The organism is Streptomyces sp. KL2, from assembly GCF_046529545.1.
Classification (GTDB): domain Bacteria; phylum Actinomycetota; class Actinomycetes; order Streptomycetales; family Streptomycetaceae; genus Streptomyces; species Streptomyces radiopugnans.
Genome location: NZ_CP127170.1, coordinates 5782972 through 5840642 on the forward strand (window position 1 = coordinate 5782972; position 57671 = coordinate 5840642).

The window sequence follows — 57671 nt, forward strand, 5'->3', positions numbered from 1 at the left end:
CCGCGTGCTGCTGGTCTCCACCGACCCCGCCCACAACCTCGGCCACCTCTGGGGCCGCCCCGTGGGCGACGAGCCCGTGCGTCTAGCCCGCCCCGGGGACCTCGTCCCCGGGGCGGGGGCGGCCGGTCACGTCGACGGGCTGGAGATCGACCCGGAGCGCACGGCCGAGCAGCACCTGTCCGCGGTCGCCGAGACGATGCGGCGGCTGCTCCCCGAGCGGATGCACGCACCGGCCGCCCGGCACCTCCAACTGGCCCGGCAGGCGCCCGGCACCCACGAGTCGGCGGTGCTGGAGCGGATCGCCGAGGCGGTGGAACTCGGGGAGGAGGCCTACGACCTGGTCGTCTTCGACACCGCGCCGTCCGGCCACACACTGCGGCTGCTCGCGCTGCCCGAGCAGCTCACCTCCTGGACCGAGACCCTGCTCGCCAACCGCGACCGGTCCGAGCGGTTCGGCGCCGCGGTGCGCGGTCTCGGGGGCGGCGGGGAGACCGATCGCGACGCCGAGCTGCGCCGCATCCTGCTGCGCCGACGCGACCGCTTCTCCCGGCTGCGCGATGTGGTGACGGACCCGGCGCGGACCGGATTCGTCCTCGTACTGACCGCCGAACTGCTCCCTATCGCCGAGACCATGGAGGTGTACGAGAAGCTCACCGGCCTCGGTGTCGACGTGGCCGCGCTCGTCGCCAACCGCCGTTCCCCGGCGGACGCCGGCGAGCTGCTCGACCGCCGCCGGAGGCAGGAGGACGAGCACCTCGCCCGGCTGCGGCGGCGGGTCCCGGAGGCCCCCCTGCTCGACGTGCCGCTGCTGCCGGGGGATCTGGTGGGCACGGAGGCCCTCGCTGCGCTGGCGGACCGGCTAGGGCCCTCCCCTTCTTGAGATTCCGTGCTCCCCGCCGATCCGCGGCGCGGGCGCCGAGTCGGCGCCCGCGCCGCCGGCCGTCCTCCTCCGGACGGCCGGATGTGTATCACAGCGAATCCTCCTCATTTTGAGCGCCGAGCGGTTCCGACGGCGTGAACGGCGGCGGCGGTTCGGCTGATCCTGTTGGCACTGCGGCGGACCTTGCGGAAGACCCTCCACTGCTTCAGACGGGCTGAGGCCCCCTCGCCGAGGGCCCGCAGCCGGGCGGGGCCGGTGCCGTCGCGGATGCCGGTCAGGTCGGTGATCACGGTGACGTACTTGCCGCCACGCCCGGTGTGGCGCCACACGTGCCCGCAGTCGGCGCAGCGGTACCGCCGGATCGTTACCTGAAGGACCGCGGGCCGCCGGCCGAGTGGCTCCTGCCGCCTCCCTGCATCGGTGTCGGAGAGGAACTTCCTGACGGAAAGCAGGCACTCGGGGGTGCGTAACCCACCCGTTGGTGCGAGGTGCGATCAGCGACGACGATGAAGGCGGCCCGGAAGAGGGCTCAGGCCGAGGTGGAGCAGGACGTGTTCCTGGCAGGGCGCCCCAGCCGGCAGCCGCTCGACCGCATCTCGGGCAAGTGGGTCGCCCCGATCCTGTGCGCGCCGGGCGGCGACGACAGCCCTGGCCGGCCCGGCGCAGCACACGCAGACGCTCCGAGGGCGATGCGTTGCTCCGAGATCTCCCGGCTTCTGGCCGGGGTCAGCCGGAAGATGCTGACCCGGACGCTACGCGCGCTGGAGCGCGATGACCCGTTCACCCGCACCGTGACGCCAGCCGCCCCCGTCACCGTCTCCCACGAGCCGACCGACCTCGGCCGCTCGCTCCACCACATGACGCGCGGGCTCGGAAGCTGGGCGCGAACACGCATGGCCGAGGTCCTCGCAAACCGCGAGAAGCACGACTCGCGCACCTCCTGACGACTCACATCCGACCGTCCAACGGCTGCACGTTCCCGGCGCCGCGCCCTCAACCGCGAAGAGCCGGGAAAGCCGGCGGTACCGGGTCGGGGCAGGCCGGGCTCGTTCCCAACGTGGTCCTGCGGTCGGCCGTGCCGCACCGCCGGGGTGAGGCCGTTGACTTCGACGCTCAATGGCGTTAGCTTCTAACAATTGTTAGTCAATAACGTTTGGAGTCCGGGATGAACACGTCGACCGTCCTGGTCGCCGGTGCAGGTCCCACCGGGCTTGCCCTGGCGTGCGGGTTGCGGGCCGCCGGGATCCGGGTCCGGGTGGTGGACAAGGCGCCGGGCCCCTCGACGACCTCGCGGGCGCTGGGGCTGCAGCCCCGGGGATCGGAGGTCCTGGACCGCCTCGGAGCCCTGGACGACCTGCCGCAGCGTTCGGTGCCGATCCGGCGGGTGGTCACCCATGTCGACGGGGAGCCCCTGGCCCGGCTGGAGGTCGGCCGGCGGACCAGACTGGTGACCAGGCCCGGCCTGCTGATCTCCCAGGCCGAGGTGGAAGCCCGGCTCCGGCGCCGGCTCGCCGCACTGGGGACTGAGGTGGAGTGGGGACGGGAACTGCTGACCGCTGACCAGGACGGCGAGGGGGTGGACGTTCGCCTCACCGACGGGCGGACGCGCGCCGGCTGGCTGGTGGGGTGCGACGGAGCACACAGCAGGGTGCGCAAGGCGGCGGGGATCGATTTCCCCGGCGTCACGCTCGTCGAGCGTTTTCTGCTCGCGGACGTGCGGGCCGGGCTGCCGTTGCCCCGGGACACGGTGTCGGTATGGCTGCGTGCCGATCAGATGATCGGTGCCTTTCCTCTGCCCGGCGCCGACGTGTGGCGCCTGATGGCCCCGGCACCCACCGGAGCCGGTGACGACATCGGCGCCAACGCCGTACTGGCCGCACTGACCGGGATGCTGAGGGAGGAGGCGGGCCTGGCCGGGGCAACGGTGCGGCAGGTGCTGTGGACCTCCACGTTCCGCATCCACCGCCGCCTGGCGTCCGCCTACCGGCACGGGCGGATCCTGCTCGGTGGGGACGCCGCCCACATCCACAGCCCGTTCGGGGGACAGGGCCTGAACACCGGCCTGGGCGACGCCGAGAACCTGGCTTGGAAACTCGCACTCGTCGCCACCGGCGGTGCCCACGAAGCGCTGCTGGACACCTACCAGGCCGAACGACGGCCCGTCGCACGGGAGGTCCTGGAATCCACCAGTGCCATGACCCGCCTGGTCGTCGGCCGGACCCCGCCGGCCCGGGCAGTACGCGACCACGTCTTCGTTCCGCTGATGAACCGGCCTCTCGTCCAGCGATTGATCTGGGAGAAGTCCTCCCAGCTGAAGGTCGGCTACCGTCGCGGCCCCCTGGCGCCCGGACTGCTCCCGAGCCCGGTGACTCCCGGGCCGCGCCCCGGCGACCGCGTCCCCGACCTGGAGTGCGACCGCGAAGACGGCAGCCGAACCCGCCTGCACGCCGAGCTCGGGTCCCGTTGGGCCCTCCTCGCGCCCGCCGCGAGGACGGACCTCACGGCTGTCGCACGGCACCGCCTGGGGGAGGAGAACACAGCCGCACTGACTCCCGCCGCCGGCGGGAAGCGCGCGCTACTGGTACGACCCGACGGGCATCTGGCATGGTCCGGCACCTCCCCGGCTACGCTGGACCGGTGGCTGACCCGCGTGCTCGGCAACGGCCGCGTTCGGTGAGCCCGTTCCCCAGCACCCGACCAGGCCCCGGGAGACACGAAGGCCGTGAAAGCGTCCCCCACCCCGCCGACGGGCCTGCGCGCCCGCAAAAAGGCCCAGGTCCGCCGCACCATTCAGGAACAGGCACTGAGGCTCTTCCTGAGCAAGGGGTACGAGAACACCACCGTCGAGGAGATCGCCGCCGCCGCCGGGGTCTCCCACATGACCTTCTTCCGGCACTTCCCCACCAAGGAAGCAGTCGTCGAGACCGACGACTACGATCCGATGATCATCCAGCTTATCGAGCGGCGCCCTCCGGACGAGGACGCGCTCACGGCCCTGCACCGGGCACTGATCCAGGGGCTGGAAGCCGTATACGCCGGTGACAAGGACGCCCTCCTGGTCCGCGCCCGGCTCATCCTGACCACACCGGCCCTCCGCGCCCGGGTCTGGGAGAACCAGTACGCCACCGAGCGACTGTTCGCAGAAGCCCTCGCCGCCCGTCAGCCGGAAGCCGACGCCCTGCGCATCCGCGTCCTGTCCGCAGCCGCACTGGCCGCACTGAACACCGCTCTCGCCCTGTGGGTGGACAGCGGGGGCGCCGAAGACCTGCCGTCCCTGGTGGACCGGGCGTTCCGGGTCCTGCGCGGCTGAACCGGCGGAAACGACACGGCGGAAGACCGGCCCTCCCCTTCCCGGCCGACGGCGGCCCTGTCCGCACGGCGTGCCGGCGGGACGGGAGGAGCGACAGACATCGCACGCCTGAGGCACCCGGTTCGGCCGCTCGGCGTCGAACCGCCGCTCCACCGGGTCGGCGGGGCGCGCGGTCCCGACCGCCGGCCGCGCCGCGCGCCCACGGAGTTCATCGGGGTGCCCACGGGGAGCAGGCAGGCCCGACGCCTCTCCGGGTTCGACGTCCCCGTCGAACCCGGAGGGGGCCGGTCCGGGGGCACCCCGGCCGCTCACGGCCCGAAGTATCCGTCGAAGGTCCGCGAGAACTCCCAACCGCCGTAGCGGTCCCAGTTGATCGACCACGTCATCAGGCCGCGCAGGTCGGGCCAGGTGCCGTGCGTCCGGTAGGTGCCGCAGGCCGTGCCCTTGGTGAGGCAGTCCAGCGCCTTGGTGACCTCGGCGGGGCTGGTGTGCCCGCCACCGGCCTGGCTGGTCGCGGGCAGGCCGATCGCCACCTGCGAGGGCTTCAACGGAGGGAAGACCTTGTCCGGGTCGCCCGCGACGGGAAAGCCCGTCAGCAGCATGTCGGTCATCGCGATATGGAAGTCGGCGTTGCCCATGGTGTGATACTGGCCGTCCAGTCCCATGATCGGGCCGGAGTTGTAGTTCTGGACATGCAGCAGCGTCAGGTCGTCGCGCAGTGCGTGGATGACCGGCAGGTACGCTCCGGCGCGCGGGTCCTGGCCGCCCCACCGCCCCGATCCGTAGTACTGATGGCCCAGTTGCACGAAGAAGGTCTCGGGGGCCATGGTGAGGGTGAAGTCCTCACCGTAGCGGGCCTTGAGGGTCCTCAGCGCCGAGATCAGGTTGACGATGACCGGGCTCCTGGGATTCTCGAAGTCGGTGTCGCCGTCGTCCAGGGACAGGGAATGGCCCTCGAAGTCGACGTCGAGGCCGTCGAGGCCGTACTCGTCGATGATCGCCGCGACCGAGCGGACGAAGGCGTCCCGTGCGGCCGTGGTGGTGAGGCGGACCTGGCCGTTCTGGCCTCCGATGGAGATCTGGACCTTCTTGCCCGCCGACTGCTTGGCCTTGATCGCCTGTTTGAACTCCTCTTCCGTCTCCACGTTCGGGCACTCGCTCGGCGGGCAGAGTGCGAAGCGGATGTCACCGGAGGTGGTGGAGGTGGGCTCGCCGAAGGCGAGGTTGATGACGTCCCAGGTGTCGGGGACGTCGGCCATGCGCGTGTAGCCGGAGCCGTTGGCGAAGCTGGAGTGGAGGTAGCCGACGAGGGCGTGGCGTGGCAGGCCGCTGCCGGGGTTGTGGCCGCCGTCGTCCCGGCTGCGGGTGGTGGCGGTGACGGGGGCGGACTTCGCCGACTCGCCGGCGCCGTTGACCGCGCTGACGCGGAACTCGTAGGAGGTGGCGGCCGCGAGCCCGGTGACGGTCGCCGAGGTGCCCTGCACCGACAGCGCCTTGGTCCCGTCCCGGTAGACGGTGTAGCCGGTGGCGCCGGCGACCGCGTTCCAGTTCAGGGTGGCCGAGGAGGAGGTGGTCGTGCCGACGGTGAGTCCGCCGGGCGCGGCCGGGGGTTCGGGTTCGGGGTCGGGTTCGCCCGGGTCGCCGCCGGGGCCGGTGAGGGAGAAGTCGTCGGCGAGGTAGGCGCTCTGGCCGTACCAGCCGTGGGTGTGGACGGTGACCGAGGTGGTGTTCGGGCCGGTGGTGAAGGAGGTCCTCAGCTGCTGCCAGCCGGAGGAGCCCGGGGTCCAGGTGGAGACGTCGGTGGTGCCGGTGCCGGATGCGCCGAGGTAGACGTACGAGCCCTGTACCCAGGCGCTCAGTTCGTACTTCGAGCCCGGTCGCACGGCCACGGTCTGGGAGCATTTGGCGTTGTCGCTGCCGGTGGGGGTGGCCTTCAGTGCGGCGGTGCCGCCGTGGACCGGGGAGGAGACGGTCGTGCCGCTGCCGGCGGAGCAGGTCCAGCCGCTCAGGCCGGACTCGAAGCCGGCGTTCCGCACCAGGTTCGGCTCGGCGGCGTATGCGCCGCGGCCGTCGAGCGTGGTGGCGCCGCCGGCGAGGAGGGCGACGCACGCCGCGGAGGCGACTCCCGCACGGATGCGGAGGGGTTTCGTTCTGCTGGTCTGTGCGGAGGGACGGGCCATGGCTGTCTCCGTACGTCGGGGACGGTGGGGGAGCGCGTTGCGGATGGCACGGCGACACCGCGCCCCAGGAAAAATGGTCCAGACCAATAAGGTTGTCAAGGGTTCCGGCGCCGGCCGCCGGCCCGGCGGCGGCACGGCGTTCCGCGCGCCGGGGGCCGAGACTCCCGGACCGGAGGTCGAACACCCCGTGACGATCAGGTGGCGGCAGGCGCAGAGCACGACCGTCCCTGGCCGGGTCATCCGATGCCTGACCGCCCTCGAAGGGGATGAAGTGCGAGGCCGCGGTGCCCACCGAGACGGTGCCGGCACCTCCTCCGAGGACAGGGCCCGGTCGCGTACGCGCGGCCCGCTGCGGCCGGCGCACCGCGGCGGGGTTGTGCCCACTCCGTGCTTCCGTGCGCCCGGGGGCGCGGCGACCCGGGAGCCACCGGCCGGCTCCGGATGTGTCAGCTTGTCCTGGTTCGCGCTCGACAGTGATCGCCGACGCGGTTGCCGACCGCATCCGGCGGGGGAGGCCCAGGATGTCGCGGTGGAAGGCTGTTCCGGCCGGGGCACCACGGGTTGGGGACGAGGCGTACCGTCATGCCCTGGACCGCTTCCTCGCCGGTACCGACGAGAAAACCGTCACCCACGCCTACCTCGACCGGGTGCTGGGCGCGCTTCCCGCGCGGCGGGTGTTCCTCGACGTCGGCCCGGCCGACGGCACCACGACGCGCCACCTCGGCAGGTTCTTCGAGAGCACCGTGTGCGTCGAACCGAGCGAACCCATGCGCCGGACGCTGAAGAGGACCTGCCCTGACGCGCGCGTCGTGGCGGAGCCCGTGCTGCGGGCCCGACCGGGCGTCCGCGCCGACCTGGCCCTGCTCTCCCATGTGCTGTACTACATCCCGCGCCCGCAGTGGACCGCGACGGTGCTGCGCATCATGGAGTGGGTCGCGCCGGGCGGCCTGCTCCTGGTTCTCCTGCAGAATCCCGACAACGCCTGTATGCGCATGGTCCGCCACTTCACCGGCAGCCGCTTCGACCTGCGGGAGCTGGTCGACGAACTCACCGCGGCCCCGGCCCACCTGGTCGGCGACACGAGCCTGGACACCGTGCCCGCCCGCTACCGCAGCGGCGACCTGGACGAGACCGTCGCGGCCGCCGGCTTCCACCTCGGTGTGCCGTCCAGCGGCTCCGCCGCCGCACCCCCGGCCGACGAGGCCGTGCGCGACTACGTCCTGCACCACTTCAGCGACGGCTCGGGCGGGTTCGAGATGTCCCACGAGCAGGACGTGCTGCACATCCGGCGCCCTTACTGACCGCGGTCTCCACCGCCTCGGCTGCGGCGCGAACCCCGTCTCCCGCGGGCTGCGCACGACGGGCCGCGACAACCCCGGCCGCCAGGTGCGGCTGACCTTCCCCGGACAGCCGCCGAAGGGTCGAACCGGGTCGCGGCGCGACCGCCGACTGCCGGATGTCGCGATGTCAAAGGCTTTACCGACATGTCAGGTGTACTGCATGGTGTCCTTTGTGCCTGTGGCCGAACCGTGGGGGGTGCCGGCCGGGTCGCGAAGATCCAGGGGGACGTGTGGACACACGCGGAGTCGAGAGCGCGGCGGTGCGGGGGCGCGGGGTGCTGGAGGGCGCCTTCGCCCTGCTGGAGACCCTGCGGTGGTACGCGGACGGCGCCGGGGTCACCGAACTGGCTCGGGCCTGCGGGGTCCCCAAGGGTACGGTGCACCGGCTGCTCGACCAGCTCGTCGCGGTCGGGGCCGTCGAGCGGTACGACGGACGCTACCGGGTCGGCCCCAAGCTCTACTGGCTCGGTCAGGCGTGGGAGCCGCACCCCGGTCTGCGGGCCGCGGCCCGGTTGCCGCTGCACCGGCTGCGGGCGGCGACCGGCGCCAGCGTGGTGCTGTCCGTGCTGCGCGAGGACCGGGCCATGACGGTCGCCTCGGTGCCCGGTGAGGCCGAGGGGATCGTCCAGGTGCGGGACGGGCTGTCGTTCGGCCTGGACACCGCGGCCGGCAAGGCGCTGCGCGGCCCGCTCCGCCCCGGGGCGGTCCTCGACCGGGAGGACGTGGTGGCCGGGGTGTGCTGCGCCGCGCTGCCCGTGCGGTCGCCGGACGGCAGGGCGGTGGCCTCCCTGGCCGGGATGGTCCCGGCCGGGCGCAGCCTCGAACCCCTCGTCCGCGCCGTGGCCGAGGCGGGGGCGGCCATCACACGCGCCCTGGCTGCGAGTGGTTCCGCCGCCGACGGCCGGCGCGGTGCCGTTCCGCTCAGCGGAACGCGCGTAGAACCGGGGCCGGCGCAACGGGCACAGTGGGTGACGTGCCGGGGGGAACGGCCGACCGGACCCGCCGAGAGGGCGGGGTCCGGCGCGAAGGTCACCTGAGCGGCGGATGAAGGGCGTGTGAGCACCGTCCGGACCGCCCGGCCGCACGCCGCCGCGCCGCGAGCGGCCGGCATCTGACGCATCGCCGCAGTCCGTGCTTCGACCGCGAGTCGCCCGGCTCGCGTGGCCCAGGCGCCTCGCCGGCGCCTGCGAACGGCCTGGGTGTGATGTGAAAGCTTCGTGATCATCCGATGTGCGTTCTGTGTATTTGAGTCTTCGGGTCCGCCGCCGGTGGGGGCGGGACCGGGGGATCGGGGGAGGGGCTGTGTCCGAGCTGCCGTCGTTGGACGTCGCCGCGTTACCGCTGGTGCTGGCAGGGCCGATCGTGCGGCGGGTGGATCAGGACAGCGCCACCGTGTGGCTGGCGCTGAAGGCGCCGCGCAAGGTGACGCTGGACGTGTACGAGGGCGCCACGGGGGCCGTACCGGCCGTGCCGACACTCACCGGCACCCGGGTCGCCGCCCGGCTGGGCGAGCACCTGTACGTCGTCGCCGTCACCGCCGGGACACCCTCGGGCGGCACCCTGCGCCCCGGGACCATCCACCGCTACGCGCTCCGCTTCGGCGCGGACGTCACCTCCCCCGCCACGCCCGTACCGGCCGGCGCACCCGGGCTGTTCAGCCCCGGGATCGTCGCCGCCGACGAGGCGAAGGCGCGGAGCGCGCTGCTCTACCAGAGCACCTCCGGAGCCCCCGCCCTGCCGTCCTTCGTCACCCCGCCGGACCACCCGGCCGAGCTGCGCCTGTTCCACGCCTCCTGCCGCAAGCCGCACGCCGAGGGCCACGACGCCCTGTCGATCCTCGACGAGGTCCTGGCCGCCGACGCCGGGTCCCCCGAACGACGCCCCCAGCAGCTCGTCCTGACGGGTGACCAGGTCTACGCCGACGATGTCGCCGACGGGCTCCTGCACATCTGCACCGCCTACGGCCGCGCCCTGCTCGGCCGCGACGAGACCTTCCCCACCGTGCACCCGGCCGCGCAGAAGTGGCAGTTCCGGCCCGGTTGGCGGCAGGACATGGTCGAGAAGGACTTCCGCCTCACCACCACCCACGGCCGCAGCCACCTGCTCCGCCTGTCGGAGTTCCTGGCCATGTACCTGCTGGCCTGGTCGCCGGCGCTGTGGCCCGCCGTGCCGCCGATCCGCTTCTTCACCGAGCTGTTCCCGAAGGAGGCCGCCGCGCTCGGCGACCCGGACCCCACCGAGTTCTTCGGCCTGCGCACCAAGCCGGAGTACAAGAAGGCGCACGAACGGCTCATGGAGTACGTCGCCGAGTGCGACCGGCTGGACGGCTTCCGCGGCACCCTCGGCATGGTCCGCCGGGCCCTGGCCAACACCGCGACCTACATGATGTTCGACGACCACGAGGTCACCGACGACTGGTACATCTCCAAGCGCTGGGTGCGCGAGGTCTGCGAGACCGTCCACGGGCGGCAGTTCCTGGGCAACGCCATGGCCTCGTACGCCGTCTGCCAGGGCTGGGGCAACACCCCCGAGCAGTTCGCCGACGGCCCCGCGGGCGAGCCCGGCCGTGAACTGCTCACCGCGCTCGCCGCACCCGACCACACCGCCGCGGGCCCGGCCGAGGTGATCGCCCGCCGCACCGGTGTGCCCAGCGGCGTCGACTCAGCCGGGCGGATCACGCGCGCCGGCGGCTCGCTGGCCTGGCACTACGCCATCACCTGGCCCGCCCACCAGCTCGTCGCCGTCGACACCCGCACCCAGCGCGTCTTCCGCGGCGGCCCCACCGACCCGCCCTCGCTGCTCTTCTCCGACGCCTCCTTCGCCGCCATGCTGGAGGCGCCCGCCGACCAGGGGCTGGAGAAGGTGACCGTGCTCCTCTCGCCGTGCCCGGTGCTCGGTGACCCGGTCATCGAGGAGTTCGCGCAGCCCGCCGTGCGCCGTCTCCAGGGCTACGCGGGCCAGCTCGACCAGGACGTCGAGGCCTGGGTCCACGACCCGCGCGCCTTCGAGAAGTTCATCGCCCGCGTCCTCGGCCACGCCGCGCCCGGCGCCGACGGGGTGCGCCGCCGCCGGGTGATCTCCCTCGGCGGTGACGTCCACTACGGCTTCGCCGCCCGCATGGCCTACCGCGCCACCACCCCGTACAGCTCACCCGCCGGGCACGTGCGCGGTGTCCTCGCCCAGTTGACGGCCAGCTCCCTGAAGAACCAGGCGACGGGCACCATGTTGCTGCACCACGCCGGCTTCAACCCGGTCCGCCACCCGCACACCCGCCGGGCGGGCTGGGCCAACACCGACGGCAAGCCCCTGTTCGTGCGCACCGACGGCCCCCTCGGCACCCCCGCCGGCCTGCTCGCGCTGCACGAGAGCCCGGCCGTGCTCGAACTGCCCGACGGCGACACCGTGCGCAGCCCCGCCCCCGAGTGGGAGTACGAACTCACCTACGTTCGCCACACCGACCCCGACGGCACCGCACCCCGGCCGGGCGGGCCCGCGCCGGTCTCCTTCCCGGCCACCGGAGACCGTCGCGCCGCCCTCGCCCAGTACGTCCAGGCCGCCGAGAACCACCTCGACTACATGGCCGTCACCGGCAGCGGCCGGGAGATCGTCGGCCGCAACAACATCGGCGAGGTGCAGTTCACCTGGGACGGCCAGGACGCCAAGTCCGTGACCCAGACGCTCTGGTGGCACCTGCCCGGCAACACCGGCGCCGCTCCTCTGACCCGGCTCGTCGTCCTCCTGGACGTCGGCCAGACCACCGGGCCCCCGCCCGCCGCCCTGCCCGACCTGTACGGCGGCAGGACCCTGCGCGAGGGCGACACCGACGCCTCCACCGGCGCCACCCACGTCAGCGACCTCCAGCGCGACCTGCTCGAACTGGGTTTCGGCCTGGCGGGTGCCCGCGACGGCACTTTCGGCCGCGATGTGCGCTGGGCGGTAAGGGAGTTGCAGTCGTACGCCAAGATGAGCCGCGTCGCCACGGTGGCCACCGCCGTGGTGCGCCTCGGCCAGCCGGTCACCGCCGACGCCACCACCCTCACCCTGACCGCGCCCGCCACCGGCACCCTGCCCGGCCTGCCGTTCAAGGCCCGTGTCGGCCACGAGAACGTCACCGTCACCGCCGTCTCCGGCACCACATGGACGGTGACCCGCGCCGCCGACGGCACCGGTGCCGCCGCCCACCCGGCGGGCGACGCGGTCACCGCGCTGCGCGACCACCGCTGGGCGTCCGCCCTGGCGAGCGTCGACGTGCCCGCGCCGCAGCGGTTCGCCGGACCGGTCAGCGGCGTCGTCGACACCGCCACCCGGCAGGTCATCGCCCGCTGGAAGGCCCACGGCCTGCGCTGTCCCGTCGTCATCGAGGCGTGGCGGCTGGGCACCGGCGGCGTCCCGCAGACCATCCCGGTCATCCCGGCCGCGGGCACCCGCCCCGCCCGGCTCGCCGACAACGTCTGGCGCTGGGACGAGACCACCAACAACGCCGTCACCTCCCCCCGGATGTACGCCCGGGACTTCTCCGGCCACTGGACCCGCCCCGCCGGCCGCCCGGCCGACGGCTGGGAGGCCGAGCGCAGGACCCCCATCGGCCAGCGCGTCCCGTACGACGACCCGCGCGCCGCAGCCGGTGACCCGGCCCGCCCCATGGCGGGACCGGTGGCCATGCCGGAGCGCGGCCACACCTGGGCCCCCGAGGCCGAGATGACCCCCGAGGCGCTCATCGGCACCCCGCTGCGCGACCTCGACGCCGACACCCTCGCCACGTACAAGGTGATCCGCGCCGTCGCCGAGGTGGAGGCACTGGGCTACTTCGACGCCGTCAACTGCTACGACCACGCCTTCGCCTCCCTGGGGCTGTGCCACTGGACGTTCGGCGCCCGGGTGTGGGTCCCGGCCAACCAGCCCGGCCGTCCCGACCGCGCCCTGTGGGAGGTGGAGAACGGCGAGCTGTGGGCCTTCCTCGCCTACCTGCGCAGCCGCGACGAGGCCGCGTTCCAGAAGGTCGCGGGCTTCTTCGGGGTCCAGCCCGACCGGACGTGGACCGGTAACGGCCAGGGCGGCGCGCCCTCGCCGTGGGTGGCGGGCCAGCGCAAGTACGCGGCCCGCGGCGTGCTCACCCGCCAGGACGGCACCACCGCCCCGCTGCACGGCTTCCCGGCGCCCGGCGCCGGCGTCACCCAGGTCTACGGCCAGTACGCCGAGCACGAGTACTTCAAGATCTGGCACTGGTTCTACCGGTTCGTGATGGCGGGCCGCACCGAGGACGGCTTCCGCCGCGCCATGTGGGACATGGCCCGGATGCGGCTGCGGGACGTGCGCTCCACGCCCTGGAACCACCCCACCGCCGCGAACCCCTTCCCGCTCCAGGCCGGCACCACCATCGGCGACGTCTTCCGCTCCGAGCGGACCGCCGCCCTCGTCCACCGCTGGCACGTCTTCGCCCCGGCGCAACTGCTGCGCGGCGGCCCGGTCGCGGCCTCCGCCAGGCTGCAGAACGTCGTGGCCGGCGCGGCCACCGCCTCCGGGCTGGCCTTCGGGCAGAACCCGGCCACCTGGACGGCCGCCCACGAGGCCGCCATGGCCGCCGCGATCCTGGCCGCGAACCCCTGCCCGACCGCGAGTACCAGCGTCACGACGGAGCCGCATCCGGCCAACCACGGCAACCACGCCGGCTACCTGGACCCCGGTCACACCCTGCGCATCGTCGACGCCTGGCCGACCTGGTCCGCCGGGAACAACCCCCGCCGCTACACGTTGCCGCTCGCCGACCTTCCCGCCGAGCAGCGCACCCTGCGCACCGCCCGCGACTTCGTGCTCGACACCGAAGGGCTGCCGACGTGACCGACATCCCCGCTCCCGCGGGAGCCGACGCCTCCGACATCCCCGAACCCCCCGGCCCCGACGACTCCGCCCCGCCCACCGACGGACAGAGCGCCCTCGTCGCCGAGATCCTCCACCTCATCAGCCCGCTCACCGAGGCCGTCGCCAACCCTCTCGCGCTCGCCCGGCTGCTCGCCCGGATCGGCTGGAACCCGGCCGCCGCGGGCCCCCGGGGCGCGGCCGAGGTCGCCGCGTGGCTGGAGACCGCCGCGGGCGCGGTCGGCGGGCTGGAGGAGCTGGTCGCGAACCCGCCGCAGGACCTGGAAGGCCTGGGCCTGCTGCTCAACGTGGTCGGCGACGCGATCCAGCTGGTACGTGAGGTCCCGCCCGCACTCGCGGCCTTCGACGCGGCGGCGTTCGCCGAGGACGTCGTCCACTTCCTCGTCACCGACTGGCTGCTCCGTCACCACCAGGTGCTGTACCACGTCCTCGTGCTGCTCGGCGTCCTCGTGCTGCCCGAGGAGGCCGGTCCGCAGCACCAGGTCGTCAACCAGGACGGCGCGCAGGTCCGTACGGACGTCCCGCGGGCCCGGCTGCGCCCCGAGCGCCTGGCCGAGCTGGTCACCGACCCGGTCGCCGCACTGCGCGCCGACTACCTGCCCGAGGGCCTGGCCGACGAGGCCTGCGCCGACGCGTTCGCCGCCACGCTGCTGCCCCGGCTCGGCGGACTGCTGCACGAGCTGGGCGTCAGCGTCATGGCGGGTCTCGGCGAGACGGCCGGTACCGGCCTGGACGAGGCGTCCGTCGCGCTCGGGCGCCGCATGCTCACCTTCGGCATCCCCGTCAGCGTCGCCCCCGGCGTCGGCGGCGAGATCGGCGCCACGGTCGGCATCTCCTCGCCGGAGGCGGGCGACCTCGGGGTGATCCTCGTACCGCGCGGTGAGGCGGCCGTCGACCAGCTCCTCGGCGGCGGCTGGGCGCTGCGCGCCGACCTGTCCGGCGCCGGGCCCGCCCTCGCCGTCGGCCCGCACGGCGTCACCTTCGCCACCGACACCGCGGGGCGCGTCGAGCTGGGCCTGCACCTGCGCAAGGGCGGGCAGCCCGACGGCCACGCCTTCGTACTGGGCAGCGCCACCGGGACCCGGCTGGAGATCGGCGAGTTCCGCGCCTGGGCCAGGGCACTCCTGGAGACACCGCGCGAAGGCGCCGACGCACACGACGACTTCGAGATCGGCATCGCCGCCGACAAGGCCGCCGTGGTCGTCGCGGGCGGCGACGGCGACGGCTTCCTCGCCCAAGTGCTGCCCGCCGAGGGACTGCGTACCGAGTTCGCCCTCGGCCTGCAGTGGTCCCGCCGCAGAGGCCTCGGCTTCAGCGGCTCCGCCGGGCTCGACGCCACCCTGCCCGTCAACGCCCGCCTCGGCCCGATCGAACTCCAGGCGGTCCACCTCCAGTTGGGGGCCGACGCCGCCAACGGTGAACTGAGCGCCACCGTCTCCGCCACCGCCCGCCTCAACCTCGGCCCCGTCCAGGCCACCGTGGAGCGGATCGGCCTCGAAGCGGGCCTGACCAGCTCCGACGGCAACCTCGGCCCGGTCGGACTCGGCGCCCGCTTCGCCCCGCCCAGAGGCGCCGCGCTCGCCGTCGACGCGGGGCCGGTCAAGGGCGGCGGCTACCTCTTCTTCGACCGCGACAGGCAGGAGTACGCGGGCGTCCTCGCCCTCCAGCTGGAGAGCATCGCCCTCAAGGCCGTAGGCCTGCTCACCACGAGGATGCCCGACGGCCGCGACGGCTTCTCCCTGCTCGTCCTGATCACCGCCGAGTTCACGCCGATCCAGCTCGGCCTCGGCTTCACGCTCTCCGGCGTCGGCGGCCTCATCGGCGTCAACCGCTCCGTCTCCGTCGACACCCTGCGCGCCGGCATCCGCACCCGCGCCCTGGGCTCCGTCCTCTTCCCGCGCGACCCGATCGCCCGCGCCCCCGAGATCGTCTCCACCCTGGGCGCCGTCTTCCCGCCCACCCCCGGCCGGCACGTCATCGGCCCCATGGCCCGCATCGGCTGGGGCACCCCCACCCTGCTCACCCTCGACCTCGGGCTCCTCCTCGAACTGCCCACCCCCGTACGGCTCGTCCTGCTCGGCCGACTGCGCATGGCGCTGCCGACCGAGGAGACCGCCGTCGTCGTGATCAACATGGACGTCCTCGGCGTCATCGACTTCGAGCGCGGCGAGGCCTCCGTCGACGCCACGCTCTACGACTCGCGGATCGCCGCGTTCGCCCTCACCGGCGACATGGCGATGCGCGCCCGCTGGAAAGGCCGGCCCGCCTTCGCCCTGTCGGCCGGCGGCTTCCACCCCCGCTTCCAGCGCCCCGAGGGCTTCCCCGAACTGCGCCGCCTCAACCTGGCGCTGCTCAACGGCGACAACCCCCGGGTGCGCCTGGAGTCGTACATCGCGCTCACCTCCAACACCGTCCAGTTCGGCGCGCGCCTGGAGCTGTACGCCGCCGCCCTCGGCTTCAGCGTCGAAGGACTGCTCGCCTTCGACGCCCTCGTCCACTTCGAGCCCTTCGGCTTCGAGGTCGACATCGCCGGGCACCTCGCCCTCAAGCGCGGCAGGCGCACCCTGATGGGCGTGGGCGTCGAGGTCTCCCTGTCCGGGCCCGCGCCCTGGCACGTGCGGGGCAGGGCCCGCTTCGAGATCCTCTTCCTCAGCGGCGAGATCAGCTTCGACCGCACCCTTGGCCGCGGCGCTCCCGCGGCCCTCCCGGCCGCCGTGGACGTCGCCGCCAAGGTCGAACAGGCCCTCGGCGACGCGCGCAACTGGACCGCGCAGCTCACCGGCGCCGGACGCACGGTCGTCACGCTGCGGGAGCTGCCGGGCGCCGAGGGGCAGTTGATCGTCCACCCGCTGGGCGGGCTGTCCTTCACCCAGCGGATCGCCCCGCTCGGCGTCACCCTGACCCGCTTCGGCACCGCGCCCGTCGACGGCGCCCGCCGGCTCGACCTGGAGCCGGACCTGACCGTCGAGGACGACGACCCGGAGACGGCCCCGGTGACCGTGCGCCTGACCCCCACCCGGGAGTACTTCGCCCCCGGGCAGTTCCTCGACCTGACCGACGACGAGAAGATCGCCGCCCCGGCCTTCGACCGGCTGATCGCGGGCGCCACCGCGGACGGCGCGACCGCCGTCGCCCGGGAACGCGCCGGCGTCTTCGCCTCCGCGGTCGCCTACGAGGAGATCGTCGAGGACGGCGGCCACCGCACGGCCGCCGACCCCGCCACGGCGTCTGCCGCCGCCACGAAGGCCGCTTCCACCGCCACGAGGGCCGCTTCCGCCGCCACCCGCCGCAGCGGACGGCAGCGCTTCACCACCGCCCCGCGCGACCTGGGCGTACACGACACCCGCTGGACCGTGCGGGGCGCCCAGGAGCCGCCGGCCGGCCTGCGGCGATCCGCCGCGCCCGCGACCCCGCACGCCCCCACCCGGACCGAGGCCGCCGAACTGCGCCGCGGCCTCGACGGCGAGGGGCTGCGCCTGATGCCGGAGACCGCCCCCGGAGGTGCCCGGTGAGGCACGCCCACCCCTGTCCGACAGCCCACCTCACCGCCGGAGGGACCCGTTGAGCGGCCTGACCTTCCTGTCCTGGGTCCGTGAGGGCCTCGCCGCCGCCGGGGGACCGGCCGACACCACGGCCGGAGCCATGCCCGCCCGTACGACGGTCACCCTGCGCCCCCGCCTGACCGGCCGCGAGGCCGTCGCCGTGACGGCACGGCTGCTCGGCCCCGGCGACGTCACCGGGCTGGACCCCGCCCAGGTGATCCGCAGCTTCCCCGCGGACGAGACCCCCGACGCGGAAGCGCACCTCTTCCCCGCCGTCGAGTTCGACCGGCCCGACCTGCCGTGGATGTTCACCCCGGCCGCCGCCACCGCCGAGGGCCGGCTGCGGCCCTGGCTCGTCCTCGTCGTCGTCGAGGCCGACCACGCCGAACTGCTCCCCGCCGCGGGCGGCCTGCCCCGGCTGCGCTGCCGCCGCGCCGAACTGCCCGACCTCGCCGAGTCCTGGGCCTGGGCGCACGCCCAGGTCGCCACCGACGACGGCGCGAGCCCCGCCGAGGTGGACCGCCTCCTCGCCGAGGCACCCGAGCGCACCCTGTCCCGGCTGCTGTGCCCGCGCAGGCTTCGCCCGCGCACCCGGTACCTCGCCGCCGTCGTCCCCGCCTTCGAGGCCGGGCGCCTCGCCGGACTCGGCCTGCCCGTCCCCGACGGAGACCTCCAGCCCGCCTGGCCCCGCGCGGACGAGCGCCCCGCGCAGACCGAGTGGCTGCTGCCGGTCTACCACCACTGGAGGTTCGCCACCGGCCTCGACGGCGACTTCGAGTCCCTCGTCCGCAACCTCACCCCCCGTGCCCTGCCCGGCGACGTCGGCACCCGCCCGCTGGACGTCGGCGCGGCCGGAGGCGGCCTGCCCGAGCTGACATCCGGCCACCCCGGCCGCACCGTCGACCTGGAGGGCGCCCTGCGCAGTGCGGGCACCGAGCCGCGCCCCTGGCACAAGGCGACCGCCGCCGCCTTCCGCGCGGCGTACAAGGACGTGCTCGACCCCGGCCCGGACGGCACCGACTTCACCCCGCCCCTGTACGGCGCCGCCCAGGCGGGCGTGCCCGGCGGGCTGCCCTCCCCGCAGGCCGGGCCCGCCTGGCTGCGCGACCTCAACCTCGATCCCCGGCACCGGGCCGCGGCCGCCCTCGGCGCGGAGGTGGTGCGCCGCAACCAGGAGGACCTGGTGGCCGCCGCCTGGGACCAGGCGGCCGAGCTGCGCCGCATCAACGAGGTCCTGCGTCAGGGCCAGTTGGCCCGCACCGTCGCCGACAGCCTGCACCGCCGGCTGCCGGAGGCGGACGCGGCGGGCGGCGACCGGCTCGCCGCCCGCGTGCTGCAGATGACCTCCGCCGTCTGGGACGACGCCACCGTCGCGGGCCGGACCGCGGCCGACGAGCTGGCGCGGAACAAGGAGGCCAGCGCCGCCCTGGACCCCGCCTTCCGCCGGCTCCTGCGGCCCGGCGGGCCCCTCGCCCGCCGCGCGGCGCGCCCCGGCACGGCACCCGCGTCCGCCGACACGGCCGCGACCGCGCTCGCCGCGTCCCTGGCCCGCCGCACCGAGCGGGCGGTGCCGCCGCTGGCCACACCGGCGGGGCTGGCCGGGGTGGACGACCTCAACGGCCGGGAGAGCTTCGAGGCGCTGACGCCCGACCGGCTGACCACCCGCTGGTGGGAGACCGACCCCACCGAGCCGCGCGAGGGCGTCGCCCCGGCCGTCCCGGCCGTCCGCTGGGTGGGCGCCGCCATGCCCAACCGGGTGTTCGTGGTCACCGACGACGGCCGTCTGATGTCCCGCGTCACCCAGCAGAACGTGCCCGGCTGGGTCGACCACGGCCACCCGCCCGGCACCGTCTGCGCCTCGCCGCCCTCCGCCGTACGCGACCTCCACGTCTTCGTGGTCGGCGCCAACGGGCAGCTCTACCAGTCGCGCTGGGACGGCGACCAGTGGACGTGGCTGAACCACGGCACGCCGACCAACGGCCGTCCGCTGCTGACCGGCGAGGGCCGGCTGACCACCGCCGTGCGCCGCCTTCCGCCCAGCGGCCCCGGCAACACCAACTACCTGCACCAGGCCGCCTACGTGCCGGACGACTGGGGCAACCTGTGGGAGCTGCGCGGCAGGGACGGCTCCTGGTGGTGGACCTCCCTCGGCATGCCGGGCGGATTCTGGATCACCGGTGTGCGGGCCCTGGACGACTGGGAGCTGCTGCTGGTCAACCGGGTCGGCAAGCTGATCCGGCTCACCGACACCGGCAGCGGCTGGACCCCGCGCGACCTCGGCGGTCCCCAGGCCGGGTTCAGCCCGCAGCGCGGGGTGCCCGTCCGTGACTCCGGTGGCCAGTACTGGGGCGTCGACGCCGACGGCGCCCTGTTCGCCACCTGGTTCTTCGGCTCCATCGTCTTCTGGCTGGCCGTCAACGGCGCCCCGCCCATGTCCCGGGTCATCGGACGCGGGCACGACGGTCAGGCCCTGCTGTCGACCGCCGCGTCGCAGGTGCTGGTCATGCCCGGTCCGGTCGCCCAGCCCGGCGGCGGACGCGCCCCCGCGGGCCCGGACCAGGGCATGCAGGGCGCCGCGTACGGCTCCCTGCTCCACACCGTCGCCGACGGACGACTGCTGGTGACGGACCGGGGCGGCGACAACGTCTGGTACGCCCTGGGACGACCGGAGTTCGGCGGCAAGGGCGACCCGGCCGCGCCCCCGCCGCGCGACATCCGCTGGCGCCCGCGGCTGGGCTTCCTGTCGAACCTGCTCGTCGGCCACGTCGACGCCCCGGCCGGGGCCAACGTCCCGTACCTCCGGCTCGGCCGCGCCACCGACTTCGACGGCGGCGTGCGCGGCGGCTGGCAGCTGAAGCCCGGGATGACCGGGCGGATGTCCGCAGAGAACACCCAGGGCTTCGGCATCGCCACCGCCGACCTGGACGGCTCGGGCCGCCCGGACGCCGTCGTCTTCTGGATCGAGGAGTACGACAACAACGGCCACTACGGGAACTTCGGCCGCTACCTGATCGGCCGCGAGCTCGACGCCGACGCGAGCGCCTCCTCCTGGATCGGTCCGGTGGCCATGCCCACCCCCATGTCGACCCCCTGGACCTCCAGCGGCGGACTGGGCGCGGTGGTGAACGTGCAGGCCGGGAGCTGCACCCTGGCCGACCTCGACGGGGACGGGAACCAGGAGCTGATCGTCGCCTACCTCGGCGGGCTGGCCGGCAACCGGCGCCTGTTCGTGCGGATCGGCTGGAACATCTCGCCCGGCAACGGCGTCGCCCGCGGCGGCTGGTCCGACTCGGTGGAAGTCCCCTGGCCCGGGCGGCCCTCCGACTCCGCCGCCGCCGTGTACGCCATGGACGTGGCCGTCGCCGACCTCAACGGCGACCTGCGGCCGGAGCTGGTGGTGATGCTGATGGAGCAGACCGCCGACGGAGTGCGCGGCTCCTACCGCATCGGCTGGAACATCAACGCCCGGGGCCGCGTCACCGGTGGCTGGAGCTCCACCCTGGGCATCCCGGGCGTCTTCCCCAGGGTCGCCGGTGCGGGCCTGGCCGTCGCCGACTTCAGCGGCACCGAGAAAACCGACCTCGCCGTCCTCGTTCTGGAGGACGGCCCGACCGCCAACTGGGCCACGTACCGCATCGGCTGGGACGTCGAGGCCACCGGAGCACCCCGCTCCTGGTCCGAGCCGATGCCCGCGGACTCCGGCGCCTGGTACGGCTGGACCAACCAGGGCGCCGGGATCGCCCTCGCCGACCTGCCCGGCACCGTCGCCGACCGCCGCCGCACCATCACCGCCACCTTCCGCGATGCCGCCAGGGCCCACCAGAAGGCTCTGCTGGCCGCCCAGGGCCGCGCCCGCCAGGAGACCGAACCTCCGGTGCCCCTGGCGCCGCTGGCCGACGCCGTGCGCGACGCCACCGACCCCGAGACGGCGGTCACGGCACGGGTCACCGCCCGCGTGGACGGCGCCGACCTGGCCGGCTCCGGGCTGCCGGACCCGCTGGGCCCGCTGCTCGCGCCGCCCTCCTTCGCCCAGCCGATGGCCGAACTCCTCACCGAGCTGGGCGGCGACCACCTGCTGCCCGGCGTGCGGAACGTCCCGCCGGACACCGTCACCCTGCTGCGCGCCAACGGGAGGTTCATCGAGTCCTTCCTCGCCGGGGCCAACCACGAACTGGGCCGCGAACTGCTGTGGCGGGAGTACCCCACCGACCGCAGGGCGACCGCGTTCCGCCACTTCTGGGACGCGCGCGGCACCGTGGCACCCGGCCAGGAACCGCCGGACGTTCCGCCGATGCGGGACTGGGGCCGTACCCGCCGTCTCGGCGAGACCGCCCGCCGCCCGGCCGGCGGCGACGACGCGGTCGTGCTCCTGGTGCGCGGCGAGGTCGTACGCCGCTTCCCCTCGCTCGGCCTGCACGCCCGCCGCGCGCTGCCGCCCGCCGTCCCCGACGGCCCGCGCAGGCTGGGGGAGGAGCGCCTGGACCCGGTGTTCTCCGGGGAGATCGGTGCCGACGCGCTGTTCGTCGGCTTCCCGCTCACCGTCGCCGAAGCGCTCGGCCGGGACGGCACCCACCCCGGCTGGTTCTTCGTCTTCGAGGAGCACCCCACCGCGCCCGCCTTCGGCCTCGACAACCCGCCGAAGGACGCGGTCCACGGGCCCGGCCCCTTCACCTGGCGGGACGTCACCTGGGCCGCCGCGGCCCACTCGGCCGCGGAACTGGACGCGCTGGTCCACCTGACCACCCGCCCGGCCTTCGGCGCCGACCCCCGCCCGCTGAACCCGGATCCGGACGCACCCCGGTTGTCCTGGGCGCACAACTCCGCGACGCTCGCGCACATCACGCTCCAGCGGCCCGTCCGGGTCGCCCACCACGCCTCCGCCCTGCTGCCGCTGCCCGGCCCGGGGCTGCGCGTCACCCATGTGCGCAAGCGGGTGCCCGGCAGCGACCGGGTGTTCGTGCGTGAGATCGCCGGCCGGTACCCGGACGGCGGCTGGTGGCGGATGTCGCGCGCCGAAGCGCTCAGCGCGCTCGACGGCCGCCAGGCCCTGTACGTGGAGGCCCCCGACGGCCACCGGGTGGGCGTCACCGCCGTCTCCGACGGCGACGGCGGCCGCTGCCTGCGGGCCGCGCCCGACGCCGACACCGGCGACAACCTGCTCTCCCTGCCGAAGATCCCGGACGAGGCGTACCGGGTCGAACCGGCCCACCCGAGCAACGGGTGAGCCGGTGAACGCCCCGCCCCGGCGCGTCGCCGCGCGCCCCGCCACCCGCCGCCCTCTGCCCGTACGCCACCTGGACGGACGCCGATGACCACGCCACCGCCCCCCGCCTGGACCCTCCCCACCACCCTGCCCGTGGTCCTGCTGCCCGTCCGGCTGGAGACCCGCTTCACCGCCGCCGAACTGCTCGTGCGCATCTACCCGGACGAGATCCACGTCGACACGCACGAGGCCCCGCTCACCACCGACGAGGACCTCTACGGCCGCCGCTACTGGCAGGGCGTGTGGGACGCGCGCGACGACGTCACGGCCGAGAGCGCCGCCTGGGGCGAGCTGGCCGGCCGCTTCGGCGCCGAACGGGCCGCCTGGATCGCGCAGGTCCTGGAACCGGTCAACGCGGCCGAGCGGCCCGTCCCCGGCGGACCGGACGCCGCCCCCGACTTCCCCGATCCGGGGGAACCGCGGCCGGCGAGCTGGACCAAGCGGCCGGTGGCCCGCGCCCTGCCGACCCGCTGGTACGTCGTCGGCCGGCCCAAGGACCCCGCAGCCGCCACCGTCACCCGCGTCACCCGCCGGGTCGGCGGCGACGCCGGGGGACCGCTGCCCGTCGGCCCCGCCCCGACCGCGGACCTCGACGCCCTCGGCCCCGCGGCCCCGCCCACCGACGACGCCACCCGCTGGCTGGTCGACTTCGCCGCCGCCGAGACCCTGGGCATGGCCGTCCGCCTCCCGCGCGGCAACGGATACGCCCGGCTCCTGGCGTACGGCGTCCTCGAAGGGCAGCCGGCCGAGGCCACGGCCGAGCTGTCCGGCCTGATCGAGGCGCAGTACCACACCCGCGGCCTCGGCTACGTGCCCCCGGGAGCCCCGTCCAACAACACATCCACCGCCACCTCCCGCTACAGCCGCTCCGACCCCGACAACCAGGCGGCCTACCAGATCCGGCACGGCGACACCGTGCCCTCGGACGCCGACGCCAACGCCGTCGTACTGGCCAAGGCGCTCGGCCTGCCGCTGACGACCGACTCCGCACGCCCGGCTCCGCTGGCCCGCGCCCGCGAGGGCCGCCGCCGCGACCAGGCCGCCGCCCGCGCCATGGCCACCGCCCTGTGGGGCGCCACCTGGGGCTACTACCTGAGCCAGTTCGGCGAGGACCGCTTCCCCGACGACAAGATCCGCGGCGCCCGCGAGCACGCCCGCCGCCACCTGCGCCCCGGCGGACCGCTGCCCGCCCTGCGGATCGGCTCCCAGCCGTACGGCGTCCTGCCCGTGCTGCCGCTCGACCGCTGGACGGACATCGAGGGCACCGGCCTGGGCGCCCTGCGCCTGGATCCGGCCGTCCCCGGCTTCCTGCGCACCCTGCGCGACCGGATCTGGGCGCCCACCGCGGCCGACCCGCGGGCCATCCCCCGGATCACCCGGGGCGCCGCCGCCCAGGGCACCGTCGCCGAGATCCTCGGCATGGCGCCCCTCGCCCGGCGCGTCCACGGCCGCAGCGCGCTGGGCACCGACTACATCGCCGCGCTGTGGCGGTACGGGCCGCTCTCCCTCAACGACCAGTGGTGCCAGGGCCTCGCCGGCCAGATGCACGACCTCGCCCGCCGGCTCTCCCTGCCCGCCTGGGAGTTCGGACCCGCCCGGGTGCTGTACGCCAACCACGCCTGGCCCCTCGACCACCCCTGGACCCACGCCCCGGACGGCGTCCCCGGCGGCACCCCCGGCCAGTACCTGGCCGCGCTCGGCGATCCCCTGACCGCACCCGACTGGGCAAGCGTCCCCCCGGCCGCCGAACGGGCCGGCCTGCCCTGGGCCCGCTGGTGCCACGACCTCGGTACCCCCCTGTCCACCCCGCTGCTGTACCGCCTGGCCCGGCACTCCCTCCTCACGGAGTACGCCCGCGCCGTGGACCTCGTCCTCGGCACCGGCCCGGCCGAGCGGCGCGAGGCGGAACTGGTCGACACCGACGACGCGCAGCGCACCGCGACCGTGTGGCGCCGCGCCCAGCGGATGCGGCCCGGCACGACCACCACCGTGGCCGCCTACCTGTGGACGGCCGACGCCAGGGCCAGGCCCGAACTCCAGCCCCTGTACGAGACGGTGGACGCCCTCAAGGCGCTCGCCCGCCTGCCCGCCGTGGAACTGGAGCGACTGCTCGCCCAGACCCTGGACACCACCTCCCACCGGCTGGACGCCTGGATCACCTCCCTGGCCACCCGCCGCCTCGCCTGGCTCCGCCGCCCGGGCGCCCCGCAGCCGTCCGGCTGTCACCTCGGCGGTTACGGCTGGCTCCTCGACGTGACGCCCCGCCAGGCCGCGCCGGCCGAGATCCCCTTCGCCCAGCGCCCCGAGGGGGAGCGGACCGACCCGCTGGCCGAGCCGGGCAGCACCGCGCCGTGGAAGCTGTTCGCCGCCGCCGACACGGCCGGACCCGTGCACGCCCCGTCCCTCGCCCAGGCCACCACCGCCGCCGTGCTGCGCGCCGCGCAGCGCGCCCACGGCGACGCGCCGCACGCGCCCACCGCCGTCGACCTGCCCTCGGACCGCGCCCGCACCGCGGCCTGGCTGCTCGACGGCGTCCGCCAGGGCCGGCCGCTGGGCGCCCTGCTCGGCTACCGCTTCGAACGCGCCCTGCAGGACAACCCGATCCGCACCCTCGCCTCCTGGACCGACGACTTCCGCACCCTCGCCCCCACCACCGCCAACCACCTCCACCACGACGGCACGGTCAGCGAAACCGTCGCCGCCCACGACGTGGTCGACGGCCTGCGCCTGTGCCGCCTGCGGGCCGCCGGCGACCTCGACCTGGTCCGGGACGTGGGCGTGCCCGCCACGGCCACCGCCGAACTCGCCGCGCTCGAAGGGGTCCTCGCCGACCTCGCCGACGCGGCCGACGCGGTCGCCGACGCCCTCCTCGTCGAAGGCGTGCACCAGGCCGTGCAGGGCAACCCGCTGAGGGCCGGTGCCACCCTCGATGCCATGGGCAACGGCGAGGCCCCGCCGCCCGAACTGGAGTCCCTGCGCACCCCGCGCGGCGGCGACGCGGTGACTCACCGGGTGATCGTGCTGCTGCGCGACACCGGCACGGCGGTCCCGGCCGGACCGCGGGCGCTCGCGGCAGGACCCGGCGACGGAGCCGGGGACACCCTGCCCGACGACGGCCCCGGCGGACCCGGTGACGGCGGCCAGGGCGGGGACGGCCCGGCAGGCGGCCCCGGCCCCGCGCCCGCCGACTGGCTCACCGACCCGCTCACCCAGAGCCGCGCCCTCGCCGAACCGGCCCTCGACGCCTGGTTGACGGCCCTGCTGCCGGCTCCGGCCACCGTCGCCTACGACGTACGGCTCGCGGACGGCACCACCCGCGCCGTCCCGCTCGCCGGAGCCTCGCTGTCCCCGCTGGACTGGCTGGCCCTCGGCCTGGGCCCGGAGGCGCTACCCGGCTCCGACCTGGAGCGCCACCTGCTCCTGCACGCCGACCACCACCTCGCCGAGCGGGAACCGGCCGCGCCCCGCCCGGTGAGCGTCGAGTCGGAGTCGGAAGGGCTCGCCCCGCTGCTGGAGACGGTCCGCGCCGCGCGTGAACTGCTGCGCACGGCACGCCCGTTGCGCCCGGCCGACCTCGCCCTGCCCGAGGCGGACCCAACCACCGCCTCCGCACCCGGCCCGGCGGACGACCCGGACGACCCGGACGACCCGGCCCTCGCCCCCCGCGCCACCGCCGTCCGCGAGGTCGCCCGGCGCGCCGCCACCGACCTCGCCGTCCCCGCCACCGAGTCCGCCGGCACCCGCGTGGAACGCCTGCACCGCGGCCTGACCACGGCCAACCTGCTGGGCATTCCCGCCGCCGCGCCCCCACTGCCGCCGCGCCCCGGCGCCACCGCCGTACAGCTCGACGAGCACGCCGAGCTGCTGGCGTCCCTCGCCTCCGCCGTCGCGCCGGAACTCGGCCGCAGACTGGACCGGTTGACGGAGCTGGACACCGCTCTCGGCCAGGGCGGCCTGTCCGCGTCCGCGTGGGCGCGGCAGCTGCTCACCGCGCTCCTCGGCAGCGACCTCGTCCTGCTGCCGGGCTTCGCCGCACCGGACCCCGGCCCGCTCACCGAGTCCCTGGCCCACGCCGACACGCTGCTCGCCGGGGACCCGCACGCCCCCGCCGGCTGGCTGACCCGCCTCGGCCGCGTCCGGCGCGGTGTGGAACGCCTGGTCACCACCCTCGGCTACGCGGAGGCCCTGGAGACCGGTGACGCGCTCACCGCCGTCGTCGCGCAGAGCCCCTACGATCCCGGGTCCGCCACCGAGCGCTGGGCCGCCCTGCCCTCCGTCGACGGGACCGGCCCCGGCCCCCGGCTCTCCCTGGTCCTGCACACCCCCGGCGCCACCGTTCCGGCCGATCCCGCCGCCGTGCTCACCGGCCGGCTGCGCGGCCTGATCGTGGACGAGTGGACCGAGATCGTGCCGCGCGACCGCCAGACCACCGGCGTCGCCCTGCACATCGACGCCCCCGACGCCGCTCCGCCCCAGGCCGTCCTGCTCGCCGTACCGCCGGACGCCTCGCCGACCTGGACACCCGAACTGCTCGGCGCCACCGTCGAGGCCGCCCTGGACCTGGCCCGGTTGCGGGCCGTGGACTACGAGGCCCTGCACCCCGACAGCCCCACCGCCGTCGCCGACATCGGCCAGCTCGCCCCCGCCGCGCTCCTCGCCATGAACACCCGCCACGAGGACGCGGTCGCCACCGACTTCACCCGCGGCCTGACGAGGTAACCCCATGGCTTCCATCACCACCTGGACCCGGCTCGAACCCCGAGCCCGCACAGGTGACCTGCGCCCCTCCCTGGAAGGCCAGGTCCACGACCCGGCCTGGATGCTCGCCCGGCAGTGGCAGCTGGGCGAGTTCCTCGGCGACGACGCCGGAACCCCCGTATGGGTGAGGCTGCGCGGCCACGCCGACCGCATCACCCGCTACCGGTCCGGCGCCACGGGCACCGCCGTCCCCTACGACGGCTCCACCCCGCTGGAGGCGCTCGCCGAGGCCGAGCCCGCCGGGCCCCGTTCCACCGCCACGGACCTGCGCGCCGGCGCCGAGGCCGGACAACACCTGTTGCGGCTGCTGCGCTCCTCGCCCGTCCCGGCGGCCGCGGTCGCCGACGCCGTCGCCCTGCTTCTGGACGACTACCCGCTCGGCCTCACCGGCGAGGAGGGCACCACCGACGCGGCCACCGCCCGCTACCTCACCGTCCTGCGCGGCCGGGTGCCGGACGGCAACGCCGTCGCCCACACCCTGCACGCCACCCCGCCGACCCCGGCCGAACCCGGCTGGGGCCTGCCGGCCGAGGCGTTCCCCGTGCTGCGCGACTGGCTCACCTGGTACGACGAGCGGCACCTCACCGGTGCGCCGGACCGGGACGCCTGGGACCCCCGCCGCCTTGAACACCGCTTCTGCGTGGGCCTGTCCGGCTCCGCGGGCCAGACCACCCTGACCGCCCCGGCGTACCAGGGCGGCGCACTGGACTGGACCGACTTCACCGCCACCGGGGACACCGGCCTGAACGCCCCGCCCGAGCGCGAGACGCTGCTCGCCACCACCTTCCCCGCGCCGGTGCGCTTCCCCGGCATGCCGGCCCGCCGCTACTGGGAGTTCGAGGACGCCCGCGTCGCCCTGGGCGGCGTCGAGGCGGCCCCCTCCGACCTGGCCCGCATGCTGGTCGCCGAGTTCGCCACGGTGTACGGCAACGACTGGTACCTGGTCCCGCTGGAAGTGCCGGTCGGCAGCCTCACCACCCTCACCTCCGTCGTGGTGGGCGACACCTTCAGCTCCGAGCTGGGCGGCCCCACCCTGCTGCCCCCGCCCGGCACGGGAACGGGCGACGCCCACTGGTCCGTGCACCGGCTCAGCACCGAGGACGGCGCGCGCCGGGCCGGCCTGTTCGTCCCGCCCGTCACGGCCGGCACCCTGGAGAGCGAACCGGTCGAGGAGGTCCTGCTCGCACGCGACGAGGGTGCCAACCAGGCATGGGCCGTCGAACGCCGCGTACCGACCCCGCACGGCGGCACCCTGGACCGCACCCGCACCGCCCCGGAGCCGCGCCCCGCTCCGGCCGTCCCCGGCGGCACCGCCGTCTACCGCCTGATGACCGACATCCCCGACCACTGGTTCCCGCTGCTGCCCGTCGAACCCCGGCCCGGCGCGTACGTCCTGCGCCTGGCCCACCTCGACGGGCCCGAGGGCGTCCCGCTGCGCCCCCTGGGGCGCCTGCTCGCCCCCGGACCGCCGCACGCCTACGACCTGTTCGCGGAGGAGGTTCCCCGCGAGGGCGTCACCCTGACCCGCAGCCACCAGTACGCGCGCACCGCCGACGGCCGCACCCTGCTGTGGACCACTCGCCGCGCCCGCCCGGGCCGCGGCGAGACCTCCTCGGGCCTGCGCTTCGACCACTTGGAGGAGTGATGCCCGCACCCCACCGGGGCACGGCCCGGCCACCCGGACCGGTGCGCCCACGCGGGTGCCCGGATCCCCGTGTCCGGCGGGCGGACCCGTGCCGAGCCGAGGTGGTCGCGCAGGGCGGGCAGGGCCGGGCGCGGGCCGCCGGCGTGCGCTGACCACCGGGCGTCCGCCCGAGCACGACCTGCGCCGCACCATGGACGCCGTCCTGTACGCGGACCGCACCGGAGTGCGGTGGCGCTGCCTGCCGCACGGCTTCCCGCCCTGGGAGACCGTCTGCGGACTCCTTCGCCAAGTGGCGCAGGGGCGGTGTGCCCGCCCAGCCCGGCGTCCCGGCCGCCGGGCAGGGCACGGACGCGGCGGAGAAGACCGTGCGCCGCGGGCGGAGCATCGTGACCGGCGCCCTCGGGCTGCTGGCGGCGGTGCTGGTCACCGCGGCGAGTGTGCAGGACTCCGACGCCGGCCGGATTCTCGCCGAGCAAGCCGCCGCGGAACGTCCCAGCGTCCGCAGAACCTGGGCCGACGGCGGCCACCGCCGGCACCTCGCCGAGCACGCCGCCACCCTCGGCGTCGATCCAGAGACAGTCCGGCGCACCCCGGCCCCAGGGGTCCGCCCCGCCGCCGAAACGCGCAAGCGGGATCTGTGAGGAACTTCCGGTTGCCCGGCTCCGTACGCAAGGTGAGATGCGACCATGGGCTGGTCATGGGTGCGGGAATCGTCCTACGAGCGTTGCGCACTGCGGTTTTTGCGGCGATCTGCGCGCTGTTCGCGGCACTGGGGCACACAGCGGCGTCCGGCGTCTCCGTTCCCCGATGGGCCGTGGCCGCCGCCGTCCTCGTCACGGCGAGCGGTACGTGGTGGCTCACGGGACGCGAGCGGCGGCCGTTACCGGTCGGCGTTGTGGCGCTGGGCACGCAGGCCCTCCTGCACACGGGGTTCTCGCTCGCGCAGACGGTCCTGTCGCCGCTGCCGCCCGGAGGTGCCCCGGCCGCCGGTGAGCGCGCGGCCCACCCCCCACCGTGCGATGCGCCCTTTCCCGCGGCGGCCGGGTGCCCGGCGCACGCCGGTCATACCGCGCGGGAACTCCCGGACGGTGCGGCCGTGCTCGGCGGGGCCGCCGGAATGCTGGCCGTGCACCTGCTGATCGCCCTGGTGGGCGCCGTGTGGCTGGCGGGCGGCGAGCGGGCGGTGTTCCGGCTTGTCAGGGCGCTGTCGGCCTGGCTGTTCGCACCGCTCTTCCCGGCCGTACCCGCCGACGTGCCCGTACCGCACCTGCGCAGCGGTCCGGTCCGGAGCCCGTACCGGCCGTTCCCGCGGTTCCTGCTGGTCCATGCCGTCTCCTTACGAGGTCCTCCCCGGTGACCGCTGTCGCATGACGGCGCGGAGTCACCGGCCGGAGGCCGGGGCATGACGCCGTCCCCGTCCCGGCCACCCCCCACTCCGCCGGCCGTCCACCGCGACCGGCGGATCACTCGAAGGACCTCAGACGATGAACCCTGTCCGTGACCACACGCCTGCGCCGGCCCGGTCCGCCCCGGGCGCAGCCGTACAGCGGCGATGGGGCCCGCCCCGGTCTTCAGCCGGCCTGCGTACCACCCCACTCGCACTCATCTTCGGCACCGGCCCGGGAATCCGTCCGCAGACGTGCGAGCAGCCGGTCGGCACCGGAGGTGTCGCCGCTGTCCGCCGTGAGCGCCGCCTGCCGCAGCCGCCGGGCGCTCTCCTCCCACCGGCGGCACCGCGCGCAGGACGCCAGGTGCGCGTCGAGGGCCGGACCGGTGACGTCCGGCGGCAGCGCTTCGCCATCGACACGGGCGGAGAGGGCGGTGCGGAAGTGGGAACACGGCATGGCCCCATCTTCCCCGAGGGCCCGGAAGGGCAGCGGCGTGTCCGGGAGGAGACCCGTGCGTGACGACGAGCAGGTGACGATGTGGGCCCTGGCGGCCCGGTTCGGAGACCCCGAGGCGACCGAGTCCTTCGTCCGGGGCACCCTGTGCGATGTCCGGCGGTACGTCACCCACCTCAGCGGTGACGCGCGGGCAGCGGACGATCTCGTACAGGACACCTATCTGCGGGCCCTGCGCGGCCTTCCCGGGTTTCAGGGGCGCTCGCCCGCCCGTATCTGGCTGCTGGCGATCGCCCGGCGCGTGGTGGCCGACCGGTTCCGGGCGGCTTCCGCCCGCCCTCGGGTGGCGGATGTCGAGGACTGGCAGTCGGCGGTGGAGGAAGGACAGCCCCGGGGGTTACCGGGGTTCGAGGAAGGCGTGGTGCTGTCGGAGCTTCTCGCGGCCCTCCCCGCGGACCGGCGTGAGGCGTTCGTGCTCACGCAGCTCCTCGGCCTGCCGTACGCGGAGGCCGCCGCGGTCGTCGGCTGCCCGGTCGGTACGGTGCGTTCGCGGGTGGCCCGGGCGCGCGGGACCCTGATCGATCTGCTGGGTGCGGCGGAGACGGACGGACGGACGGGGCCGTGCCGCGCAGCGGACCCGGGGGAGGGGGCGCCGAGCCTGACCGGCTCCCGCGCCTGAAGCGGAGGCGGGACCGGTGGGAGCGGGACTCACCCCCCGCACCGGTCCCGCCGTCCGGCCGCGCGTGCGGGGCGGAGACGTGGCACCGCGGCGAGGGCTACGGGCGACAGCACGCACTGGATGGCCACCGCGGCCCAGAAGAGGCCGGCCCGCCCGGCCTCTTCGGCGAGCTGGTAGCCCTCCCCGCCGGCAAGGCCGCTGGCGAAGGCGCCGATTCCCGCCGCGAGCCGCTGGTGGCCGAAGACCACTGCGGGAGCGCGTGGGGACCGGGCGAGGGCCTCGAGGTCGTTCTTGAGGAAGAGGACGGTCTCGCCGAGGCAGACCAGCAGTGCCCCGGTCAGGATCGTGACGGGGGTGCCGACGGCGAGGGTGGCCATGCCGGCGCCCATCGCGGCGAAGCCGACGCGCAGCGCACGGCCGTAGGGCATGCGGGCGATCCGGTCCGCCAGGACGGGTTGCGCGACCACGAGGAGCAGGGCGTAGAGGGTGAGCACCGCTCCGTGGAACACCGGTGAGGTCCGGGGCACCGAGTAGACCGCGATGTAGTGCTGGAAGAACATGAACACGTACAGGCTCAGCACCGTCGCGGTGAAGGGCAGGACGGCCAACCCGGCAAACGGCCCTCCCCGGTGCGGTGGCCGCCGCCCGGGTTCCCCGGCGCCGTCGGGCGGCCGGTCGGGTGTCTCGGCGGGCAGGAGGGCGTGGCCGACGGTGACGGCCGCGAACAGTACGGTGACCGCGCCGAAGAGCACGGCCGAGGAGTCCAGGACGAGTGGGGCGGCGGCGAGCGGTCCCAGGGCGATGCCGGCGTTGAAGGCGGAGTTGCTGGCGGACAGCAGCAGCGGCCGCTGCTCCTCTCCCGCCCGGTGCACCAGGTAGCCCTTGTTGGCGGGCAGGTAGAGGGCCGCTCCGCAGGAGACGAGAACGAGCGCGGCGACCGCGACCGCGGGCCGGTGGAGGCCGGGCAGGAAGGCGGCGAAGCCCGCGGTGCGGATCACCAGGGCGAGCAGCATGGTGCGCCGCAGCCCGGCGCGTTCGGCGATGACCGCCCCGGCCACGCCGCCGGAGAACTGGATCAGCGAGGCGACGGCGAGCACGACCCCGACCGTTCCGAGGTCCATGCCCAGCCGTTGGTGGAGCAGCACGGACATGAACGGCAGGACGGCGAAACTGCCCAGGGGGATGAGGAAGGAGCCGGCCAGCAGGAACCGCTGCGGCCCGGTGAACCGCGCCGGACAGCGGCGACGCCGGCCGGTTCCCCCTGTCATCCCCGGTGGCCGGCCCGGCGGTCGGGCACCACGACCGGCCGTACGCTCCCCGCCGCGCTCAGGGCGCGGTGCAGGGCCAGCTCGGCGGTCGCGCCCTCGGCCAGGACGATGCCGGTGCAGCCGCGCTGGTCCCCCAGGTGCTCCAGCCGTTCTCCGGGGGCCGCGGTGGGGTACCACTGCGGGGATCCGGGGAAGGCGCCCAGGTGCTCCAAGCCCGACCAGCCGGTGAGGGTGCCGGGCCGGTCGGGGTAGAGGAGGACGAAGCCGGTGGCGGGGCCGGAGGGGGCGGGTGCGTCCAGCAGTGGGGGGCGCCGGCCGAGTGCCGTGTCGACCACGGCGTCGTAGACGTTGGTGTCCAGCGCGCGGCACAGCGCCTCGCCGACGAGGGCACCGCCGATGCGGCGATTGATCTCCACCAGTTCCGGGCCCCGGGCGGTGAGGACGAACTCCACGTGCGCGAAGCCGCGGTCGTGGCCGGCCACCTCCAGCACCTGCCCCACCCATGTCCCGAGCGCGGCGGACTCGTCGGCGGGAAGGGCCACGGGGAAGGCGGCGGCCTCCTCGCGGACGGAGGAGTGGGCGGACATCTGGCGGCTGAGCACGCCCAGCAGCCGGGTCTCGCCCTTCCAGCTCAGAGTCTCCGCGCTGTAGACGGGTCCGGCGAAGAAGGGGTCGGCGATCAGTCTTCCGGTGAAGGGCCGCTTCGCGGCCTCGGCGAGGGCTTCGCGCAGCCGCTGCTTGTCGCGCACCACCCAGACGTTGCGGGAGGAGGTTCCCGCCGAGTCCTTGAGGACGGCGGGCAGGCCGACCTCACCGAGTATCTCGGTGGCGGCCGAGGGGCCGGGGTGCACCGCGAGGGCGCGGCCGCGGCTCAGCCCCCGCTCGTGCAGGAGGTTGCGCACCCGGTGCTTGTCCCGCAGCAGGCGGACCGCTGCCGGATCGGGGCCCGGAAGGCCGAGTTCGGCGGCGAGGTCGGCACCGGGGACGCTCCAGGTGTCGGTGGAGTTGACCAGGCCGCGCAGGTCGGGCAGTCCCGCCAGCGCGGCGGCGGTGGCGGCCTCGTCGCGGGTGTCGACGTCGATGATGTCGAGTGCGCCAGGCGCCAGCCGGGTCAGCTCGTGGCGGTAGACGTTCCGGTCCCCGGTGAGCAGGCACAGCCGGTGTCCGGCCTTCCCGGCCGCCTCCACCAGGCGTCCCAGGCCGAAGGTGAGTTCTTCCAGGGCGGCGATGGTCATGCGGTCCGCTCCTTCGCGGTCAGCGCCGGTACGGTCCGCCGCGCGGGCGCGGAGGCCGCTTCGTGATGCCGCCGTCCCCATTCCATGACCGCCCAGGGCAGGGCCAGGTCGGCGAGCGAGGTGATCTGGTGGGGTTTGAGGCCGCGGGGGTCGAGGGCCTCGCGGTGCCGGGCGAAGACGCGTTCGGTGTAGCGGTGCCCGGTGTCCGCGCCGATGACCAGGTGGGGGTGCCCGGGCTGCCGGGCGGCCTCCCAGCCCGCGACCAGGTGGGCCGCGCCGGTGGACAGCCCCGCGAACACCGCGTGCTCGCGCAGCAGGCCGACGGCGCCGGCCATGGCGTGCCGGAAGTCGATCCAGTGCAGGGTGTCGTACAGGTCGTGGCGGACGTTGCCGAACGGGATGGAGCTGCCGATGCCGGCGATGATCGCCTCGGGGTCGCTGAATCGCTCGCTGCCGAAGGTGACGCTGCCGAAGGGCTGCACGCCCACCAGCCTCACCGTCCGGCCGCGTTCGCGCAGCGGCTGGACGAGTCCGCCGGTGGAGGAACCGGTGCCCACGGCGCCGACCACGGTCAGCGGGCCGCCGGGCAGCGCGGCGTCCACCAGGTCGGCGAACTCCCGGTATCCGGCGTAGTGGACGGGGTCGTGGTACTGCCGCATCCAGTGTGTGCCGGGCCGGTCCGCGATCAGCTGCCGCACCCGGCGCACCCGCCGCTCCTGGTCCAGCCGCAGGTCCTGGGAGGGCGGCATCTGGTCCACTGTGGCGCCGAGGATCTCCAGTTGGGCGCGCAGGGTGGTGTCGACGGTGCTGGAGGCGACTATGTGGCAGCGCAGGCCGTAGCGGTGGCAGGCCAGGGCCAGCGCCAGGGCGTAGATGCCGCTGGAGCTGTCGACGAGGGTCTGGCCCGGGGCCACGGTGCCGCGCTCCAGCAGGGCGCGGACGGCCCCGAGCGCGGCGTAGACCTTCAGCGTCTCGAACCGGGCGAGCACGACGGTGTCGCCCAGCCGGATCAGGTCGGGGGCCTTCAGGGCGTCGGTGACGTGCTCGTGGACGAAGGGGGACGGCGCCGTGCCCACGGAGTTCACCGTCCCTCCGGCCGGGTGCCGCGCACCACGAGCCGCCGCGCGTGGTGGTCGTAGGGAGCGGCGTCGAAGTCGCCGTAGCACTCCACATCGGTGAAGCCCGCCGCTTCGAACATCGCTCGCAGCTCGGCCGCGCTGTAGACGAAGGAGGTGATCGACGCCTCCTGCGCCGTTCCGCCGCGCACCAGCGTCCAGTCGGTGCGCAGCCGCGTCCAGTCGTCCAGGACGGTGTCGCGCTGCACCACGTAGGCGCCGCCGTCGAGTTCGACGAGCTGGGGCCGGCCGATCCAGCCGGCGAGGACCTCCTTGCCCATCACGTCGACCAGCAGCCGCCCACCCGGCACCAGCGAGTCGTGGGCGTTGCGCAGCACCCGGAGGTTGTCCTGCGGGTCGTCGAAGTAGCCGAAGGAGGTGTAGACGTTCAGCACCACGTCGTAGGACTCCGGCTCGACGTGCGTCAGCATGTCCGCCCGCACCAGCCGCACCTCGGCCCCGGCCTCCTCACAGGCGGTGCGGGCCCGCTCCAGCATGACGGGGCTGAGATCGACCCCGGTCACCCGGCACCCGCCGCTCGCCAGCGGCACCAGGTACAGGCCGGGGCCGCAGCACAGGTCCAGTACGCGGGTCCCGGCGGGGAAGTCCAGCAGCGGGGACTTCGCGACGGTGGAAGCCGCCTGCGCGCGTCTGCGCTCCGAGAACATCGTCTCGGAGAAATCGGACCAGAGCGTGTCGTCCTCGTACCAGTGCATGCCACTGACACCTCGATTCCGGGACCGGTCAGGACCGCTGGGCACAGGCGCCCACACTTCAGGCGTCGGACGCTTCCCCGCCGCGGTTCCCACCGGAGTGGTGAAGGAGGTGTGAAGAATCGGTCGCCTCCCGGAGAAAGACGCGCCGCGCCGTGCGGGCCTTCCCGGGGCCGCGGCTCCTGGTTACTCTCGGGGCGCCCGTGAGCGGTTCCGCGTGCTGGCAGGCGGACGCCTGATCGGGAAAGCCGTTCACCCCCCACACGAGAAAGCGGTGCCCCATGGTGGAAACACCGGTCCAGGCGAGGCGACGTCAGCGGTTCGACCGGTCCGCGTTACGGGCGGATCTGCGGGCGGCGGTGCCCGACGCCACCGCCGCGCTGGTGATCACCGCGGGCGTCTTCGCGTGGCTGTACGCGCGCGTGTCCTCCGGCGCCTCCATGACGCTCCAGGTGATGCCCGATCTGGCGGACGCCGACCGGTACTGGATGTACTGGTTGTGCCAGGCGTTCGGCTGGTCCGGCCTGTTGTGGGCCTGGATCACGGTCATGCTCGGCCTGGTCAGGTCGAGCGCCAGACCGGGATGGCTGCGGCTGCCGGCGGCGCGGATCGAGCGCTGGCACCGCACCACCAGCCTGACCACCATCGGCCTGATGTCCGCCCACGCCGCCCTGTTCTTCGCCGAACTGGTGCGCACCGACAAGGACGGGCTGTCCTGGCCCGGCCGGCTGCTCACCTCCTTCGCGGAGGTCTTCGTCCCAGGCGTCTACTCCTCCGGAACCGGCCGGATCGCCATCCTGATCGGCCTGCTCGCCCTCTACCTCGCCATCCCGCTCGGCCTGGCCTTCTACCTGCGGCAGACCACCGGCTCCCGCATGTGGCGGGCCCTGCACCGCTTCGTCATCGTCGTCTACGTCCTGAGCGTCTGGCACACCCTGCTGTACGGCACCAACGTCTGGTACGACGGGGCCTTCCGCACCACGGTGTGGCTCCTCCAACTGCCCGTCGCCGCCCTGCTCCTGGCGCGCCTGCTGGCCCCTGCGCGGCCCGGCGAACGCCTGCACCTGCGCGACGCCGCCAGACGCCCGGGCGCACTGCCGCTGGCTGCCCGCCTGGCAGGACGGTCCGCCGCCGCGGCCACCGTCGTCGGCCTGCTGGTGGTCGCCGCCACCGGCCGCGACGGAGGCCGTACCCCCGGCGTCACCGGCGCCGGACTCAACGTCACCCAGACCCAGGTGTGGGCAGGACTGGCCGTACTGCTCGCCGTCATCGCCGTCGTGGCCTACCGGCTGCGCCCCGCACCGCGCGCCCTGGCATCCGGCACCGCTCCGGTCGCCTCCGCGTCCGAGTCCGGAGCCCAACCGTCCGGGTCCGGCGGTGAGCACGAGGAGCGGTAGCGGCGGCGGAGGCCTTCGCGCAGAGGCGTTCCGGCACGGCCGCGGAAACGTCGCTCATCGAGGCTGTGGCTGCGGCTGCGGCTGCGGCTGTGGTTGTGAGGGCAGGGGCGGCGGCTGTGCATCGGTTCACGGTGCGCACGATCCGCCGCCCCCGCCCCGCGCCAGCGGCGATTACCGGATGCCCCTGTCGGCGCCCGGGCCGCCCGAGAGAACATCTGAGCCCGGGCCGCCCAGGACGCCGCCCAGGACCGTGTGCGCGGATTTCGTCGTCGCCGGAGCCGCCGTGCACGACGGAGCCCCCCGGAGCGTCGGTCAAGAGCTCGTCAACAGGGATCCCGGGCACTTCGAGGACCCCGAGACCTTCGGCGTCCATCGCGGCGACGCCCGCAAGCACCTCGCCTTCGGACAGGGCGTCCACGGCTGCATCGGCGCCGCGCTCGCGCGCATGGAGGCGCGGATCGCCCTCGATCTCCTGGCGCCAGCGGGCGTCCGGGATGCGCATGGCCCAGGACCAGGACTTCGACCTCCCGGCCGACGTGCCCTTCCGCGGTCCCCGCAAGCTCCTGGCCCACCGGCCCGAGTGACGGGCTCCGGACGCCCGTCCCCCCCCCCCCCCCCGAACCGCCGCACCTTCCCCGGACCACCCCCGGCCGCCGGCCCTCGCGCCCCCCGAGGACCGGCGGCTTCCGCGTGCGGTCGGTGTTCACCGGCGCTGGCCGACCAGCAGCGTCTGCACCACACGGCCGCAGTCGCCGGCCGTGTCGTCCAGGCGCCCCACGGCCAGCCCCGATCCGTGCGGACTGGCGTCCGTGGCCGACCGCAGGCACAGCCACTCGCCCACCGGGTCGCGGTGCAGGGCGAGCGTGACGTCGGTGTTGATGACGAGCCGACGGTGGTGGTCCAGTTCGAAGGCGACCGCCCAACTGCTGTCCGCCACGGTCAGCGCACGGGTGAGCGGTGTGTCCTCGCATCCGGCCAGCAGCGGGACGAGCTGACGCACCCAGGCCGTGCCGGGCCCCGGGGTGTCGAACCCCGTGCCCGGCTCGAAACGCCATTCCATGGCGGCGATGTAGCCCGCCAGGTGCGCGCCGGCCATGGTGTGCGCCGGCTGGGCTTCGGGCAGGGGCGGCGCGGGGGGCGCCGAGCGCAAGGACGGCGTGTCCGGCGGGCCGGCGGCCATCCGCCACGCACGGGCCAGCATCACCGTTTCCCCGCCGGAGTCGATCTGCCCTTCCAGCAGCTCCGCGTGACGGCCCGAGCGCACGGTCCGGACGCTGACGTGGAGGTCGGCGACGGGCACCGGGCGTGGTAGTTCCACCGTCATCCGGGCGATCCGGAAGCCCGGCCGCGGCTCGTGCCGTTCCATCGCCCTCCCCAGCAGGGCCGAGGGCGGCCCGCCGTGCTGCCACTTGGGGCTCCAGGGTCCCGCGGTGGCCGGACCGCTCGCATACCGGCCGTGTCCCAGATCGTGGTAGAAGGCCTCCGGGGGAACGGCCTGGGCGGAGGTGTCCGCGGTGTTCACAGGTGTGCTCCTCATCGACGACGGACTCGGACGTGGGGCCGGCCGTGGTGCGGCCGGTTCGACCTGGTGGACGCCCGCGGCGTCCCGGCCCGTTCCCCGGGCGGCGGGGATCACTGTCTTGGGGCGACGGGGGCGCCCACCGGTCTGACTCCTCCCACCTCTCCCCGGATGCGGAAGCGGCGCCGGCGGGACTCGGACGGAACCCCCACCGTGCGGCCGAAGTGCCGGCGCGGGGCCGCGGCCGCGGCCGTGCCGGTCCGGACGGCGATCTGCTCCACACTCAGACGTGTGGTCTCCAGCAGGCGCCGGGCCGGCCGGACACGCTGCGCCAGGAGCCGCTGGAGGGGGCCGTCCCCGTACCGGCGCGGAAGTGACGGGTCAGGGCGCGGCGGCCGAGGTCGGCCTGTTGCGCCTTCCCCTGGAGCCACCCCGGAGTGCGGGGGCCGCCGACTCGCCGAAGCCGCCCATGGCCGGGGTTTGCCCGCCCGGTACGGGCCGCTGCTGCGAAGTTCCGGAACCGGCTCCTCTGACCGGCGGTGATGGTCCGACGGCGGTTCGGCGGATGCGTGACACCGCCCTCGTACCGCAAGGGTGATGTCGCGAATCCGCCAGTCTTCGCCGCCCGGGGCCTGCTGAACTGATCACACGACGACAGGCCCTTCACAGGACGGAACCCATGGCCTCGACAAACACCGCCGTCACGCGCCACCCCGGCGGAACCGATCTGCCGGCCCGATCCCCGCTGGCCGGATGGCTGGCCGTGGTCTCGGTGATGCTGGGAATCTTCTCGATCGTCACGACCGAGATCCTGCCGATCGGCCTGCTCACCATGATCGGATCGAGCTTCACCGTCTCGGACGGGATGGCGGGCCTGATGATGACCATGCCCGGTTTCCTCGCGGCCGTCTCCGCACCGGTGGTCACCGTGGCGACCGCGCGCATCGACCGCCGTCTGATGCTGTGCGTGTTCATGTTCCTGCTGGCCGTGGCGAACTTCCTGGCCGCCGTGGCGTCGGACTACTGGCTCGTTCTGCTCTCCCGGACCGTCGTCGGCATCGTCATCGGCGGCTTCTGGTCGATCGGTGCCGGGCTGGCCGAACGCCTGGTGCCCGCGGAGTCGGTCGGCCGCGCCACAGCAGTGATCTTCTCCGCGGTGCCGCTGGGCTCGGTGCTCGGCGTGCCGGCCGGCACCTTCATCGGCGACCTGGCCGGATGGCGCACGGCGTTCGTCGTCATGGGCGTCCTGACGGTCGGTGTGCTGGCCATGCTGATGCTGGTCATGCCGCCGCTGCCGCCGGACCGGGCGACCCGACTGAGCGTGCTGCGGGGCATGTTCGGCAACGTCAACACGCGCTTCGCGCTGCTGCTGACCTTCCTGGTCGTGCTGGCGCACTTCGGCACCTACACCTACGTGACGCCGTTCCTGGAGCAGGTCACCGGTATCGGCCCCCAGATGATCACCGTCTTCCTGCTGATCTACGGCGCCGCGGGCATCGCCGGGAACTTCCTGGGCGGAGCGATGGTCGCCCGCCGCCCCCGGGCCGCCTTCGGTGTCGCCGCGGGCATGATCGCGGTCGCCGCCCTCCTGCTGCCGGTACTGGGGCGCTGGGAACTCGGCGTCGTGGCCCTGCTGGTCGTCTGGGGCGTCGGGTACGGCGCGGTCCCCGTCTCCTCCCAGACCTGGTTCGCCAAGGCGGCCCCCGGTGCGCCCGAGGCGGCCTCGGTGCTGTTCACCGCATCCTTCCAGGCGACGATCTCACTCGGGGCGCTGGTGGGCGGCTTCACCCTGGACCGCACCTCCCCGTCCACGGTCATGACTCTCGGCGGCATCACCGCCACCCTCATGGTCGTGGCCGTGGGGGCCCACTTCGCCCGGCGTCCGACATGGCCGGACGGCACCTGCCTCGTCCCCGGCCGGTGACACCGATCAACCCGTCGCGCGGATCGCCGCGCGACCCACGGCCACGCCGATGACCGAGGTGCTGCGGTCCTCGGCCCAGTAGTCCGTGGCGCCGACGGATTCGGCGAGTTGCTGCCGGTCCGCGCGGGTCATGGCCAACAGGTCGCTGCCCAGTTTGACCAGTGCCTCCCTGGTGGTCCACAGCCGCAGGAACGCGCGGCGGATGTCCTGGGCCGCGAGCACCCGCTCGGCCTCGACCTCCGGAAGGGCGGCCGTCAGCAAGGTAGGGGTGACCGGGAACCGGTCGAGAAGCTCGATGTCGACGCCGACGCGGTGCCGCTCCGACACGGCCGCCACCACTTCGCCGCCGCTGTGCGCCCAGCTCACCTGGACGTCACCGTTCAGTACGCGGGGCGGACCGTGGCCGTCGGAGCCGCAGACCGGACAGCTCTGGGCCAGCGCGACGGCATCGGCGTCGGCGCCCGTCACGTCCGCGACCAGCCGGCGCGCGAGAACGCGCGCGGCGAGGAAGTCGTTCCTGCCCTCCGCGGTGCGCAGGCGGGAGTAACGCCGTTGTTCGGAGGCGGACAGGAGGGCCGGGAGGTTTGAGGCCGGTCCGGCCAGAGGGCCGAGAACGTCCTGGGAACGGCCGGTGCGGAGCGTGACGTCAGACCGCACGCAGCATCAGGGAGACCGGACCGCGCACGAACATGCCCCGGCCCCATTCGGTCGAAACGACCTCCAGGTCGCGCGGCAGCCGCAGGAAGTGGTCAAGCACGGCCGCCGTCTGCAGGCGTGCGGCGGGGGCGCCCATGCAGTAGTGGCGGCCCCAGCCGAAACCCAGATTGGGGACGGGCGGCCGGTCCAGGAGGAGACGGTCGGGATCCGGGAAGACCCGCGGATCGCGGTTGGCCGCCGCGGTGAGGACCCACACGTCGTCTCCGGCCGCGACCGTGGCGCCCGCCAGCACGTGGTGCCGGGTGGCCCGCCGGGCGTCGAGCTGCACAGGGCCCCCGAAGCGGATGAGTTCCTCGACGGCGTCGGTCGTGGTGTGCCCCAGCGCCTCCAGGTGCTTCCTCGCCTCCGGGTGGAGGATCAGCAGCCGGAGCGCCATGGTCAGGAACTTCATGGTGGAGTCGGTGCCTGCGAGGATGAGCAGGACCACGGTCGCCACGGCCTCGTCCTGCGCGAGCGAGCCGTCACGCACGGCGCGGGACAGGGACGACAGCACGTCGTGCTCCCCGGCGGGCCCGGTGCTCAGACGCTCGCGGGTCCAGGCCCACAGGGTCTCGTTGGCGGCGATCGCGGCCGACTTTGCCGCGGACATGTCCACGGAATCGGTGGAGGCCTCACCGGCCCCCGTGTACACGACCAGGGCGGTCGCCACCTCGGTGAAGGTCTCCAGCCAGCCTTCGGGTATGCCGAGCAGCCGTGCCGTCACCAGGATCGGTATCCGTGCCAGAACCTCCGAGGCCAGGTCCACCGTCTCCCCGGAGCGCAGGCGCTCCTCCACACAGGTGTGCCGGAACTGGTCCTCCACCACCGCGCGTACGACCTCCTCACGGCGTGCCATCCTGCGTGCCGCGAACACGTGACGGACCGCGGACCGCAGCCGTCTGTGGGTGTCGCCGTCGGAGGAGATCATCGTGGGCGCCCCGCCGAACCACGGGCCGGGGTCCTCGGCCAGTATCGACGACGAGTACGTCTCGCCGTCGTTGAGCACGGCCATCGCCTCGGCGTGACGCGCCACCATCCAGACTTCCGCGCCCTCGTTCCATACGCACGCGCCGGTCTCGCGGATCAGCGAGTACGCGGGGTAGGGGTCAAGCAGTGTCGCGGGGTCATTGAGGTCGATGTCCATGCGCAGGCTCTGTCTGTCGGAGGCTTCGGGACATGGTGCCACAGGCGATCACATATGTTGTCCGCACCCGGACCCGGCTGAGAAGGAGAACCGCAGCGTGACGAACGACGCTCAAACCGGTACCGCCCAGAGCCCGACCGACCGGTTCCGTTCGCGGCTTCTCGGGCCGACCCTGGAGTCGGCCCGTGAGATCCCCTTCTACGCACGGCACTGGGAGGGACGCGAACTGAGCTTGGAGCAACTGCCCACGGTCACCAAGAAGCAGTTGCTCGACGACCTCGCGTCCACACTGCGCCCCGGTGGGGTGCCGGCGAACGTCGGTCACTCGACCGGGACCACCGGACGGCCGTTCTTCCGGGTCAGGGGCCGGGAGGAGATCAAGGCGTACTCCGAGTACCTGCGCAGTGTGCGGACTGCCACCGCCGCTCACAGGGGGAGGCCGGTGCCCCCGATGCTGCAGATCAGCGGGGCGCCGATCACGATCCACGGTTCCGTGCTCCCCGTCGAGACGGACGACATGCGGCTCGCGGTGGACCTCTTCTCCACCGAAGGGCTGGCCGCGTCGGTGGACCTTCTCACCAGCCCGTCACTGGCCCTGCTCGGGGAGGGATTCCAACGCGTCCTGTCCGCCAGCCCCGGTGGCGCGATCCTGCTGACCCAGGAGCTGATCCAGCGGGGGACGCCGACGCGGGAACTCGGCATCGAGGTCATCAGCGTCTACAACAGTGCCCTCCTTCCCGGTCAGCGAGCCCTGCTCCGCGAGCACTGGGAGGCGCGGCTCGTCGAACGGTTCAGCATGTCCGAGGTACTGGGCGGAGCCACCCTGTGCTACGACTGCGGGCACCACCACCTCGATCCCGTCGTCGTCGCCGAGGTGCTGCGGACGGACGGGGACGAGCCGGCCACTGACGTAGGGGAGCTGGTGCTGACCGAGCTGCACCCCTTCTCGCAGCTTCAGCCGATGATCCGCTACCGCACCGGAGACATCGTGCGGCGGGCGCAGTCACCTTGCCTGCCGAACGAGTTGACCTTCGATTACGTCGGGCGGGCCCGCGCCAGCGTGCTGTGCGACGGGGAGCTGCTGCTCGGTGAGATCGAGGTGCTCGAAGCGGTGGAGGATGTGCCAGGACTCGCGCACGCGCCGGTCGGTGAGGGCCGCGCGCCGGTGGGCGCGCCGCTGATCTCCCTGCGTCCCGAGACGCGAGGACGGGAACTCACCGCGATCGAGGCACGGGTGGAGGCTGCCGCGGACCTGGATCCCGCCGACGGTGTGCGGAACCTCCTCGGTGAGGTGCGCGAGCGTCTTACCCAGTTGCTCGACGGGCGGACGAAGGAAGGGATTTCGGTCCGAGTCGTTCTCACGGCCTCCTGAACTGTCTTTTCCTTTGCATGAATTGATCGACTGGAGCCGTTGTCACTGGGTACAGTCTGTCTCGTCAATCTTGGGAGGAGGTGTACGAGATGAGCATCCAGGACCTGGTGAACGAGCTGGTCACCGAGCGGGACATCGAGATCGTGTCCGTCAACGAGGCTGCCTGACCGGTGTCTCGGAGGGCGCGGACCCGGGAACCGGGAGCCGCGCCCTCCAGCATCGGTCTTTTCTCACGGTCTGCCGGCCCGGTCGGTGGGCCGTTCCGTCTTTCCGGGGATCGAACCTCGCCGGCCCGGCGCCCGGACGGCGGACGGCGGACGGCGGACGGCGGACGGTTCGAGCATGGAGGCGAGGGACGTGGCGGAGAACGAGCAGTGGACGGTCGACCTGACGCTGCGTCCGCCGCCGCTCGGGACCGGGGGCATGCACCCGGTGTCCGTGGTGACGGAGGAGCTGCGGGCCGTGCTCGAGTCCTACGGATTCGACGAGTTCGACAGCCCTGTCGTGGTGTCCGCGGAGTACAACTTCGACCGGCTCGGCGTACCGGAGGGCGCTGCGGTCCGTGACGGGCGCCGTAACTTCTGGCTGGACGACGGCCATCTGCTGCGCAGCCACACCTCGGCAGGCGTCGCCCGCCTGCTCGCGGCCACCGAGACGGACGAGGTGCGGGCGTTCGTGGTGGGCCCCTGCTTCCGGCACGAACGCCGGTCGGCCCGCAGCGCCTGGCAGTTCACCCAGATGGACGTGGTGCTGACGGGCGATGAGGTACGCCCCGCGCATCTCACGCACCTGCTGAGGCTCTTGGCGCGGGAAGCGCTCGGAGAGTACTGGCCGGTGCAGATCCGGCCCGAGACCCGGGAAGGGCGGCTGACCGGTTGGAGCCTTCACGCGGGGTGCTGCTGCGGACCGGATGACGAGTGCGCCCTGTGCCGCGGGACGCGCTGGCTGGAAATCGCCCAGGGCAGCGTCCTGCCCGCCGCCGTTCTGGACGGATCGGCGCTGACCCTCCGGGAGGGGCAGGCGGTGGCGTGCGGGCTCTCGGTCGACCGGGTGGTCCTGCTGCGGTGGGGACTGGACGACATCAGTCTGCTGACGACGGCGGAGCCCGCCCTCGTCCACAGCTGGGGGACACCATGAGGACGACCCTGGTGCCGTCACCCTCGTCCGGGTGGGCCGACGGGCTGCTGTCGGCCACGGAGGCCGCCTCCCTGCTGCGCGAGCGCGGGGTCGAGGCACGCGCCCACGGTGGCGACATCGAGGTGGGGGCCCCGAAGGAGTGGGCGATGGCCCACCACACCTGGGGACTGGCCAGCATCATCCGGGCGGCGGTCGGACAACCGTCGCAGGGGACTCTCGGCCCGCCCGTGGCGGCGCCGGCGCGGACGTGCCGTGCGGAACCCGGCACCTGGACCGACGTCCCGGACGGGGCGGTCGCCGCGCGCGTTCCGCTCGATGCGGGCCGGAGCCAGTGGTACGCCTCCCGGCGGGACACGCTCGAGGCGCGGGCGCTCGTGACCTGGGGTGCCGCTCTCACGGTGCGGGTCGTCGACGGCCGTGAGTGTCTCCAGGCGACCTTGAACGCTCCCACGGTCGAGGAGATGACCGGCGAACACGTTCCCCGGCGTCTGGTGGCCGCCGTGGGCGCGGCCCTCGGCGAACCCGGGACCCGCGGCGGTGGATCCGCGCCCGCCGGGCTGGTCTGGGGACGCGGTCCGGCCCGGCCGTCCCAGGTGCTGAACGACCTGTGGTCCAGATGGCGGGAGTCATGGGGACCGGAGCCCGACCGTCCCCGGCTCGCCCAGGTGGTCCGGGCGTGGGGCGGCCTGCTGTCCGACGAAGACCGCCTCGAACTCCCCTGGTGGCGCGGTTCCCTCGGGGCGAGCGCATGCATCGGCGACCTGGCCCGGTGCCTTGGGGCCGAAGCGAGCGGCGCCGCCTCCCTGCCGGCGTTCCGCAGGCATTCACCGCCGCGCCGCCCGGCGACCCACCGGGTGGGTCCGGCCCTTGCCGCACTCGGCTTCTTCGAGGCGCGCACGCCGTGCCTCAGGGAGGGCGGACCCCCGCGCGATGGCGGGACACGGCGGGTCGCGCAAGTCCGTGCCACCGGGGTGTTCCTGCGTTCCGACCTCGTCACCGGTCTGCTCGCGCCGGAGCGCAGACTGCCGGCCCTCCAACAGGGCCGGGAGCGGCCCTGGGGCGTGTTCGAGATCGGGACCGTCTTCTCGGCCCCGGACGGTGCGGCGCTGCCGACCGAGCGGCTGCACCTCGGCATCGCGGTACGCACCGGAGGACGCACCGGCCGGTCGGTGCCGGCCGCACTGGCCCTGGTGCGCCGCGCCGTCGACGTGGCGGCCGACGCGCTCCGAGCGGACGTGCGGGTCGGGAACGTCCCCCGCGGAGCCCTGGAGGCCCCGCTGCTCGGTGCCGGCGGCCGAGTGGTGGGCCGGCTGCGGCTGCATCCCCCCACGGGCCGCCGCCGGACGGGACAGCACGGGGCGGTGTCCGCGGAGCTGGCCCTGGACGCGGTCCTGGAGGGCGCCCGCGTCACCAGGAGGGGGAGGCCCGCGCGCGCCGAACGGCCGTACGGCAGCGCCACGATCGACCGCTCCTTCGTGATCGGTACGGACGTCACCGCCGACCAGATGCTCGCGGTGGCCCGGTCCGTCAAGGGGATTCGGGACGCCCGGTCCGTGGAGGACTTCGCCGGAGCGCCCTACGGGCCCGGTCGGCACAGCCTGACGGTCCGCCTCTACCTCGGCGCCGGCGGACGGCCGTCCGAACGCCCGGAGGTGTTCGAAGTGGTGGAGAAGCTGGGCCGCGAACTCGGGGCCTGCCCCCGGGAGGAGTGGCGTTCCGATTCGGATCACTCCTCCAACAGCCATATTGCTAAGGATCTTTGATGGTTATCATCGGGCGGTGACCTGGAACGAACAAACTTATGGCGCCCGCTGGGCGAATTCCTACGACGAGCAGCCCTGGCCGGACCCGAAGGAAGCCGTCGACTTCCTCGCCGAACTGGCGGGTGACGAACCGCTCCTGGAGCTGGCCATCGGCACGGGACGGATCGCCGTACCGCTGGTCGAACGGGGTGTCGAGGTCCACGGCATCGACATCTCCGAGGCGATGATCGCCCGCCTGAGGGAGAAGCCCGGCGGCAAGGACATCCCGGTGGAGAGGAGCGACCTGCGCGACTTCACCACTTCGCGCAGCTACCGGACCGTCGTCCTGGTCCTCAACACGATCTACGCCCTGGCTGACCAGGAGGAGCAGATCGCCTGCTTCCGGCAGGCCGCGAAGGCGCTGGAGCCCGGTGGCCGGTTCGTCGTCGAAGCCTTCGTTCCCGACGTCACCCGCTTCCACCGGGGATCGCGGGCCCACGTCTACGACGTGGGCGTCGGACACGTGACCATCGAGGCCGACGTCCACGACCGCGCCAAGCAGACCGTCCTCGAGCAGCACGTGCGGATCACCGAGCAGGGCATCACGATGCTGCCGGCCTTCCTCCGCTACATACACCCCAGTGAGATGGACCTGATGGCCAAACTCGCCGGTCTCGAACTCGAGAACCGCTACGGCGGATGGCAGCGCGAACCGTACACCGCGGAATCGGAGAACCAGATCTCCGTCTACCGAGCGCCGTTGGGCTCGTGATGGGCGCCGTCGGCGCTCCTTCCCCGCCGGACATGCCGCCTGACCACCCGGTGTGGCGAAGCGGGACGTTCGTACCGTGGGACCGGGCGACGGTGCATGCCAGCTCGGTCGGTCACGCCTCGGTGTCCGCATCCTTCGAGGGCGTTCACGCCTATCGCGGGGCGGACGGCGGCCTTGCGGTGTTCCGGCTGCATGACCACCTGCGGCGGATGCTCAACTCCATCTCCTGGGCCGATCTGGTGTCCCCGTGGTCGCTGGAGGAACTGGTCGAGGCCACGCTCGAGCTCTGCCGCCGCAACGACCGCCACGAGGACACCTACATCAGGCCGTGGTGCTTCGCCGCCGGGGTGCACCGCGAGCAGATGGTGCCGGCCGGCACCGAGGTGGAGATCATCATCGATGTCTGGCCCTTCCGGTCCAAGCTGGGCACCGACACCACCGCGAAGGCCGCGGTCTCCTCCTGGACCCGTTTCGGGGCCAATGCGATGCCTCCGCAGCTCAAGGCCTTCTCGAATTACCACAACGGCCGCCTCGGAACCAACGAGGCGAGGGCCCGCGGGGCCGACTGGCCGATCTTCGTCAATCAGGAGGGGCACCTGACGGAGAGCTCGGGGGCGAATCTGGCGATCGTACGCGACGGAGTTCTCGTCACACCCTGGCTGGCTTCCGGGGTGCTCGACGGGATCACCCGCGCCACCGTCCTCCAGCTGTGTCGCGAGTCGGGCGTGCCGACCGAGGTACGGGCGATCGGCCGTGCCGAGCTGCTGCAGGCCGAGGAGGTCCTGTTCATCGGCACGGCGGCGGAGGTGCTGCCGATCGTCGAGGTGGACGGCCGGCCGGTGGGGCAGGGCACGGTCGGCCCCGTCACGGCCCGGATCGCCGGGCTCTACCACGACGCGGTGCGCGGGAAGGCCCGGACGGCCGACGGCGCACGGCCGTTTCACCCCGAGTGGCGGATCCCGGTCTGGGGATGAGCCGGTTCCGGCGGGGGGACGCCCGCCGCCCCGCCGGAACCGGGCCGCACTACCCGGGGGAAGCCGCTCAGATGCTCACGACCCGTCGTCCCCGCACGGCCGCACGGCACCCTGGATGAGCCGCGGATAGCTTTCCTCGTCGACCCCGAACACCCCGGCCGTGGCCAGCCGGACCAGGAGAACCGGATGGACGCCGATCTCGTAGAGTCTGCGGACGTCCCCCGCCAGCAGGGCCCGGCGGTGATCGGCGGGCAACGGAACGTCCCGCAGCGCGGTGACCGGATCGGCGCGCAGCCGCCGCGCGAAGCCGGGATCGGTTCCCACGCGCAAGCAGATCCGGTTGAGGCCCACCGCCCCGGCCACGACGCCGACGTCAGTGATTCCAGCCCGCGAAGGCATGCCCCTCCCCCTGGTAGTAGGACATGGACGCCAGCCGCAGATGGCTGGTGGCCCCGCGGACGACCAGCCAGGCCAGCACCTCGCCGGCCACCGTCCCCGCCCCGCCGAGTACCTCGGGGGTGATGGCGGCGGTCAGCTCGTCCGTGGTCGCCGCGGTCAGGTGGTCCACCACCGTGGCCGCCCAGCCCGGGTCGGGCACCGCCCACAGACGGTCGTGTCCGAGTGCGGGCCCGCCCACTTCGAGGGAGAAGCTGCCGCTGGCGATCACCGCGACGCGTCCCGCACCGGAAGTCCGGATGGCGCTTCGGATCTCCTCGCCCAGCCGCACGCACCGGCGTGGGGACGGCAGCGGGGCGAGCAGCGTGTTGACGTGGACGGCGACGACGGGTATCCGGCCCGCCGGGTCGAGGAACCACCGGGGCACGGCGATCCCGTGGTCGACCTGCGCCCCGATGCTCACCGCCGGGTCGAAGTCCCGGGACACCAGGTGCCGGTGGATGTGCCGGGACAGCTCCCCGGCACCGGCCATCGGTCCGGACGGCAGGCCCGGCACCGCGTCGGCGGGGCCCGTCAGGTCCCCAACGTGCACGGCCAGAGTGGGAACCGCGTCGAGACCGTAGGTCGTGAAGTGGTCCCCGCTCACGATGAGCAGGGCGTCCGGCCGCGCCCCCTCGACGAGGTCTCGGAGCACGCCGTACCGCCTCGCCACGGGCCCCCTCGGGGCGTCCATCGCGACCTGGGGGAAGACAGGCGTGTGGGGCATCCCGGCCGCCGCGACCACCTCACCCATCGGACGCTCCGTCAGGACGGGGCAGGCCCGCCGCACGGTAGACGGCGTCCAGCAGGGCCGCCATCTCCACACCGTCCTCGGGCGGCACGACGGTCGGCCGACCGTGCTCCACGGCTTCCGCGAAGTCGGCGACCTGCCGCCGGTGGGAGATGCCGTAGTAGTCGATGCCGGGGGTGGGCGAGGATGCCTCCTCCAGGACGGCGGCGGCCGTCCCGGCCGTTGCCGTCAGGGCCGCGTCACCGGAGACCCGGTGCAGCCGGGCGGGGTGGTCGATGTCGAACTCGACCGTACCGCGCGAACCCACCAGTTCGATCCGTGTGCGCCAACGGGTCGAACTGCCGGTGGTGGCCGAGAAGACAACGGGCAGCCCGCCGGCGCTGAGCAGCGCGGCGACGGTCGCCTCGGTTTCGTGAGGGCCTCCCGCCGGCGGGGTGACGGCACGGGCGGAGTCCACGCTCAGCGGGCCGACCAGACTGCGGACGACGTCCAGGCAGTGGTAGCCCTGGTTGATCAGTGCCGACCCGCCCTCAAGGGCCCAGGTACCGTGCCAGTAGCTCGACGTGTAGTACTCGGCTGGCCGCGACGCCTCCAGACAACCGCGCACCAGAACGAGATCACCGAGCAGGCCCTCGTCCAGCCAACCGCGGACCAGCCTGACGACCGGGTCGTACAGGTGCTGGGACACCGTCGCCAGGACGAGGCCCGAGTCCGCGGCCAGCTTCACCAGTTCCCGCGCCCGGTCCGCGGTGAAAGCCAGCGGTTTCTCCACGAGCACGTGCTTGCCCGCGAACAGCGCGGCCTCCACCCAATGGGGGTGGGCGGCGTGTTCGGTGAGGACGGACACCGAGGTCAGGTCGCGCCGGCGCAGCAGGGCCTGCGCCGACGACTCCACCTCGGCGATGCCGTGCCGCGCGGCGAGGTCCGCGGCGCGCTCCGGCCGTAGGTCGCACGCAACGGCGAGTTCCCAGCCGGGGCCCAGGGCCCGCACCGCGTCGGCGTGGTTGTCGGCCACCCGCCCGCATCCGAGCAGGCCGTGCCGTCGGGGGAGGGTCATGACACGTATCCGTTCACCAGCCAGCCGCCGTCGACCACGAGCGCGTGCCCGTGCACGTAGTCGCTGTCGGGGCCCGCCAGGAAGAGCACGGCGCCGACGACGTCCCGGGGGTGTCCGCGCCGTCCGGCGGGAATCCGCCCCACGATGTCCTCGTGGGTGAGCCGGCCGCTCTCGATGGCCGGATGCGGGGTCTCGATCTGGATCATTCCGGGTGTCACGGCATTGACGTTGATTCCGTGACGGGCCCACTCGAGCGCCAGGGAGCGGGTCAGGGCCAGCACCGCTGCCTTGCTCGCCGCATAGGCGGCGCGCCCGGGGAAGGCCGTGTGGGACAGCAGCGAGGTGAAGTTGACGATCTTGCCCCGTCCTTCGGCCATCATCGACGGTGCGACGAGGCGCGACATCGTCATCGTGCCCAAAGCGTTGGTCTCCATCAGCCGGCGCGTCCGCTCCGCCTCGAAGGAGATCGTCTCGCCGAGGTCGAAGACCCCCGCCGCGTTGACGAGGACGTCGATGCCGCCCAGTTCGGCGAGGACATCCTCGACCACCGCGCGCGCGGCGTCCTCGTCGCCGACGTCGAGCACATGGGCACGGGCGTCGGCACCCAGTGCCAGAAGCTCCGCCCGCACGGCCTCCACCTGGGCCGACGTACGGGCGGCGACCGTCACGGACCTGGCGCCCTCGCGGGCGAAGGCCAGCGCCACCTCTCGGCCGATGCCCCGGCCGCCGCCGGTGACGACGACACGGGCTCCTTCGAACCGTCGTCCGCTCCTGTTGTCGTCCATGGCCCTCACCGCCGGGTCAGCAGAGCGAACCAGTGCCACTGGTCCGGCTTCTTGGCCGTGGGGAAGTTGCGGAACCGGCGCAACTCCTCGACGGTGAACAGCGGCAGGAACGTCGACAGGATGTCGTCGGAGGTCAGCCGGATCGGTCCGGTACCGGGCACCATGCGGTCCGAGAAACCGACGACCGCCATCCGGCCCCCGGGCTTCAGCAGGCGCGCGGCCTCGGCCGCGTAGGCCTCCCGGGCCTCGGGGCGGATGTTGTGGAAGATGAAGGAGTCGTGTACGAGGTCCGCCTCGCCGTCCGGCAGTCCGGTCTCCAGGATGTCGGCCTCGACCCAGTCGACCTCGATCCCGTAGAAGCCCGCCAGGGCCCGGGCGGCGTGCAGGGCCCGGGGAGCGTTGTCGACGCCGGTGACGTGGCAGCCGTGCTGGGCGAAGAACACCGACTGGACCCCGGCGCCGCATCCGAGATCGATGACGCGTGCCCCGGGGCCGACGGTCAGCGAGGTGACCAGTTCGGCGACCGGCGGGCTCACGGCACCGGTGACCCAGGTTATCTCTCCCAGCGTCTCGTCGTCGTACTTGCCGGAGAAGTTCTCTATCCAGCGGTCGGTGAATGCCCTCACTTGCGGCTGCCTTTCGTCGTGCCGAGGGTGGCGGGTCGGTCGGTGATCCGCACGTGCGCGGTGGCCGCCGCGGACGGTGGATCGGCCAGGACCAGGTTCTTGACGCCGTTCCGCTCACCCTGCTCGCGGAATCCCGCGAATCGATAGGTGACGTACATCGGGCGGTTGACCGGGGTGCCGACGAAGTCGGCGGTGAGCGCGACACCCCGGCTGGAGGCCGCTTCGGCGAGTTCGGCCACGATCGCGGGCACCAGGTTGCGGCCCATCACACGGCAGGAGAGCAGGAACAGGCGCAGCCGCATCTCGTGGTCGGTGACGCGGACGACCACCACGCCGATCATCCCGTAGTCGCCGAATTCATCCTCCAGTTCGAGGACGAGTACCGAGTGCTCGGGGTCCGTGATCAGCGCGGAGAGTTCCCGCTGTTCGAAGGCCAGACCCGTGGTGTTGAGCTGGTTGGTGCGCGCGGTGAGTTCCGCTGCGCGCGCGAGATCCTGGGGGCGCGCGTCCCGGATGGCCAGCCGGAGGTTCAGCGAGGCGAGGAACTCACCCTTGGTACCGGTGAACGTCGTCTCGCGTGCCCGGCGCCGTTCCTCGCGCCGGTAGAGCTCGCGGCGTGAGGCGGAGCCGGCCGGGACAGACCCCGCCGCCGGGATGTCGTCCCGGGTGAGCAGGAGGTCGATGTCGCTGCTGTCCACACACCGCACCTCGGGGTGGCGTGAGGCCACTTCGGCGCGCTCGAAGGGATCGTCGTCGACGAACAGCACCGTGTCGGTCGCGACGTTCAGGGCGGCCGCGATGCGTTCCACCGCATCGGACTTCGGCCCCCACGAGATCTCCGGGTACAGGAAGAAGTCGGCGAGCCCGGCGGCCTCCAGGACAGGCACGGCCACGTCGGCGTCGTTCTTGCTCGCCACCGACTGCAGCACTCCCCGCCGGTCGAGGTCGTGGACGACCCGCACCGCGGACGGCCGCGGTGTTCCGTCCGCGCCCTCGACCAGCGCACCGTCCCACAGGGTGTTGTCGAGATCCCACACGACCACCTTCACCTGGGGTGCGGCCGGTGACCGGCTCACGCTGCTCCTCCCGTCCGGCTCCGGCGACCGCCCCGGGGCACGGCCCGCCCCCGTCGGCGCTGCCGCCATTCGGCAAGGCCCTGCGTCACGAAGGCGTCCCTCAGGAGTTCGGTGCTGCCCTCGATGATCTCCATGGCCCGCGCGTCCTGGACCCGGCGGTCGACGGTGGAGTCGGCCAGCAGACCCCGGGCGCCGTGGACCTGGGCCGCCGCACGCGCGGCGGTGGTGGCCGCCGCCGTCGCGGTGAGCTTCGCCGCGATCACCAGCCGCTCCACCTCCGGGTCGTCGTGCTCCATCGCCTCGGCCGCGTCCCGCACACAGTGCAGTGCCGACAGGGACGCGAGCGTCGCCTCCGCGATCATCGACCGCACACCGCCGAGGTCGCTCAGCGGACCGCCGAACTGCTGCCGGGTCGTGGCGCGCTCCATCAGGACGTCGCGGCACCACTCGGCGACGCCCAGGGCACCTGCCGCCACGCACAGCCGGCCCAGGCGCAGCGTCCGGGTCGCCACCTGGGAGACCGCGAACCCGGGTCGCGCGACCATCCGGTCGGCCGGGACCAAGACTCCTTCCATGTGCACCTTCGCCAGGTGTGACGTGGCCAGCCCGCGCACGGGCTCCTCCGGTTCGATCCGCACCCCGGGGTCGGAGGCGAGTACCACGAAGGCGACGTCACCCTGCTCGGCCCTGGCGAACACCAGCAGGTGGGAGGCGTACCAGCCGAAGCACACCCACCGCTTGGTGCCCTCCAGACGCCACCCACCGGCCTGTTCCACGGCCGAAGTGCCAAGAGAGCGGGCATCGCTGCCGGCGGAGTCGTCGGTGAGCGCGAAAGCCCCCAGCGCCTCCCCCCGGGCCAGCGGCCCGAGATGCTTGCGCAAGGACGCCGAACCCCAGCGGTCCACCGCCCGGCAGACCATGGCATGCGCGGTCAGCAGTGTCTGGGCCGAAGGGGAGTGGCCGGCCAACCGCCTGCAGGCCTCCACGTACTCGGGGACCGTCCAGGCCGTTCCGCCCGCCTCCGGCCCGAGCATGGCGCCCAGGACGCCCGTCGAGGCGAGCGCGTTGACGAATTCGCGCGGCACGCCCCCCGCGGCGTCCCACGCGGCGAGCTCGTCCGCGCGGGCGCGCAGTAGGCCCGACAACGCGCCCAGACGACCGTCCGTCATGGCAGCCGCTTCCCACGCTTGTTCTCGACGAAGCGCTGGATGCCGTCCAGGGTGTCGAAGTTCGCGATGTCCAGGTCCTCGTCCGCGACCTCGATCCCGTACTCGCGCTGGATCATGTCGATGAGCTGCACGGCGACCATCGAGTCGAACATCCCGCTGCTGATGAGCGGCTCGTCGGAGCCGATGTCGTCGACGGAGTCGGCGTAGCGGCTGAGAAAGCCGAGCACGTCGGCGCGGACGTCGGGTTGTGCGGGAGCGTCATGCATGGCTGCCTCCTGGCCTGGAGTAGTCGTAGAACCCGGAGCCGCTCTTGCGGCCGAGGCGCCCTTCCGCCACCATCCGCTCCAGCAGCGGCGCGGGGGCGAACTTCTCCCCGTGGTGTTCACGCAGCACGAGCAGGGTGTCGCGTACGGTGTCGAGACCGATCAGGTCGGCGGTCTGCAGGGGGCCGGACCGGTGGCCCAGGCACCCCCGGAACAACTGGTCGACCTTCCGCGCGTCCGCGACTCCGTCGTCCAACGTCGCGATGGCCTCGTTGACGAAGAGCATCAGGCTGCGGTTGATGACGAAACCGGCCCGGTCCGCGACCACCACCGGTCTCTTGCCCATGTGCCGCAACAGGCCCGTCACCGTGGAGAGTTGCTCCTCGCCACTGGAGGGTGTGCCGACCACCTCGACGGTGTCGATGAGCGCCACCGGATTCATGAAGTGCACCCCGACGGCCCGGCGCGGGTCGCCGAGTGCCGTGCCGAGGGTCTCGATCGGCACGGCGGACGTGTTGACGGCCACCACGGTCGACGAGGGAAGCACCCGGCCGAGCGCGGTGTGCACCTCGACCTTGGTGGCGGGATCCTCCACGACGTTCTCCACGACCAGCGAGACCCCGGCCAGGTCGGCGAGGTCCCCGGTCACCGAGACGTCCGCGAGTGCCCGCCTGCCGCGACGCAGGGTGGCGAGTCGCTCGAGGTCCGCGATCGCGTCGTGCACCCGGGCCAGGGCGGCCGGGGCGATGTCATGGATGACGACCGGTGTGCCCGACCGGGCGAGGGCGTGTGCCACGCTCACGCCGATGGTGCCCGCGCCCACGACGCCTACGGGCTGTTGCGTCCACGAGGTCATGTGGCCTCCTCCGATCCTTCGCGCGACTCCTGCGGAACCTCGCCCGTGCGCATCCAGTACTCGATCGAGGCCACCATGTCCCCCAGCCGTGCCCGGTGGAAGACGACCGCGGACGGCACCGGACGACCGAGGGCCTCGGCCAGACCGGAGATCAGACGCAGGCCCATCAGGGAGTCACCGCCGAGATCGAAGAAATGGTCGTCGTCGGCGGGCTCGACACCGAGCACCGCGGCCCACGACCTGCGCACCACCGCGTCGGCCCACCCGGCGGCGGACCGGTCAGCCGGCTCCCGCGCCGCCGCGGCAGGGCCGGGCCGCACGTCCGGCTCCTCTCCCGACTCCGGGACGTGTGGCGCGGAGACGCCGGCCGGTGCCTCCGCGATCCGCTCGTCCGAAACGATCAGACGGCGCGGGCGGGACGCGGTGGGTGGCAGAGGCACCGGCCGGGCGGTGAAGTCGCACACCGACTCCCAGTCGACGGGAGCGCCCGCCTCCCAGCAGCGCCCGAGGGCGGAGAGGAGAACCGCCACGTCGTCACGGTCTTCGAAGCCGCGGCGCACCGTCGCGACCGCCAGACTGGTGTCCAGCCCGATCTGACGGGCGATGGTCCGCAACTGCCCCGGACCGACCTCCACCAGGACATCGCAGCGGTCGGCCAACGCGCGGATGCCGTCGCCCACATGAAGGGTCCTGGACAACTGGTCGGGCCAGTAGTCCGGATCGGCCATCTGTCCGGTGTCCCAGGTGCCCGTGGTGTCCACCACGATCGGCCGTTCCGGCGGTCGCACGACCCCCCTGGCCAGCTCCCTCACCGCCGGGCGGAGGCCGTCCATGACGGGCGTATGAAGGGCCAGGCCGTCGGCCACGGTCCGGTGGCCGATCCCCCGGTCCTCCAACGTCTTCCGGAACAGGTCGACACCGGCCGGCTCACCGGCGACCACGCACGAGTGGGGCGAGGTACGGATGGCCACGTGCACGGCGGGCGGCAGATCGGGCAACTCCTCGGCCGCGGCCAGAACTCCCAGCATCGCGCCTTCCGGCGCGCGGGAGAGCAGCTCCGCCCGCGCCATCACGAGGCGGTAGGCGTCGTCCTCGCCGACGGCTCCGGCGGCGTAGGCGGCGGCGACCTGTCCCAGGCTGTGGCCGAAGACCGCGGCCGGCCTCAGGCCCGCGTCCTCGAGCGAGTGCAGCAGCGACATCTGGAGGGTGAAGAGCGCGGCATGCGCGACGAGGGGGCCGTCGAACGTGCGCGCCGCGCCCGCTCCACGCAGCATGGACCGCAGGTCGATCCCGCCTCCGGAGGCGGGCCGGCGCTGCGCGGCGGTGAGCGGTTCGGAGAGGTCCACTCCGGTGAACTTCTGCGCACGGGCGACCGCTTGGTCGTGGTGGGCACGGAACCCCGGTACGCGCTCCCGCAGGCCGTGTCCCATACCCGGGTAGTGGTCGCCGACCCCGGAGAAGACCAGCCCGATGCGGGGTGCCCGCGTGGCCCGGCGCGCGGTGATGTTCCGGAGGGCGCGGACGGCCTCCGCGGATGTGGCGGCGACCACGGCCCGCCGCCACCGGCGGGCCTCGCGGCCGGCGCACAGCGTGCGGGCGACCCCGGCCAGTGGCGCACCTGCCGCGACGACGTCGGCGATCGCGCCGGCCGTCTCGGCGCAGGTCCCGGCTTCGGCCGCGGACACCAGCAGCACCCGGGGGCCCTCGGCGGCCTGCGCCGTCTCCCGCGCCGGGGCTGGGGCTGGGGTCGGGTCTGGGGCCGGCGGAGCCTGTTCGAGGACGACGCTCACGTTGGTCCCGCCCAGACCGAAGGAGTTGACCATCGCGCGCCGCGGCGTGTCGGCCCATGCCCTGGCAGCAGTGACCAGGAAGGGACCGCGGCGGGTCACGTACTCGGCCGCCCGCCCCTGGTGCAGGCTGGGGTACTGCACCCCGCGTTCCACCGAGAGGACGGACTTGATCAGACCCGCGACGCCGGCTGCCTCCCGCAGGTGTCCCAGGTGGGACTTGACCGAACCGACCCCGCAGTGCGGCAAGAGGCGGGAAAGCGCGTCCCACTCCACGGCGTCGCCCAGCGTGGTGGCGGAACCGTGGGCCTCCACGTAACCGATCTTCTCCGCGCCCAGCTCGGCGATCTCCAGCACATCGCGGATCAGCGCCTGCTGCCGGGCGCTGCTGACGGAGGAGAAGGCGTCCTTGCGGCCGTCGTTGTTGACCGCCGTTCCCCGGATCACGGCGCGCACCGGCCAGCCCCGCTCCCGCGCGTCCTCGCAGCGCGCCAGCAGCACCACGCCGGCCCCGTCACCGGGCACGGTACCGTCGGAGTGGGC

General features: G+C 73.9%; 40 protein-coding genes and 3 pseudogenes (2 of these 43 only partly in view). 23 read left to right on the top strand and 20 right to left on the bottom strand.

What is annotated here, in order from left to right:
• On the top strand, window positions 1-880 hold the 3' portion of the coding sequence (locus QPK52_RS25905) for an ArsA family ATPase (protein WP_410539918.1). The gene continues 113 nt to the left of window position 1, outside the view; 880 of the gene's 993 nt are visible here — the last part of the coding sequence; its start codon lies beyond the left edge, outside the window; its stop codon occupies window positions 878-880.
• A 197-nt stretch (window positions 881-1077) separates the two neighbouring features.
• Here the strand turns inward: QPK52_RS25905 and QPK52_RS25910 are convergent.
• A pseudogene (locus tag QPK52_RS25910) lies at window positions 1078-1209 on the bottom strand (ISL3 family transposase); the annotation flags it as partial.
• A gap of 177 nt (window positions 1210-1386) precedes the next feature.
• On the opposite strand from QPK52_RS25910, the gene QPK52_RS25915 reads away from it, so the two are divergent.
• From QPK52_RS25915 to QPK52_RS25925, 3 genes are all read left to right on the top strand, one after another.
• Window positions 1387-1824, top strand: a complete 438-nt coding sequence (locus tag QPK52_RS25915; RefSeq protein ID WP_410540482.1) for a winged helix-turn-helix transcriptional regulator — start codon at window positions 1387-1389, stop codon at window positions 1822-1824.
• Window positions 1825-2045: 221 nt separating this feature from the next.
• Complete coding sequence (locus tag QPK52_RS25920) at window positions 2046-3557, top strand: FAD-dependent monooxygenase (protein ID WP_410539919.1); 1512 nt, start codon at window positions 2046-2048, stop codon at window positions 3555-3557.
• Between the two features lie 45 nt (window positions 3558-3602).
• On the top strand, window positions 3603-4190 hold the full coding sequence (locus tag QPK52_RS25925; protein ID WP_410539921.1) for a TetR/AcrR family transcriptional regulator: 588 nt from the start codon (window positions 3603-3605) through the stop codon (window positions 4188-4190).
• Window positions 4191-4498: 308 nt separating this feature from the next.
• Here the strand turns inward: QPK52_RS25925 and QPK52_RS25930 are convergent, their stop codons facing one another.
• Complete coding sequence (locus tag QPK52_RS25930; protein WP_410539923.1) at window positions 4499-6370, bottom strand: chitinase; 1872 nt, start codon at window positions 6368-6370, stop codon at window positions 4499-4501.
• A 521-nt stretch (window positions 6371-6891) separates the two neighbouring features.
• Here QPK52_RS25930 and QPK52_RS25935 point away from each other — a divergent pair.
• The 10 genes and pseudogenes from QPK52_RS25935 to QPK52_RS25980 all read left to right on the top strand — a co-directional run bounded on the left by QPK52_RS25935 (window position 6892) and on the right by QPK52_RS25980 (window position 30152).
• Entirely contained in the window at window positions 6892-7671 is a 780-nt protein-coding gene (locus tag QPK52_RS25935; RefSeq protein WP_410539924.1) for a methyltransferase domain-containing protein, read from the top strand.
• 269 nt (window positions 7672-7940) lie between these two features.
• Window positions 7941-8747 (top strand): IclR family transcriptional regulator, encoded by an 807-nt coding sequence (locus tag QPK52_RS25940; RefSeq protein WP_410539926.1) that lies wholly within the window; start codon window positions 7941-7943, stop codon window positions 8745-8747.
• A gap of 265 nt (window positions 8748-9012) precedes the next feature.
• Window positions 9013-13548, top strand: coding sequence for a peptidoglycan-binding protein (locus QPK52_RS25945; RefSeq protein ID WP_410539928.1), 4536 nt, complete (start codon window positions 9013-9015; stop codon window positions 13546-13548).
• The gene (locus QPK52_RS25950; RefSeq protein WP_410539929.1) at window positions 13545-17099 is read left to right on the top strand and encodes a DUF6603 domain-containing protein; all 3555 of its coding nucleotides are present in this window, start codon (window positions 13545-13547) and stop codon (window positions 17097-17099) included. The genes QPK52_RS25945 and QPK52_RS25950 overlap by 4 nt, the downstream gene beginning before the upstream one ends.
• A 49-nt stretch (window positions 17100-17148) precedes the next feature.
• Window positions 17149-22353 carry a hypothetical protein gene (locus QPK52_RS25955; protein WP_410539930.1) on the top strand — a complete coding sequence of 1735 codons (5205 nt, stop codon included), beginning with the start codon at window positions 17149-17151 and terminating at the stop codon, window positions 22351-22353.
• Window positions 22354-22437: 84 nt separating this feature from the next.
• Window positions 22438-27111 carry a hypothetical protein gene (locus QPK52_RS25960; protein ID WP_410539931.1) on the top strand — a complete coding sequence of 1558 codons (4674 nt, stop codon included), beginning with the start codon at window positions 22438-22440 and terminating at the stop codon, window positions 27109-27111.
• A 4-nt stretch (window positions 27112-27115) separates the two neighbouring features.
• Window positions 27116-28795: a hypothetical protein gene (locus tag QPK52_RS25965; RefSeq protein ID WP_410539932.1), complete on the top strand. Its 1680-nt coding sequence runs from the start codon at window positions 27116-27118 to the stop codon at window positions 28793-28795.
• Between the two features lie 190 nt (window positions 28796-28985).
• Window positions 28986-29030, top strand: a pseudogene (locus QPK52_RS25970) (hypothetical protein); the annotation flags it as partial.
• Between the two features lie 70 nt (window positions 29031-29100).
• The gene (locus tag QPK52_RS25975) at window positions 29101-29436 is read left to right on the top strand and encodes a hypothetical protein (RefSeq protein WP_410540494.1); all 336 of its coding nucleotides are present in this window, start codon (window positions 29101-29103) and stop codon (window positions 29434-29436) included.
• A gap of 455 nt (window positions 29437-29891) precedes the next feature.
• Complete coding sequence (locus QPK52_RS25980) at window positions 29892-30152, top strand: hypothetical protein (RefSeq protein ID WP_410540495.1); 261 nt, start codon at window positions 29892-29894, stop codon at window positions 30150-30152.
• A gap of 214 nt (window positions 30153-30366) precedes the next feature.
• On the opposite strand, the gene QPK52_RS25985 is transcribed toward QPK52_RS25980, so the two are convergent.
• Complete coding sequence (locus QPK52_RS25985; protein ID WP_410539934.1) at window positions 30367-30639, bottom strand: zf-HC2 domain-containing protein; 273 nt, start codon at window positions 30637-30639, stop codon at window positions 30367-30369.
• A gap of 55 nt (window positions 30640-30694) precedes the next feature.
• Between QPK52_RS25985 and QPK52_RS25990 the strand changes: the two genes are divergently transcribed.
• Window positions 30695-31315: a sigma-70 family RNA polymerase sigma factor gene (locus QPK52_RS25990; protein WP_410539935.1), complete on the top strand. Its 621-nt coding sequence runs from the start codon at window positions 30695-30697 to the stop codon at window positions 31313-31315.
• 29 nt (window positions 31316-31344) lie between these two features.
• On the opposite strand, the gene QPK52_RS25995 is transcribed toward QPK52_RS25990, so the two are convergent.
• Genes QPK52_RS25995 through QPK52_RS26010 form a run of 4 tightly spaced genes read right to left on the bottom strand, consistent with a single transcriptional unit; the run spans window position 31345 to window position 35649 of the window.
• Window positions 31345-32583, bottom strand: coding sequence for an MFS transporter (locus QPK52_RS25995; RefSeq protein ID WP_410539936.1), 1239 nt, complete (start codon window positions 32581-32583; stop codon window positions 31345-31347).
• A complete protein-coding gene (locus QPK52_RS26000) occupies window positions 32580-33818 on the bottom strand; it encodes an ATP-grasp domain-containing protein (protein ID WP_410539937.1) in 1239 nt (412 codons plus the stop codon). The genes QPK52_RS25995 and QPK52_RS26000 overlap by 4 nt, the downstream gene beginning before the upstream one ends.
• Window positions 33815-34894: a pyridoxal-phosphate dependent enzyme gene (locus QPK52_RS26005; RefSeq protein WP_410539938.1), complete on the bottom strand. Its 1080-nt coding sequence runs from the start codon at window positions 34892-34894 to the stop codon at window positions 33815-33817. The genes QPK52_RS26000 and QPK52_RS26005 overlap by 4 nt, the downstream gene beginning before the upstream one ends.
• A gap of 5 nt (window positions 34895-34899) precedes the next feature.
• Window positions 34900-35649 carry a class I SAM-dependent methyltransferase gene (locus QPK52_RS26010; protein WP_410539939.1) on the bottom strand — a complete coding sequence of 250 codons (750 nt, stop codon included), beginning with the start codon at window positions 35647-35649 and terminating at the stop codon, window positions 34900-34902.
• A 278-nt stretch (window positions 35650-35927) separates the two neighbouring features.
• Here QPK52_RS26010 and QPK52_RS26015 point away from each other — a divergent pair, with 278 nt between their 5' ends.
• Both QPK52_RS26015 and QPK52_RS26020 read left to right on the top strand, forming a co-directional pair.
• The gene (locus tag QPK52_RS26015) at window positions 35928-37043 is read left to right on the top strand and encodes a ferric reductase-like transmembrane domain-containing protein (protein WP_410539941.1); all 1116 of its coding nucleotides are present in this window, start codon (window positions 35928-35930) and stop codon (window positions 37041-37043) included.
• A gap of 178 nt (window positions 37044-37221) precedes the next feature.
• A pseudogene (locus QPK52_RS26020) lies at window positions 37222-37452 on the top strand (hypothetical protein); the annotation flags it as partial.
• 294 nt (window positions 37453-37746) lie between these two features.
• On the opposite strand, the gene QPK52_RS26025 reads toward QPK52_RS26020, so the two are convergent.
• On the bottom strand, window positions 37747-38565 hold the full coding sequence (locus QPK52_RS26025; RefSeq protein ID WP_410539942.1) for a thioesterase family protein: 819 nt from the start codon (window positions 38563-38565) through the stop codon (window positions 37747-37749).
• A gap of 676 nt (window positions 38566-39241) precedes the next feature.
• Between QPK52_RS26025 and QPK52_RS26030 the strand changes: the two genes are divergently transcribed.
• Window positions 39242-40486, top strand: a complete 1245-nt coding sequence (locus QPK52_RS26030; protein ID WP_410539943.1) for an MFS transporter — start codon at window positions 39242-39244, stop codon at window positions 40484-40486.
• Between the two features lie 6 nt (window positions 40487-40492).
• On the opposite strand, the gene QPK52_RS26035 is transcribed toward QPK52_RS26030, so the two are convergent.
• Both QPK52_RS26035 and QPK52_RS26040 read right to left on the bottom strand, forming a co-directional pair.
• Window positions 40493-41143 carry a 4'-phosphopantetheinyl transferase family protein gene (locus QPK52_RS26035; protein ID WP_410539944.1) on the bottom strand — a complete coding sequence of 217 codons (651 nt, stop codon included), beginning with the start codon at window positions 41141-41143 and terminating at the stop codon, window positions 40493-40495.
• Window positions 41133-42326, bottom strand: a complete 1194-nt coding sequence (locus tag QPK52_RS26040; protein WP_410539945.1) for a cytochrome P450 — start codon at window positions 42324-42326, stop codon at window positions 41133-41135. Before QPK52_RS26040 ends, QPK52_RS26035 begins: the two co-directional genes overlap by 11 nt.
• A 97-nt stretch (window positions 42327-42423) precedes the next feature.
• Between QPK52_RS26040 and QPK52_RS26045 the strand changes: the two genes are divergently transcribed.
• The 5 genes from QPK52_RS26045 to QPK52_RS26065 all read left to right on the top strand — a co-directional run bounded on the left by QPK52_RS26045 (window position 42424) and on the right by QPK52_RS26065 (window position 48323).
• Window positions 42424-43698, top strand: a complete 1275-nt coding sequence (locus tag QPK52_RS26045; RefSeq protein ID WP_410539947.1) for a hypothetical protein — start codon at window positions 42424-42426, stop codon at window positions 43696-43698.
• A gap of 342 nt (window positions 43699-44040) precedes the next feature.
• Window positions 44041-44835, top strand: a complete 795-nt coding sequence (locus QPK52_RS26050; protein ID WP_410539949.1) for a hypothetical protein — start codon at window positions 44041-44043, stop codon at window positions 44833-44835.
• Window positions 44832-46598: a hypothetical protein gene (locus QPK52_RS26055; protein WP_410539951.1), complete on the top strand. Its 1767-nt coding sequence runs from the start codon at window positions 44832-44834 to the stop codon at window positions 46596-46598. Before QPK52_RS26050 ends, QPK52_RS26055 begins: the two co-directional genes overlap by 4 nt.
• A 16-nt stretch (window positions 46599-46614) precedes the next feature.
• Entirely contained in the window at window positions 46615-47349 is a 735-nt protein-coding gene (locus QPK52_RS26060) for a class I SAM-dependent DNA methyltransferase (protein WP_410539952.1), read from the top strand.
• Window positions 47350-47381: 32 nt separating this feature from the next.
• Window positions 47382-48323 (top strand): aminotransferase class IV, encoded by a 942-nt coding sequence (locus tag QPK52_RS26065; RefSeq protein WP_410539953.1) that lies wholly within the window; start codon window positions 47382-47384, stop codon window positions 48321-48323.
• 75 nt (window positions 48324-48398) lie between these two features.
• Here the strand turns inward: QPK52_RS26065 and QPK52_RS26070 are convergent, their stop codons facing one another.
• The 10 genes in view from QPK52_RS26070 to QPK52_RS26115 are tightly spaced (at most 10 nt apart) and all read right to left on the bottom strand, a layout consistent with a single transcriptional unit that may run on beyond the window.
• Entirely contained in the window at window positions 48399-48686 is a 288-nt protein-coding gene (locus QPK52_RS26070) for a hypothetical protein (RefSeq protein WP_410539954.1), read from the bottom strand.
• Between the two features lie 10 nt (window positions 48687-48696).
• Window positions 48697-49512: a hypothetical protein gene (locus QPK52_RS26075; RefSeq protein WP_410539955.1), complete on the bottom strand. Its 816-nt coding sequence runs from the start codon at window positions 49510-49512 to the stop codon at window positions 48697-48699.
• Window positions 49505-50566 (bottom strand): Gfo/Idh/MocA family protein, encoded by a 1062-nt coding sequence (locus QPK52_RS26080; RefSeq protein ID WP_410539956.1) that lies wholly within the window; start codon window positions 50564-50566, stop codon window positions 49505-49507. The genes QPK52_RS26075 and QPK52_RS26080 overlap by 8 nt, the downstream gene beginning before the upstream one ends.
• Complete coding sequence (locus QPK52_RS26085) at window positions 50563-51351, bottom strand: SDR family NAD(P)-dependent oxidoreductase (protein ID WP_410539957.1); 789 nt, start codon at window positions 51349-51351, stop codon at window positions 50563-50565. The genes QPK52_RS26080 and QPK52_RS26085 overlap by 4 nt, the downstream gene beginning before the upstream one ends.
• 5 nt (window positions 51352-51356) lie before the next feature.
• On the bottom strand, window positions 51357-51977 hold the full coding sequence (locus tag QPK52_RS26090) for a class I SAM-dependent methyltransferase (RefSeq protein ID WP_410539958.1): 621 nt from the start codon (window positions 51975-51977) through the stop codon (window positions 51357-51359).
• Complete coding sequence (locus tag QPK52_RS26095) at window positions 51974-53053, bottom strand: HAD-IIIC family phosphatase (RefSeq protein WP_410539959.1); 1080 nt, start codon at window positions 53051-53053, stop codon at window positions 51974-51976. Before QPK52_RS26095 ends, QPK52_RS26090 begins: the two co-directional genes overlap by 4 nt.
• Window positions 53050-54222, bottom strand: coding sequence for an acyl-CoA dehydrogenase family protein (locus tag QPK52_RS26100; RefSeq protein ID WP_410539961.1), 1173 nt, complete (start codon window positions 54220-54222; stop codon window positions 53050-53052). Before QPK52_RS26100 ends, QPK52_RS26095 begins: the two co-directional genes overlap by 4 nt.
• Window positions 54219-54488, bottom strand: coding sequence for an acyl carrier protein (locus QPK52_RS26105; RefSeq protein WP_410539962.1), 270 nt, complete (start codon window positions 54486-54488; stop codon window positions 54219-54221). The genes QPK52_RS26100 and QPK52_RS26105 overlap by 4 nt, the downstream gene beginning before the upstream one ends.
• The gene (locus QPK52_RS26110) at window positions 54481-55341 is read right to left on the bottom strand and encodes a 3-hydroxyacyl-CoA dehydrogenase family protein (RefSeq protein ID WP_410539964.1); all 861 of its coding nucleotides are present in this window, start codon (window positions 55339-55341) and stop codon (window positions 54481-54483) included. Before QPK52_RS26110 ends, QPK52_RS26105 begins: the two co-directional genes overlap by 8 nt.
• Window positions 55338-57671 carry the 3' portion of a beta-ketoacyl synthase N-terminal-like domain-containing protein gene (locus tag QPK52_RS26115; protein WP_410539965.1) on the bottom strand. 660 nt of this gene lie beyond the right edge of the window, so the window shows 2334 of its 2994 coding nt (coding positions 661-2994); the start codon falls outside the window, past its right edge; its stop codon occupies window positions 55338-55340. Before QPK52_RS26115 ends, QPK52_RS26110 begins: the two co-directional genes overlap by 4 nt.

Bases quoted from the DNA above. Each gene is read 5' to 3' on its own strand.
- QPK52_RS26030 (WP_410539943.1), top strand. From the start codon at position 39,242: ATGGCCTCGACAAACACCGCCGTCACGCGCCACCCCGGCGGAACCGAT.
- QPK52_RS26110 (WP_410539964.1), bottom strand. From the start codon at position 55,341: ATGACCTCGTGGACGCAACAGCCCGTAGGCGTCGTGGGCGCGGGCACC.
- QPK52_RS26100 (WP_410539961.1), bottom strand. From the start codon at position 54,222: ATGACGGACGGTCGTCTGGGCGCGTTGTCGGGCCTACTGCGCGCCCGC.
- QPK52_RS26080 (WP_410539956.1), bottom strand. From the start codon at position 50,566: ATGACCCTCCCCCGACGGCACGGCCTGCTCGGATGCGGGCGGGTGGCC.
- QPK52_RS25965 (WP_410539932.1), top strand. From the start codon at position 27,116: ATGGCTTCCATCACCACCTGGACCCGGCTCGAACCCCGAGCCCGCACA.
- QPK52_RS26000 (WP_410539937.1), bottom strand. From the start codon at position 33,818: ATGACCATCGCCGCCCTGGAAGAACTCACCTTCGGCCTGGGACGCCTG.
- QPK52_RS25930 (WP_410539923.1), bottom strand. From the start codon at position 6,370: ATGGCCCGTCCCTCCGCACAGACCAGCAGAACGAAACCCCTCCGCATC.
- QPK52_RS26010 (WP_410539939.1), bottom strand. From the start codon at position 35,649: ATGCACTGGTACGAGGACGACACGCTCTGGTCCGATTTCTCCGAGACG.
- QPK52_RS25960 (WP_410539931.1), top strand. From the start codon at position 22,438: ATGACCACGCCACCGCCCCCCGCCTGGACCCTCCCCACCACCCTGCCC.
- QPK52_RS26085 (WP_410539957.1), bottom strand. From the start codon at position 51,351: ATGGACGACAACAGGAGCGGACGACGGTTCGAAGGAGCCCGTGTCGTC.
- QPK52_RS26050 (WP_410539949.1), top strand. From the start codon at position 44,041: ATGGAGGCGAGGGACGTGGCGGAGAACGAGCAGTGGACGGTCGACCTG.
- QPK52_RS26075 (WP_410539955.1), bottom strand. From the start codon at position 49,512: ATGGGTGAGGTGGTCGCGGCGGCCGGGATGCCCCACACGCCTGTCTTC.
- QPK52_RS26105 (WP_410539962.1), bottom strand. From the start codon at position 54,488: ATGCATGACGCTCCCGCACAACCCGACGTCCGCGCCGACGTGCTCGGC.
- QPK52_RS25915 (WP_410540482.1), top strand. From the start codon at position 1,387: ATGAAGGCGGCCCGGAAGAGGGCTCAGGCCGAGGTGGAGCAGGACGTG.
- QPK52_RS26055 (WP_410539951.1), top strand. From the start codon at position 44,832: ATGAGGACGACCCTGGTGCCGTCACCCTCGTCCGGGTGGGCCGACGGG.
- QPK52_RS25995 (WP_410539936.1), bottom strand. From the start codon at position 32,583: ATGACAGGGGGAACCGGCCGGCGTCGCCGCTGTCCGGCGCGGTTCACC.
- QPK52_RS26040 (WP_410539945.1), bottom strand. From the start codon at position 42,326: ATGGACATCGACCTCAATGACCCCGCGACACTGCTTGACCCCTACCCC.
- QPK52_RS26015 (WP_410539941.1), top strand. From the start codon at position 35,928: ATGGTGGAAACACCGGTCCAGGCGAGGCGACGTCAGCGGTTCGACCGG.
- QPK52_RS25920 (WP_410539919.1), top strand. From the start codon at position 2,046: ATGAACACGTCGACCGTCCTGGTCGCCGGTGCAGGTCCCACCGGGCTT.
- QPK52_RS25935 (WP_410539924.1), top strand. From the start codon at position 6,892: ATGTCGCGGTGGAAGGCTGTTCCGGCCGGGGCACCACGGGTTGGGGAC.
- QPK52_RS26065 (WP_410539953.1), top strand. From the start codon at position 47,382: ATGCCGCCTGACCACCCGGTGTGGCGAAGCGGGACGTTCGTACCGTGG.
- QPK52_RS25985 (WP_410539934.1), bottom strand. From the start codon at position 30,639: ATGCCGTGTTCCCACTTCCGCACCGCCCTCTCCGCCCGTGTCGATGGC.